This is a genomic window from Asanoa sp. NPDC050611, from assembly GCF_040654855.1.
Taxonomy (GTDB): domain Bacteria; phylum Actinomycetota; class Actinomycetes; order Mycobacteriales; family Micromonosporaceae; genus Asanoa.
Genome location: NZ_JBFAIU010000004.1, coordinates 1 through 56504 on the forward strand (window position 1 = coordinate 1; position 56504 = coordinate 56504).

Here is a 56504-nt window from a genome sequence, read left to right on the forward strand (position 1 = left end):
CCCAGTTCGCCAGGCTTTGCTCTGCATCCATATACGCACCGCAGGTCAGCGGGGGTGGTGCGTATATGGATGCAGAGCAAAGCCGCTGGCAACCTCAGACCAGCTCGACCAGCGCGTCCACGATCAGCCAGATGCCGAAGATCACGAACAGGGCCGCCGCGCCCCACTTGATGGCCTTCTCCGGCAGGCGCTTGCCGAGCATGCGGCCCACCAGGATCGCCAGGGCGTCCGCGGCGACCATGCCGATCGTCGAGCCGACCCAGACGCCGAACCAGCCGTGCTGGGTGGCCAGCGTGATCGTCGCCAGCATGGTCTTGTCGCCCAGCTCGGCGAGGAAGAACGCGCCGCCGACCGCCAGCACCGCCGAGCGCTGCGAGCGCTGGGCCTTCGACTTCTCCTCCTCGGTCAGCGAGTCGCCCCGCAACGTCCAGGCCGCGAAGGCCAGGAACGCGACGCCGGCGGCGAGCCCGATCCAGCCCGTTGGCAGCGTCGCGCCCAGGCCGTAGCCGACCGCCACCGAGACCAGGTGGACCACGGCCGTGGCGACGGTGATGCCGATCAGCACGGTCAGGGCGCGATATCTGGTGGCGAACGTCATCGCCATCAGCTGGGACTTGTCGCCGAGCTCAGCGACGAAGATGACGCCGAAACTGAGCACGAGGGCGGCAAGAAAGCCTCCCACTTTGGTTCCTCCCCGGGTGCGGTCACCGGGTCGAGGAAAGCGCGAGACTTCGACCCGGCAATTGGTCATTGCCGTAGCCGAAGGTCTCGCTCACCTCAGGAAGCCTGAGGTCGGGTGGCCGGGCGCCGAGGCGCCAGTGTGTCGACCACCGCGTTGGGAGCTACTCCCCTTCGCAGAGGCCCACGTTACTGGGTGAGGACCCAGATCGGAAGATCGTCCAGGTGTGTGCTGCCGCTCACCCGCCAGCCGGCACGCTCGTACATGGCGACGTTGTTCTCGTTGGTCGTCTCGAGGTAGGCCGGCAGCCCCGCCGCGGCGGCCGCGGCCAGCCCGGGCTTCATCACCTCGCGGGCGAGCCGGCGACCCGCGTGTGACGGGTGGGTCGCGAGCACACCGAGGTACCAGAACGGCTCCCGGCGCGGGAAGAAGCCCTGCACGGCGCGGTGGTAGTCGTCGAGCCGGGCCAGCGCCTCGTCGGAGACCGCCAGCTTGGGCTCCTCGCCGGACCACCCGCCGGGCGCGTCCCACATCGCGAGCGACCTGCCGCCGGAGATCACCCAGGTGGTGCCCGGCGCGACCCGCTGGTCGAAGAGGTGCCCGGCGAACTCCGCCGCCTCGGCGTCGCGGGTCACCGGGTCCCGGAAGAAGTAGCGGAACGCCGGATCTAGGTCGAACGCGGCGACGACGGTCTCGACCACCTGTCGGCGGTCGGCCGCCGTCGCCCGTTCCACGTGAATCATGCGAGCGACCCTAGCGCTGGGCCGGTGCCCCCGCGAGCGCGATTCCCGGACCTTCATCCAGATCGACCGCCGCCTGGGTGAACTGCGCGTCGTGCAGGCGCCGGTACGCACCATTGGCGGCGAGCAGTTCCTCGTGCGTGCCCTGCTCGACGATCCGGCCCCGCTCCATCACCAGGATCAGGTGCGCGTCGCGGATCGTGGAGAGCCGGTGCGCGATCACGAAGCTCGTCCGGTCGGAGCGCAGCGCCGCCATCGCGCGTTGCAGCAACGCCTCCGTGCGCGTGTCGACCGAACTGGTCGCCTCGTCCAGGATCAGCAGCGACGGGTCGGCCAGGAACGCCCGCGCGATCGTGATGAGCTGCCGCTCGCCGGCGCTGACGTTGCTGCCCTCCTCGTCGATCACCGTGTCGTAGCCGTCCGGCAGGCTGCGCACGAACCGGTCCACGAACGTCGCCTCGGCCGCCGCGTGGATCTCGGCCTCGGTGGCGGACGGGTTCCCGTACGCGATGTTCTCTCGGATCGTGCCCCCGAACAGCCAGGTGTCCTGCAACACCATGCCGATCTCACCCCGGAGCGTCGAGCGCTCCATGGTCGTGATGTCGACCCCGTCGAGCGTGATCCGCCCGCCGTCGAGCTCGTAGAACCGCATGATCAGGTTGACCAGCGTGGTCTTGCCGGCCCCCGTCGGCCCGACAATCGCCACCGTGTGCCCGGGCTCGGCGACCAGCGACAGGTCGTCGATCAACGGGGTGTCCGGCGTGTAGCGGAACGAGACGTGCTCGAACTCGACCCGCCCGTGCGGCTGGCGCACCTCGACCGCGGGCGACGGGTCCGGCACCTGCTCGTCCGCGTCCAGCAGGTCGAACACGCGCTCGGCCGACGCGACACCGGACTGCAGCAGGTTGGCCATCGACGCGACCTGGGTCAGCGGCTGGGTGAACTGGCGCGAGTACTGGATGAACGCCTGCACGTCGCCCAGCGTCATCGTGCCCGAGGCGACCCGCAGGCCGCCGAGCACCGCGATGACCGCGTAGCTCAGGTTCCCGATGAAGAACATCGCCGGCATGATGATCCCGGAGATGAACTGCGCGCCGAACGCGGCCTTGAACAGCTGGTCGTTCTTCTGCTCGAAGTCGGCTTCCACCTCGCGCTGCCGGCCGAACACCTTGACCAGCTCGTGGCCCGTGAAGGCCTCCTCGATGTGCGCGTTGAGCCGGCCGGTGTGCGTCCACTGCGCGATGAACTTCTTCTGCGACCGCTTGCCGATCTGTTGGGTGACGATGACCGACAGCGGCACCGCGACGAGCGCGACCAGAGCCAGCAGCGGCGAGATCACGAACATCAGCGTGACCACGCCGATCACCGTGAGCAGCGAGGTCAGGAGCTGACTCAGCGTCTGCGACAGGCTCTGCGAGACGTTGTCGATGTCGTTGGTGACCCGGCTGAGCAGCTCGCCGCGCGGCTGCTTGTCGAAGTACGGCAGCGGCAGCCGGTTGAGCTTGTCCTCGACGTCGGCGCGCAGCTTGCGCGTCGCGCTCTGCACGACTCCGTTGAGCACCCAGCCCTGCAGCCAGCCCAGCGCGCTGGCCACCACGTAGATGCCGAGCACCAGCAGCAGGATCTGGCCGAGCCGGTGGAAGTCGATGCCCACACCCGGGATCGGCCGCGTCTTGAGCAGCAGGTCGGCGAAGTTGTTCTGGCCGGCGGCCCGGGCGGCCGCGGCCGCCTGCTCGAGCGTGGTGCCGGCGGGCAGCTTGCGGCCGAGCACGCCGCGGAAGATGACGTCGGTGGCGTGGCCGAGGATCTTCGGCCCGATCACCGACAGCGCCACGCTGGCAACGGCCAACAAGATGACGATCAACAACTGCCCGCGGTACGGCGTGAGCCGGCGCAACAGGCGCTTGGCCGATGGCACGAACGTCATCGACTTCTCGGTCGGCATGCCGGCGCTCATCCACGGTGGTCCACCACCGGCGGGCCGCCGTCCCGCGGCCGGCAGCCGGCCGGGAGTCGTCTTGGTGCCGGTGCCCGCACCGCCGCCCGCGGCCGTGCCCGTGCCGTCGCCGGCGTTCGCGCCGGGCGCGTTGCTGGCGCCGCTGGAGGTGCCGTTGGTCGGTGTGGTCATGCGGCGGCTCCCACCGTGAGCTGCGACTCGACGATCTCCGCGTACGTCGGGCAGGTTTCCAACAGGTCGGCGTGCCGGCCGCGGCCGACGACCGCGCCGTCCTCCAGCACGATGATTTCGTCGGCGTCGATGATCGTGGACACCCGCTGTGCCACCACGACCACGGCCGCGTCGGCCGTCACCGGCCGGAGTGCGGCCCGCAGGCGGGCGTCGGTGCCGAGGTCGAGTGCGGAGAACGAGTCGTCGAACAGGTAGATCTCCGGCTTGCGGACCAGTGCCCGGGCGATGGCCAGGCGTTGCCGCTGGCCACCGGAGACGTTGGTGCCGCCCTGGGCGATCGGCGCGTCGAGCCCCTCGGGCATCTCCGAGACGAAGTCCCTGGCCTGCGCCACCTCGAGCGCGGCCCACAGCTCCTCGTCGGAGGCGTCCGGGTTGCCGTAGCGCAGGTTGCTCGCCACCGTGCCGGTGAACAGGTAGGGCCGTTGCGGCACCAGCCCGATCTTGCTCCACAGCAGGTCGGCGTCGAGCTCGCGGACGTCGACACCGTCGACGAGCACGGCACCGGACGTCACGTCGAACAGCCGCGGCGCCATGGAGATCAGCGTGGTCTTGCCGGCGCCCGTACTCCCGATGATGGCCGTCGTCCTGCCCGCCGACGCGACCAGGTCGATGTCGCGCAGCACGGGTGCGGCGGCACCGGGGTACTGGAAGGTGACGCCGCGGAACTCCAGCCGCGCCCGCTCGCTCACGGCCGTGACCGGGTCGGCCGCGGGCACGACGGTGCTGTCGGTGTCGAGCACCTCGGTGATCCGCTCGGCGGCCACCGCGGCGCGCGGCACCATGATCATCATGAACGTGGCCATCATGACCGACATGAGGATCAGCACCAGATAGTTGAGGAACGCGGTCAGCGCGCCGATCTCGATCTGGCCGGAGTCGACCCGGCTGGCGCCGAACCAGAGCACGCCGACGCTCGACACGTTGAGCACGAGCATCACGGTCGGGAAGATCAGCGCCATCAGCCGGCCGGCCCGCAGGGCGGTAAGCGTGAGCTGGCCGTTGGCGTCGTCGAACCGGTCGGTCTCGTAGGGCTCCCGGACGAACGCGCGGACCACGCGTACACCGGTGATCTGCTCCCGGAGCACGCGGTTGACCACGTCGATGCGGGTCTGCATGCGGCGGAACGTCGGGACCATCCGGCGGATGATCAGGCCGATCGCGATCGCCAGCACCGGCACGCAGACGAGCATCAGCCAGGACAGGCCGGCGTCCTCGCGCAGGGCGAGGATCACGCCGCCGACCGCGGTGATCGGCGCGGTGACCAGCAACGTGCAGCTCATCACGACGAGCATCTGCACCTGCTGGGTGTCGTTGGTGGTGCGGGTGATCAGCGACGGTGCGCCGAAGTGGTTGACCTCGCGGGCCGAGAACATGCCGACCCGGTGGAAGATCGCGCCGCGGACGTCGCGGCCGAAGCTCATCGCGGTGCGCGCACCGAAGTAGACGGCGCAGATCGAACAGGCGATCTGCACGACCGTCACGGCCAGCATCCAGCCGCCGATGCGCACGATGTAGCCGGTGTCGCCGAGCGCGATGCCCTTGTCGATGATGTCGGCGTTGAGGCTGGGCAGGTAGAGCGAGGCCATCGTGCCGACGAACTGGAAGGCGACGACCGCCAACAGCGGTTTCGAGTACGGGCGCAGATAGCGCCGCAGAAGTTTGATCAGCAACTTTCCCCCGGGTTGCTTTCGGTCTCCGGCCTGCGCAGCACGCCGTCGAGCAGGACGGAGACGACCTCTTCGGTGGTCATCGGGTGGTTGTCGGTGATGATGCGGTGCGTGCCGGCGAAGGTGATCAGGCGGAGCATCCGCGCGACCTCGGGTGCCGGCATCCGGAACTTGTCCTCGTCGGGCGCGACGAGGCGTTCCACCGCCTCGAGCATCGGCTGGTGGCTCGGCCGCTCCTCGGGCTTGTGGTGCTGCGGGCCGTCCATCCGCAGCGCCGACATCACCGCGAACGCCGTCTCGAGCCGCTTGCGCAGGATGTCGACCGCCTGCGCCAGCCGGTCGCGGATCGGCAGGTCGAGGTCGATGCCGTTGAGGGCCGCCACGGTCGGCATCGGGTCGAGGACCGTCGCGATGGCCTCGCGGACCAGGCTCTCCTTGTCGGGGAAGACACGGAAGATCGTGCCCTCCGCGACACCGGCGGCCTCGGCGATCTGCTTCGTCGTGACCTTGGTGCCGTGCTGGACGACAAGGGGCAGCGTGGCCGCGACCAGGGCGGCGCGGCGCTCCTCGGGCGGCAGGGGGCGGGCCCGGCCCCCGGTGGTGGCGGTCGACGTCATCACGCCGGAAGGTTAACTGAGTGAGTCACTCACTCACAACCGAATTAAGGATGTTACGCCGGAGGCGAAACCAGGCTTCTGATCAGGCGGTGGCGGCGTCGGATGCGGCGCGCGGAGCCGGACGGGCGAGCAGTTCACCCACGCCGGTGATGTCGAGGATCGAGGTCAGGAACGGCGGCGCCGACCGGAGTGCGACCGGGACGCCGGCATCCTGGCCACGCCGCCAGGCGTGCACCAGCACGGCCAGGCCGGTGCTGTCGATGAAGGTCAGCCGTTCGACGTCGACGGTCAAGGTGGCCGGGCCGCGGTCGAGCGCGGTCGTCAGCGCCAGCCGCAGCACGTCGGCACAGGGAAAGTCGAGATCACCGCGGACCGTGACCACGGTGTCGTCGCCATCTTCGACGTCGACCACGAGGGGCGCCGGGTCCGGTATCAGCCGACTCACCGTGCCACCTCCTCTTCGACGGATCCACTCTAGGGCACCCGCGTCCGGGCCGCCTGTTCAGACGAGGTCGTACGGTCGATCGGGTGATCAGGCCGCCGCCCGATCACATGCCGCATGACAAACATGCGCGTAGGGTGGGTTGGCCAAGGCCAACCGATCAGGGGGAAGTCGACGCACGTGAGCACCGCCGACGTCGCAGGCTCGGAGTCGGGCGGTCGCCCGGTCCCGACCGCAGCGGCGCCCGACTGGTCCGCCGGCACTCCGCCGGGGCACCGTCGACCCTCCGTGCTCGCACCGCTGTCCGCCCCGGACGCGCTGCTCGACAACTTCCGCGAGGGCGTGGTCGTCACCGACCCCGCGGGCGTGGTCCGCGAGTTCAGCGAGCCCGCGCTGCGGCTGATGCCGGGGCTCACGCCCGGCCGTACCCTCGCGGGTTGCGGCATCGCGGCGCTCACCGTCGGCGAACAGACCATCGGCGGGCGGCGGGTGCGTTGCCGCCGCGTCGACCTCACGGTCAGCGGCGCGACCAGCATCGCCTGGTACGTCGAAGACGTCACCGACGCCGTCGCGCGCTCCGACGCCCTGCTCGCCGAGCGCGGCCGGGCCCGCTTCCTCGCGATGGCCAGCCAGAAGCTCGGCAACCCGCTGCACGAGGACCGGGCGGCCCGGGCGGCCGTGCGGCTCGCCGTGCCGACGCTCGGTGAGGTCGCCGTCGTCGTGCTGGCACCCCGGCGCGGCCGGGCCCGCTGGTGGCGGGCCGTCGGCGGCGACGCCGACGCGGCCGCGGTGGTCGACGGCGGCGTGCTGCCCGCCGACGAGCTGCCGCCCGCGGTCGAACAGGCCTTGCGTGGCGAGGAGCCCTCCGAGGCCGACTGGCTCGCCGACCAGTTCGCCGGCGCGGGCTGGCTGGGCACCCGGGACCCGGACCGCGTCACGGTCCGGGGCGTGACCCTGCCCGGCAGCGCGTCCGCGACCGGTGCACTGCTCGTCGCCCGCGGCGCCGACCTCGACGAGCACGACATGCAGATGCTGCGTGGCTTCGCGGCCCGGGCGGGCGCGGCGCTCGACGCCGCCGTGCTCTACCGCGACCAGGCCGAGGTGGCCGAGACGCTGCAGAACAGCCTCGCGCCGACGGAGCCGCCCAGCGTCGGCGGCGTGCAGTGGGGCGCCGCGTACCGGCCGGCGCAGAGCTCCCTGCGGATCGGCGGCGACTTCTACGGCGCACACGAGCTGCCCGAGGGCGGCGCGCTGTTCTACCTCGGCGACGTGTCCGGCAAGGGCGTCGACGCCGCGGTGTTCACCGGCCAGATCCGGCAGGGCCTGCAGGCGCTCCGGCGGATCGAGTCCGACCCGGCACGGCTGCTGACCCTGCTCAACGACTCCGTGCTGGAGACCACCCGGGCGCACGGGCACGGCCGGTTCGCGACGATGGTGCTGGGGCGGGCGAACCCCGTACACGGTGGCGGTCTGTCCCTCACCCTGGCCAGCGGTGGTCACCTGCCGCCGGTCGTGTTGCGCGCGGACGGCGCGGTGGAGACCGTCGACCTGCGCGGCATGCTGGTCGGGGTGGTGCCCGACCCGCGGATCGCCGCGGTCAACGTGCAGCTCGCGGCGGGGGAGACCTGCCTGCTGTTCAGCGACGGCGTGACCGAGGCGCGCGGCGGTGTGCGGGGCGAGCAGTTCGGCACGGCGCGGCTCGTCGACGCGCTCGCCGGTTGCCAGCGGATGCCGGCGCCGGCCCTGGCCGAGCGGGTCGAGCAGGTGATCGGTGACTGGCTCGGTGGCCGCAACCACGACGACATCGCGGTGTTCGCGGTGCGGGCGGTCTCGCCCGGGTCGCCCGCGCGGCACCTGCACGCCGTACCCGATCGGCTGGAGGCTTCGTGACCGCGGTGCTCGACCCGACCGTCGACAGCGCCTACCCGGACTATCTGCGTTGCCTCGACGACGCCGACGAACACGGCGCGATCGACGTCGCGCTCGCCCTGCTCGACGCCGGCGTGCCGGCCGACCGGGTGCTGCTCGGGCTGGTCGCGCCCGCGCAGGCGCAGGTGGGCGAGTGGTGGGCGCGCAACGAGTGGAGCGTGGCCCAGGAGCACGCGGCGACGCACGTCAGCGAGCGGGTGGTGGCGGCGGTGGCCGCGACCGTCCGGCCGCGGCCGTCGCGGGAGCGGGTCGTGGTCGCGTGCCTCGACGGTGAATGGCACGCGCTGCCGGCCCGGCTGGTCGCCGAGGTGCTGCGGCTCGACGGTTGGGACGTCACCTTCCTCGGTGCCAGCGTGCCGTCGCCGCACCTCGTGTCGTACCTGCACCGGCACGATCCGCGGGCCGTGCTGTTGGCGTGCGCGTTGCCGATGCGGTTGCCGCACGCGTTCCGGGCGATCGAGGCCTGCCGGCGCACGGACGTGCCCGTGGTGGTCGGCGGGCGCGGGTTCGGGTCGGACGGCCGGTGGGCGCGCAAGCTCGGGGTTGCCTGGGCCGCCGACGCGCGAGCGGCGTCGACCCTGCTCGCGGCGCCTTCGCTGGACGTGGCGACAGCGGACTCGTTGGTCGACGACACCGAGTACGCGGGGCTCGTGGCCGCCCGGGTCGAGCTGATCGACCTGGCGCTCGAGCGGTTGGATCTGGGGCGGTACTCGCCGGCCCAGATCGACGCGACGGTCGCCGACCTGGGCTACATCGTCGACTCGTTGGCCGCGGCGGTCTACGTCGACGACGCGTCGCTGTTCGGTGAGTTCGTGAGCTGGATGTCGACGGTGCTGGCCAGCCGCCGGGTGCCCCTGCACACCGTGGGGCTGACCTTCGACGTCATGGCCGACCGGCTGCGGGACTTTCCGCGGGCGCGGGGTTTCCTGCAGGTGGCCGCTCTGCCGCTGGCCGCCTGAGGCCGCACAGACGAAAGATCCCGGCGTTCCCGCCGGGATCTTCGTCGGTCGTCTATTCGGCTGCCTCTTCCGAGGTCCGGCGTTCGATCTCCTCCGGATCTTCCTGCCGGACGACGGAGGCCTCGGTGGCTTCGGGCTCTTCCTCCCGGATGTCCGATTCCATCAGGATCGCTTCCGCCTGTTCCTGGAAGTCGTCGCTGCCTACCGCTTCCTCTTCGGGGAGCGGGTGTTCGGCCCGGGACTGGCTGCGGTCGTCGGTCATGCCTCCGCGTTACCCCTCGGTCCGCCGCCGCTAACCGCCCCGACCAGGGCGTCCTCGCGGCGCTCGCGGATCGCCGGCTGCTCGACCGGGTAGCTGGTGGCGATGTCGGTCGCCAGGTGGCCCTTCCGGGCCCGGCGGGCGGCGCGCAGGATGCCGATCGAGATGACCGTGAGGATGGTGATCTCGATGGCGACCAGGCCACGCTCGACGAGGCCCATCATGACCCGCTCGCCCGGGAACGCGACGTACCAGAGCGCGCCGATCCCGACCACGCAGCTCACGCAGAGCCAGCGGACGGTCGAGGCGAGCCGGTCGCCGAGCCCGGCGAACCGGGCCGCGATGAGCGCGGCGGCGATCGGCAGGGCGACGAACGCGGCCACCGAGGTGTAGCGGTGGACGAGTGCGGCGGTCGACATCGTCGGCATCCCGGGCGGATCGGTCGGGACGATCGCGGCGACGAGCAGACCCGCGGACCAGATCGACAGCAGTACGGTCGGCAGACCGCGGACGGCGGCGCCGACCGCCTTGAGCCCGGCGAGCAGCGCGGGCGCCGCTATCGCGAGCGCGACCATCGCTATCTCGATGGTCACGCCCCGGTTCGACAGCGCGTAGTCGCTGATCGTCAGCTCAAGGGGGTCGTACCCCGGCCCCAGTCCGATGTGTCCGACCACCGTGGCCACGACGGCGGTGACCAGTCCAAGCATCGACACGGTTCCGAAAACGCGGGCGGCGGTGGTTTTCTTCATGCCATCAAGGCTTCCGGCCGCGCCGTTTTCCCGATATCGGGAAGCGCCCGGGTGCACCCCTCGAATCGTGCCCTGACGAACGTGGGGGGATTGACCTGGCCTACCGCTCAGGGTCGGGAAAACCCCACCTAGGTTGCTGCGGCCTACGCCTCCGGGGTGATCCGGCCGGCCAGAACGTCGGCGACGTCGAAGCGTACGGGCTGGTCCAGCTGGTCATAGCCGCAGGACTGCGGGTCTCGGTCGGGGCGCCACCGGACGAACTGGGCGGTGTGCCGGAACCGGTGACCCTCAAGGTGGTCGTAGCGCACCTCGACCACCCGCTCGGGTCGCAGCGGCACGAACGAGAGGTCCTTCTCGGGGTTCCACCGACTGGCGTTGGAGTCCCGCCGGAGCTCGGTGCCCGCGAAGGCCGCGGCCCAGTTCCAGGGGTGGTTGGCGAAGTCGGTGACCAGCGGCTGCAGCTCGGCGTAGAGCTCCTTGCGGCGGGCCATCGGGAACGCCCCGATCACACCGACGGAGCTGAGGTTGGTGCCGCCGCTGTGCTCCCGCCAGGCCGCCGGCAGCATCGGGTTGGCCGGATCGTCGTAGAGCCCGAGCAGCAGGGACCCGATCGCCTCGGGCTCGCTCTTGTGCAGGCGGTAGCCGGCAACGACACAGTCCGCGGTCCGCTCGTGCTTGATCTTCGTCATGACCCGCTTGTTGGGCTGGTAGACCTCGTCACCACTCTTGGCGATGAGACCGTCCAGACCGGCACCCTCGAACAGGTCGAACCACCGCCGCGCGACCGCCCGGTCGGTGGTGATCGGCGTGAGGTGAACCGGCGGCCGCGCGTCCTGCAGCGCCCGCTCGAGCGCGGCCCGCCGCTCGTGGAACGGCCGCCCGGTGTAGTCGTCGTCGCCGAGCGCCAGCAGGTCGAACGCGATGAAGCTCGCCGGCGTCTGCTCAGCGAGGAGCTTGACCCGGCTCGCCGCCGGATGCAGCCGCAGCTGCAGAGCCCCGAAGTCGAGCCCCTGCGTGTCGGTGCTGGCGATCACGATCTCGCCGTCGACCACGCACCGGGGCGGCAGGCTCTCCTTGACGGCGGCGACGATCTCGGGAAAGTAGCGGGTCATGGGCCGCTCGTTGCGGCTACCGACCTCGACCTCGTCGCCGTCCCGGAACACGATCGACCGGAACCCGTCCCACTTGGGCTCGTAGAACCGATCATCCGGAATCTCCGCCACGGACTTGGCCAACATCGGCTGCACGGGCGGCATGACGGGCAGTTGCACACCCTCATTGTGGCGCGCGGGTCCGACAGTTAAGTCGTGGTCGGGCGTTGCGAAGGCCCGCGACCAGTTAGTTTGTGCCTAGGACCGGCGGTGGGACGTCGCCCGAGTCGCGCCAGACGAGGTCGTCTTCCGTCAGCCACGTCGAGTGTTCGTCGGTTTCGTCCTCGTGCGGCTGGTTGGCGCGCGAGCCCGCCGCAGCCTGCGACCGTGCCCCCGACGTCGTGTTGCGCCCCGCCTCCGGGTTCGTCGGTGTGCCTTGGCGCGACCCACTCCGCGGCCCGGCCGCGCTGTTGTTCCCTGCACCCGGGCGGCCGGCGGCCGACTGGCTGCCGTTGACCGAGGTCGTGCGCCCACCCGCCCCCCGCGGCCCGGTCGCCGACTGGCCCGAGGTCGGCGACGGCTTCACCGTGTTGGCGCCCTTCGGGCCCGACGCCGCCGTCGTCGAACCGCCGGTGCCGACATTGCCGGGATTGCCCGCGCCCAGCACGCCGCCCGGCGGCAGGCCGCCGGAGGTCAGGCCCGTGCCCACGACGCCCGACGGGTTGGGCACCCCGCCGACCTGCGACAGCGCGCCGGCCGTGCCGATCACCCCGGCGCCGGCCGCGATCGCGCCGTCGCCGCTGCCCGTGAGCTGCGAGCCGACCTGTGTGCCGGCGCCGACCGTGCCCGGGCCCGTCGTCGACGGACCGCCGGTCAGGCCCGGGTCAGCGGCCACGTGCGCCGGGTTGTCGATCGAGCCCGTGCGGCCCGAACCCGCCGGGCCGGTGCCCCGCGACACCGCGGGCGCACCCACCGCCGGGCCACCGCGCGGCGTCGAGCGCCGGTTGGGGTCGCCCTCCGGTAGGCCCGTCGGCGGCGCCGGGAACGGCCGCCAATCTGACCGGTCGGCCACCTCATAGGAGGTCGCGACGCCGGCCACCAGCGCGGCCATCCGCTGCCGGGCGCGTTCCTTCTCTTCCTCGTCCTGGTTGTGGCCCATGAAGCCACCGACGATCGCGCCACCGAGCGCGCCCACTGGGCCGGCGATCGCGCCCTTGCCCGCGCCGCTGGCGACGCCGCTCCACATCTTGTCGTTGTCGTCGTGTTCCTCGGGCGTCTCCGCCTTGGCCTGTGCGTCGGCCAGGGCCGCGCTCATCTGGCTCAGCCCGCTGTGTGTCGCGAGGAAGTTGCCGGAGAGCTGGCGCGAGAACGTCGCGATCTTGCCCACCCGGTCGCGGAACTCGGTGCCCGCGGCGCCTTCCCAGCCCGCCAGCACCCGCTCGAGGTCGCTGTCGATCGTGCCGGCGAGCGTGTCGGCCTGGCGTTCGGCGGACTTCCACGCCGCGACCGTGTTCTCGACCTCGCAGGGCACGCCCGCGAACAGCTGGTCGTAGAGCTCCCGGTGGCTCATCCCCGCGTAGCGGCCCCCGTCACCCATTGCTCGAACCCCCCAGTGCCTGCTGGACCCCGCCGAGCGCGTTGGCGATGTCGGCGGAGTTCGCCGCGTTGCGCGCCTCGGTCGTGCGGTAGTTGCTCATGATCGTGTCGGTCGCCTTCTGCGCCGCGCGGATGGCGTCGATCAGCCGGCGTACGCGGGCGACCTGCTCGTCCTGGCGGGTGTCATGCGCGTCGGTGAACCGCCTGGCGTCGACGAACCCGCCCAGCGGCGGCCGTGCGGCGGCCGAGCCGGTCACGGTCTTGAGCAGCGTCTCGGCCTCCGTCAGGCGCGCGTCGAGCGCCTTGCGGAAGTCTTCCAGCGAGAGAATATCGACCTTGGTCTGTTCGTTCCCCATCGATCAGATGTCCAGTCTTGTCTGGGTGGCCCCGGATGTCGGGGTCGCCGGCTGCATGCTCACTCCACGTCGTCCACAGTCGAGCCTAGCGCTAGGCAACGACACTTTTCGACCCGTCACTGCCTGCGGCCAGCGTCAACCGACCGGTCGCGCGAATCGCTGCGCGGCAGCCGGGTCGAGCACCGGACCCGTGGGCACCAGCGCCAACAGACTCGACGGCACCGGCAGCGGATCGACACCCCCGTAACCCATGGCCGCCGCCGCGTTGACCTGACCTTCATTCCGCAAGGGGTACTTGTAGCCCTGGTCCGTAACGAGATAGGTCGTGGTGTCAGCCTGTACGCCGGGTGCCGGCTCGACCCGCACCAGCGCACCCTTGCCGCTGGCGACGATCACGCGATCGGCCGTACCCACACCGTCCGCGCCCGGACCACCCACGGACCCGGCACCATTGGGCAAGCCGTCCGCGAGCGCGGAGTAGTGGCGCACCCGCGGCGTGTCGGCGCCCTCGTGCACGGCGCACAGCATGGGGTCCGCGGCTTGCGCCGGCTGAATCGCCGGCAGCCGCGCCGGGAAGCCCTTCGGCTCGATCGACGCCCCGCGGACCAGCGCCGCCGCCGCCTCGGCGGCCGATATCTGGATCTCCCGGGGATCGTCGGCGAGCAACAGCCGCGCGGACACGTCGCCGATGGTGACCAGGCCCTCGCGCGTCAACACGTACCGCTGCTGACCCGCCCGATAGACCTTGCCGATCTCACCGCGGTCGCCGCCGATCGGTCGCGAGCTGATGTCCCCGGCACCGTCGATCGGTGGTTGCCGCAGATCAGGGCCGCCGGCGATGCCGTTGAGCAACGCCTTGCCGACGATCACCGGCTCGACCGCGGCCAGCTCCAGCGCGGTCAGCGTGACCTCGTCGACGACCCGGTAGCGGTGGTCGTCGTAGACCACATAGGTCGCGCCCGGTCCGCTCGCGTCCGCCGGGGTGCTGACCAGCACCGCCCGCCGCGTGCCGAGGGCCTCGCCGCGGCTCGGCTCACGACCGACGAACACCGTCGTCGACGGCCCGCCGGTGCCTTGCGGCGGCGTGCTGCACACGCTCCACGGCAGCCGCACCAACGCACCGCGGTCGGGCGGCGGGTCGGGCGCGCCCGGGATGCCGATCGGTTCTCCCACGGCGTACGCGCCGAGCGAGTCGCGCGACATCTGCCTGATCGCGGGCTTCTCGGTGCCGGCGAACAGCAGCGCCGAACTCCAGTTGAGCACCGGATGCAGGGTCTCGTCGACGAGCACGTACCGCGCGCCGGTCTCCCGCATGATGATCAGCTCACCGGTCGCCGGCTTGCCGCCGCCGGGGTTGACCAACCCGATCACGCCGATGATCGCGAACACGATCGCGGCCACCATCACGCTGCCGAACAGCGCGAGCCCGAACCGCCGCATCGGCAGCTCGTTGGTCTCCGGCTCGCCGGTGAGCAGGCCTGACACGATGCGCCGGGTGATGAACCGGTGCGCCTGCACCTGTTCCTGCCGGCTGCGCATTGACGACCCTCCCAGCCACCGCGACGGGGCCACCCTACGATAGGCGACTCGTCGTACGCTGTCCCCGCCGTGCCCCTGGGGAGGAGAACGCGCATGCGAACCGCCGTTTGGCGCCTGGTGGTCGCCGAGACCGCCATCGTCGCCATCGCGCTCGCCGCGTTCAGCGGTTCACCGATCGGGCTCGGCGCCGCGGCCCCGGCCTCGTTGATCGTCGCCGGCTTCGTCTACGCCCGCCGCGACGGTCGATGGTGGACAGACAACTTCCGCGCCAGGCGGCGTTGGCGGCGACGGCGCGGCACCGGGGCGGTCCTACAGGACCATTCCATCAACGGGTACGACGACAGAGGCACCAGTGTCGGCATCGGCTGCGACAAAGGGGGCTGGTACGCCGCCGTCGCGATCGCGCCCCCGCTCGGCGTCTCCGGCACCCGCGGCGTCCCGGTCCCGGTCGACCGCCTTGCCGCCCTGCTCGACGACGTCACCCTGCCGGTCAGCGGCGTCCAGGTGGTCAGCTGGGCGGCGCCGGCACCGCACCACCTGCTACCCAGCCAGGTCCCCAGCGTCGCCTCCTACCAGCAGCTCGCCGCCGACCTGCTGCCGTCCGGCCCGGCGCCGATCGACCAGCGCGACTGGGTCGCGGTCCGCCTCGACGTGGCCGACGCGGCGGTCGCCGCACACCGCCGCGGCGGCGGCGTCGACGGCGTGCACCGGGCGGTCGCAGCCGCCGTCGGCCGGGTGAGCAAGGCGCTGAACAGCGCCGGCATCGTCACCGAGATCCTCGGCCCGCAGCAGCTCGCGGCGGCCGTCCGGCTCTGCGCCGGCCTCGACGTGCCGGCCCATGACGGCGGCGCGCCGGGCGAGGACTGGACCACCTTCCACGCCGCCGGACTGCACCACCTGGCCTTCGAGGTGCAGGGGCTGCCGCCGCGCGAGGCACCGCTGTCGTCGCTGCTGCGCGCACCCGCCGCGCAGGTCGTCCTCTCGATCGAGCTGCGACCGCAAGGCGGCGGGTCGGTGCTGGCCCGCACCGTAGTGCGGATGGCCGCGCCGGCGCCGCAGCTGCCAGAGGTGGCGCGCACGCTGTCAGGTCGCGCCGGCCACCTCGGCCTCAAGCTCCGCCGCCTCGACGGCTGGCAAGGTCCCGCCGCGTACGCGACCGCACCGACCGGTGGTGGCCCATGGTGACCCGCACCGCCCAGCCGCTCTCCGCGGCGACCGCGGGCGCGATCGGCATGCACGCCGAGCACACCGGCCTGCTGCTCGGCCGCGGTGCCGACGGCACGGCGGTCCTGCTGCGGATGTTCCGCCCGCAGCCGACCCGGATCGCCCTGATCGGCGGCCTCTGGCTGGCCCGCGTCGCGGTCTTCCGCGCACTGGCGCTCGGCGCCCAGGTCTTCGTCCGCACCTCGGACGAACGCCGCTGGCACGGCCTCGGTGAGGTGGCGGTCGGCAACCCTGACCGGGTACGCGTCGTCACCGGCGGCCGCCCGCCCGTGGCCGGCTGGGTCGGCGGTCCGATCCTGCACGTGCACGACATCGAGGGCCAGCGCGTCGTCGACCTGCGTCCCGGCGAGGCATGGCAGGCCACGCTGACCATCTCGGCGCAGCTCACCGACACGGCCGCCGACGCACTCGCGGCGGCGGACGCGGCCCTGGTGCAACGCATGTGGGCCCAACAGGCGGTCTACGTGGCGGCCCGCCTCGGCGTCGACCCGGACTCCGCGTCCGAAGTGGAGTCGCTGCCCGACGACACGGTCGCGCTGCTCAGCGACGGCCAGCTCCGCGTCGCCTGGATCTCGGCGACGGAGATCGAACAGCAGATGTTCGGCCCCCCGGGCCGGCTCTAGCTCTCGCGGATCGCGCGGATCCAGCCGTACAGGCCGCTGACCCAGACCACCAGCGGCAGGATGCCGAGGATCAGCAGGATCTCCAGGAGGTCGACGGTGCGGCCGAGCACCGGTGACTGGCGACGGCCGGCGCCCAGGGCCGAGCCGACGCTCACCGCGGCCACCACCAGTAGCCCCGCGACGACGAAGGCCAGCCGGCCGAGCATGCTCGTGGCGAGGAAGCCGCCGACGGCGATCGCGGCCAGGGCGATCACGCCGGCGACCAGCAGGGGCAACCGTTGCGCGGTCGAGATGAACCAGCGCGCCCGCATGAACAGCAGCAGCCCGAGCGCCGCGCACAGCGCGTACCCGGCGGTCCCTCCAGTTGTGACCAGCGCGATCGCCGATCCGGCCGCGATCAGCGCGACCGCACCGAGCATCCCGGCGAGCAGGTCGTCGGCGCGCTCGGCGAGGCGCAACACCCGTGCGCCGTCGACGGTCTCGGTGTCGGAGCGCAGGTCGTCGGTGCCGGACGGCACGGTCGGCACCGGCAGACCGGCCAGCCGATAGGACATCATCGGCATCGCGGGCACCACGACCAGGGCCAACGCGAGCACGACGGAGGCGGCGCCCGCGGGGGTGGCCCCGAAGATCATGCAGATCGCGGCGGCCGCACCGAGCGCCACGGCGCCGGCGGTGGCCGCGAGGAACACCTGGCCGTAGGCGGCGACGGCCGCACTGCCCGCCACCGCGGAGACGAAGACGATCGCTGCGGCGCAGACCAGCAGGTCAGGGGCGGCCAGCTCGTCGAGCCCGCGGTCGCCGGCGAACAGGGTCAGGCCACCGACGGCGGCGTACACCATGGACACCAACGCGAGCAGCAACCCGTTGCGGTGATCGCGGAACCCGCGCGCGGCGACGGCGGCCGTCGCGAGCAGGAGCAACCCGAGGACGAGGGCGATGGCCGGTGCGACACCGCGCGGCGGGCCGGTCAGCGCGAGCGCGACGGCGCCGCCGACCAGCGCGGTCGCGCCCAGGCCGAGCCCGAAGACCTTGGTGGTGGCGGCGGACCAGCGGCCGGGCCGCATCCGGGTCGCGGTGGCGATCGCGTCGACCACGTCGTCGAAGACCGGCTCGGGCTGCTCACCACCGCGCGGGCGCAGGTAGAGCAACTCGCCGTCGCGGATCTCCAACTGCGCCGGCGACTGTGCGATGTCGAGCGCGGGACCGGCCAGCCGGGCCAGCGACCAGCCGTAGCGGCCGTCAGGCTCGTCGGCCAGCCGGTCACCGGCAAACCGCAACAGCGTCGGGAGTACGTCAGCGAGTGGCACATCGGACGGTAGGGCGAGATCGACCCGGGTTTTCGGCGCGACGATCGTCACGCGGCTCGATCCCGCCGTCGTCGCGCCCGCCACGATGTCTCCCTTGTCTACCGGCTCCTCGTCCACAGGCCGCGCCCGGGCGTATCGCGGGCGCCACCGCTTGGGGCAGAGTACCTACGATGGCCACGGTCCGGTGACCACCCGCCGCCCTGGGGAGGAATGGCGTGAGTACCGTCCTGTTCCGTCGGCCGCCGCGTCGGCCCGGCCCGGCCATGCCGCGCGGTGAGCTGCTGGTCGAGTCGCCGCCGGAGCTGCCGGAACAGCTGCCCCGGGGCTTCGGCCAGCTCCTCATGGTGCTGCCGATGGTCTGTGGCGTGGGCGCCATGGCCTTCTTGTACGCCGGCCGCGGCGGCGGTGCGGTCACCTGGATCGCCGGTGGCCTGTTCGGTGTGTCCATGCTGGGCATGGCGATCGGCACGATGGGCGGCGGTGGCAACAAGAAGGCCGAGCTCGACGCGGAACGCCGCGACTACATGCGCTATCTGGCCCAGATCCGCAAGCGCGTGCGCCGTGCCTCCGACCAGCAACGCGCCGCGGCGATGTGGGTGCACCCGGCGCCCGACGCGCTCTGGTCGCTGGCCGCGTCGCGGCGCATGTGGGAACGCCGGTCCACCGACGAGGATTTCGGCCAGGTCCGCATCGCGGTCGGCCCGCAGCAGCTCGCGGTCGACGTCACGCCGCCGGAGACCAAGCCGGTCGAAGACCTCGAGCCGATGTCGGCGATCGCGCTGCGCCGCTTCATGAACACCTTCCGCGCCGTGCCCGACCTGCCGATCGCGCTGTCCCTGCGGGCGTTCGGCCGGGTCTCGTTGCGCGGCGACCGTGGCCAGGTGCTGGCCGTGACCCGCGCCGCGGTCGGCCAGCTCGCCACCTTCCACTCCCCGGAAGACGTCCGGATCGCGCTGGTCGCCGCGCCCGAGCGGGTCGGCGACTGGGACTGGCTCAAGTGGCTGCCGCACGTGCAGGTCGACCGCCAGGTCGACGGCGCCGGCCCGGTCCGGCTGGTCTTCGACTCGATGACCGAGCTGGAGAACGCGCTCGACGAGGAGCTGGGCAGCCGTGGGCGGTTCAACCCGTCGGCGAAGCCGCTGACCACGCAGGCGCACCTGGTGGTGATCCTCGACGGCGGCGAGGCGCCGGCCGCGGCCCAGCTCACCGGCCCGGGCCTGCTCGGCACGACGGTCTTCGACCTGTCCGGGGTGGTGCCCCGCGAGGCCGGCCGCTGGTTGCTGGCGCTGACCGTCAACGGCGACCGCATCGAGGTCAACCAGGGCAACCGGAGCACCTCGCTCGGGCGGGCCGACACGCTGGCATACACCGCCGCGGAGTCGCTGGCCCGCCAGCTGGCGCCGTACCGGCTGTCCCACCAGACCACCAGCGAAGAGCCGCTGTCCCGCAGCCCTGAGCTGCCCGAGCTGGTCGGCGTCGGCGACGCGGCGGCGGTCGACCCGCGGCGCAACTGGCGGCCGCGTCCGGTGCGCGAGACGCTGCGCATCCCGCTCGGCCTGGGTCCCGACGGCGCGGTCGTCGAGCTCGACCTCAAGGAGTCGGCGCTCGAGGGCATGGGCCCCCACGGCCTGATCATCGGCGCCACGGGTTCCGGCAAGAGCGAGCTGTTGCGCACGATCGTCGCCGCACTGGCGATCACCCACTCGTCCGAAGAGCTCAACTTCGTGCTCGTCGACTTCAAGGGCGGCGCGACGTTCGCGTCCCTGGACGCGTTGCCGCACACCAGCGCCGTGATCACCAACCTCGCCGACGAGCTGCCGCTGGTCGACCGGATGCACGACGCGATCGCCGGCGAGCTGCAGCGCCGCCAGGAGCTGCTGCGGGCGTCGGGCAACTACGTCTCGCGCCACGAGTACGAGCGCGCCCGGGCCGGCGGCGAGAATCTCCAACCGCTGCCGAGCCTGCTGATCATCTGTGACGAGTTCAGCGAGCTGCTCGCCGCCAAGCCCGACTTCATCGAGCTGTTCCTGCAGATCGGCCGGCTCGGCCGCTCGCTCGGCATCCACCTGCTGCTGGCGTCACAGCGGCTCGAGGAGGGCCGGCTGCGCGGGCTCGACACGCACCTGTCCTACCGGATCGGCCTGCGCACGTTCTCCGCCGTGGAGAGCCGCATCGTGCTCGGGGTGCCGGACGCATATGAGCTGCCCAACGCGCCGGGGCACGGCTATCTGAAGATCGACACGGCCACCATGCTGCGGTTCCGCGGCGCGTACGTGTCCGGCGCCTACCGGCAGGCCACCGCCGCGACGCAGGCGGCCAAGGCCCGGGTGCAGGGCCAGATCGTGCCCTACACGATGGCCGCGGTGCCGCTGCCGAAGATGCCCGCGGCGCCGCCCGAGCCGGTCGAGGCCGAGCCCGCCGGGCCGGAGTCCGCCCGCCAGGTCACGATGCTCGACGTGGTCACCGGCCGGCTGCGCGGCCAGGGCCCGCCCGCACACCAGGTCTGGCTGCCGCCGCTCGACAACCCGGTGCCGCTCGACGCGCTGTTGCCGCAACTCACGCGCGACCCCGACCGGGGGCTGCAGTCGCCCGGCTGGCCCGGGATCGGGCGGCTGGCGGTGCCGGTCGGTGTCGTCGACCGGCCGTTCGACCAGCGCCGCGACCCCCTGGTGGTCGACCTGTCCGGCGCTGCCGGCAACACCGTGATCGCGGGCGGTCCGCGGTCGGGCAAGAGCACACTGCTGCGCACGCTGATCTCGTCGCTGGCGCTCACCCACACGCCGCGTGAGGTGGCGTTCATGTGCCTCGACTTCGGCGGCGGCACCCTGCGCGGCCTGGCCGGGTTGCCGCACGTGTCCGGGGTGGCCGGGCGCCGCGACGTCGAGGCGGTGCGGCGGTCGATCGGCGAGGCGACGGCGCTGCTCGACGAGCGCGAGCAGCGGTTCACCGAGCGCGGCATCGAGTCGATCGCCGCGTACCGCCGGATGCGCGCCACCGGCCGGTTCCCGGAGGATCCGTTCGGCGACCTGTTCCTGGTCGTCGACGGCTGGGGCACCCTGCGCGAGGATTTCGAGGAGCTGGAAACGCGGATCACCCGGCTAGCGGCGCGCGGCCTCGGCTACGGCATCCACGTGATGATCACGGTCAACCGGTGGGCCGAGCTGCGGATGAACGTACGCGACCTGCTCGGCACGCGCCTCGAGCTGCGGCTCGGCGACCCGACGGAGTCCGAGATCGACCGCCGGGCCGCGACGAACGTGCCGACGGGCCAGCCGGGCCGCGGTCTCACCCGCGACAAATTGCACTATCTGAGCGCATTGCCCCGAGTCGACGGCATGGCCGACGCGGACTCGCTGGTCGACGGCACGGCCGCGATGGTCGCCGCGGTCGCCGAGTCGTGGGTGCACCCGCCGGCGCCCAAGGTCCGGCTGCTGCCCCGCCGCCTGCCGGCGGACGAGCTCACGAAGATCGCCGGCACCGACGGGCCGGGCCTCGCGATCGGCCTCAACGAGTCGCACCTGGCGCCGGTGCGCCTGGACTTCTCCGTCGACCCCCACCTGCTCGTCTTCGGCGACGTCGAGTCGGGCAAGACCAACCTGATGCGGCTGATCGCAAGATCCATTGTGGATCGCTACACGCCGCAGGAAGCCCGCCTCGTCATCATCGACTACCGGCGCGGCCTGCTCGACGCGGTCTCCGGGGATCACCTGCTGGGCTACGCGCCGTCAGCCACAGTGGTCGGTGAGATGGTGGGCTTCCTGCGCGACTCGCTGAAACAGCGGCTGCCGGGCCCCGACATCACGCCCGAACAGCTACGCAGCCGCAGTTGGTGGCACGGCCCCGAGCTGTTCGTGATCGTCGACGACTACGACCTGGTGGCGACGGTCGGCAACAATCCACTGTCGGCACTGCTGGAATTGTTGCCACAGGCCGGCGACATCGGCCTCCACCTGATATTGACCCGGCGCGTCGGTGGCGCCGCCCGCGCCCTTTACGAGCAGGTGATCCAGCGGATGCGCGAGCTGGACACCCCTGTTTTCCTGATGTCCGGCAAGCCGGAAGAGGGTGCCCTGGTCGGCACCCTCAAGCCCAGCCCGCAACCGGCGGGCCGGGGCACGCTCGTCCGCCGACAGGACGGGCAGCAGTTGGTCCAAACGGCCTGGATAGAGCCTTGACGATCCCGGGGCTGCGCCGCGGTGCCCGAGTCCGTTACGGTGAGTCCGGACGTGTCGCACGAATTAGCGAGGGGTGAGTGTTATGGGTCAGCCGTTCACGGTTGATGCCGCGACGCTCCACAAGGCTGCGGGGGATGTGCGGTCGACAAGGTCTGATGTCGACGGTGATCTCAAAAAGCTTTGGGGCGTGTTGGACGATCTGGCTGTCGCATGGCAGGGCCAGGCTTCCGCCGGTTTCCAGAACCTGATGACGCGTTGGCAGGGTGACGTCTCCAAGCTGCTGACCGCGTTGGACAACATCTCCGATCTGCTCGACCAGGGTGGCACCACGCACCAGGTCAACGACGAGCAGCAGAACGAGATGCTCAACAAGTTCAACTCGGCCCTGAACCCGTGATCTGAGCGAAGGACACCGAGACCATGTCGCAGATCCAAGTCAACTACGCCGCGCTCGAGAACGCGCAGTCCCAGATGCAGTCGATCTCGAAGACCATCGACGGCCGCCTCGACAGCCTCCGCTCGCAGCTGCAGCAGATGCAGTGGAACGGCTCGGACCGCGAGGCCTACCAGGCCTACCAGGCCCAGTGGGACGCCGCGGTCGCCGACATCAACGCGATCCTGCACGAAATCGGCGCCGCCGTCGGCATCGCCAACCAGAACTACATCACGACCGAGGCCAACAACGCCAAGGTCTGGGGCTGACGCTCCCGCACATCATCCGCAGCACGGCCCGGGCCCGAAACCCGGGCCACGCTGCTGTTCTCGGCCCGGTCTGAGCCTCCACCCGGACCACTCTGCTGTTCTCCGCGGCCGCTTGGGTGCGGCGTCCGTGGTGCGCCCAGGACGGTCGGCTCCAGGACCGCTGCAGGGTTTTGGCTGTCAGCGGGGCGGGACCTGTGCGCGACCGCTGTAGTTGGGAGTTCCGCCCCCTTGACCTGGCTGCGCGCTGCCCGGCCGTCCGGCATCGGGTTGCCAGCTCAACGGCTGGTGGCGTTGGCCCGGCAGTGAGCCGGCGGCGGTGCTCGGGCGCGCCGGACCGCCTTGGGTGATCGGGGTTGGGACGCCGGCGCGTTCGTCAGGCCGGGACGCGGCATCCTTGCGGGGTCGGGAAGTGGCGCCTTTGCCGCGTACCTTCGGCCCGGTGGCCGACGTTGTCGACGGCTCTCGGCCATCACTCGGTTGCCCCTGCTTGAGCGTGCGGCGGGTGCCAGACACAACGGCGGCGCCGCCGGGGGCGACGCGGCGTCGGGTGCGGCGAAGCACTGCGGCGCACAGCGCGATCACGAGCGCCAGGGCGGCCAGCGTGGCCGCGGTCCACGTAGCGATCGTGCGGGTGTTGCCCATCGGATCCTTGGGCAGCGTCACGGGGGTGAGCGCCAGGGGGGCGGGGGACGGCTTCGCGGCGCCGGCGATCGCGGTCAGGGCGCGGTAAGGGTTGATCATCCCGTAGCCGACCTGGTTGTTGCGGCCCTCCGGCGGATGGTCGGCGGTCGCGGTGATCCGCTCCGCCACCTGGGACGGCTTGAGATCCGGATCCGCGGAGCGGATCAGCGCCGCCAGCCCCGACACGTACGCCGCGGCAAAGCTCGTACCACCGTCCTTGAACTGCGCGTACCCGTCGCCGCGCGGCATGGGTCCGGCTACCTCGGCGCCGGGTGCCGCGACGTCCACATAGGGCCCCGACGTCGAGGTGTCGACGTGATGACCCGCCTGGTCGATCCCGGCAACGGCGATCACGCCGTCGTAGGCCGCCGGGTACGCCGTCTGCTCGTTGCCATTGCTGCCCCCGTCGTTGCCGGCCGCGGCCACCACGACAACGCCGTGCTCGACGGCGTAGTCGATCGCGTCCTCCAACCCCGACGTCGGATCGGTGGTGAGCGACAGGTTGATCACGTCGACGTCCTGGTCCGCCGCCCAGGTGATCGCCGTCGCGATGTCGGCGGACGTGTTCGGGTCGAAGTCCTTCTGCAGGTCGCGCAATACTCGGATGGGCAGAATCGACGCCTTCGGCGCGATGCCGCTGAACACGGAGTTCTGCGGCTGCCGCCCCGCGATCACCCCGGCGACCAGCGTCCCGTGCGCCACCTCGTCACACCGCCCGCGCGCGGACGACTCGACGAAGTCGCGACCCTCGAGCACCTTCCCGGCCAGCGCCGGATGCGTGGCCGACACCCCCGAGTCGATCACCGCGACCGTGATTCCCGCGCCCTCGCTGATCGGCCAAGCCAGGTCGGGCCGCAGCTGCTGCAACGGCCACGGTTTGATGGTCATCGGCTCGCCCACGTTGGGCCCGCAGGACGGCGCGCGCCCCGCGGCAGCCGCCGCCGGCACGCTCACACCAACGGCGACCACGGACGCGATCAACGTTGCCGCAGCTACCGCCGCTGCCCACCTGCAGCCCAGCGTGCGCGCCTTGGCAAGCGGCACGGCAATGCCCGCCGCGTCGGCCGGTTTGGGTGGCCGGGCGGTGGGTTCGGGTTCCTCACGCACAGGGAACGCTCGTGGGTCAGTTGCCGAGAACCGGCGGCGGGGGAGCGTCGGAGCCGCCGTTCCAGACGTTCTCGTCTTCATAGAGCCAGCTGTCGTACTCGTCTTCCTCGCCGTGCCCGCCAGAAGCACCCGGGCCACCGACGAAGCCGGCACCTGCGCGACCAGCGCCGCCCTTCCCGGCCCCGCCGCCCTTGCCCGGACCGCCGCCCGCACCAGCGCCGACGCCACCGATGCCGGCCATACCGCCGGCTCCTCGGCCCGCACCGCGACCCGCGCCGCCCGCGGCACCCGCACCGACCCCGCCGATGCCGGCCGCACCGCCTGCGCCGAGCCGGCCGGTGCCGCCACGACCTGCGCCCGCCCCACCGCGGCCGGCCAGGCCACCGCCCATCGGGGCGATCGTCGGCGTGACCGGCTTGCCGAGCGAGCCGCCGCCTGGGATCTTGCCGAGTCCGGCCGCGCCGATGCCCGCGCCGCCGCCGCCGAGCCCGGCGCCGCCGCCGAGGCCGCCTGTGCCCAAGCCGCCAGTGCCCAGGCCGCCGCCGCCGAGGCCGCCGGTGCCTAGGCCAGGAGTTCCGGTAGTCAGGCCGCCGCCCGCCCCAGCCAGGCCGGAGCCCGGCTCGAAGCCGCCGAGGTCCGGGGTCGAGGGCTTTCCGATCGGCGACCCGTCGAGCACGCCGGGCATGTTGCCCACCCCGCTGCCGCCGGGTTTGGGCAGGTCCAGCCCGCCGGCCCCACCGCCGCCACCGGCGCCGCCGATGTTCGGGACCCCGCCCCCGCCACCCACGCCGGGGCCGCCACCGCCGAGCTCCGGGGTTTTGAACTCGGGCGCCTGGGCGCCGGACGTCGGCGCTGCGTCGGGCGCTCGTTCGGCTGCCGATGTGTGTTGGCCGCTCACCGTGTCGTACGCCTGACGCGCGTCACTCTCGACGTCGGTCAGCAACTTGCGGAACTGATCGCCGAGCCAGCCGGCGAAGCTCATCGGCGCGTTGTTGAAAAAGCCGGCCTCCAGCTCGACCTCGAGCACGCCCGGGCCGATGGAGATCCGCGCGTCCCGTGCGGCCATCAGCTCACCGAGCATGCTGCTCGGGACCGGCATCGCCGATTGGGCGGCCTGCAGGTCCTGTGCGGCGGTGCGGAGCGTGTCGACGATGCCCGTGCCGCCTTCCGGCGCCGCGCTGTCGGACAGCTTCTTGAGATCTTGACTGACCGTCTTGACCTTCTCGGAGAACGCGTCGGCGGCCTTGCCCGTCCAGAACCCGTCAATGCCGTTGATGTCGCGTTCCAACGACGTGCACACATCGCGTACGTTGCCGATCAGCTCCTGCCAACCGAGAGCGGCATCCTCCACGTCGGCGGGACGCCCGGCGATGACGACGTGGTTGACCATGGTCGTCCAGTCGAGTGCCATCTGCTCTTCCTCCCCCTGGCAGATCGCTAGATCTGGTGCTGCTTCTCAGCGGCCTCGCCGAAGATCGACTGCCACTGCTGAGCGGTGAGCGCGTTCCGATCTTCCGCTGCCGCGTAGTTCTCTTTGATCTTGCCCAGCGCGTCGGCGGTGTCGTGCAGGTGCTCGATGATGCGTTCGAGCTCGGAACGGAACGACTTGTACAGCATCGTGTGCTTGCTATGGATCTCGGTGGCGCCCTTGTGGCCACCCAAGGTCGGAAACTCCGCACTGGCCGGCCCGTCGATCTTTTCGAGGATCCCGGGCATCGCGTAGTAGAGCCGGCCGAGATAGGCGGCCCGCTCGCGTAGCCACTTCTGCGTGGCCTCGAGCGACTCAAGGTCCACGCCCGTCTGGGCGTCGGGCGCCGCCTCGGTCAAACCCTTGGGGGCGACGTCGGGCCGTGACGTGCCGACGTTGGCCTGGTCGACTCGCATGTCGAAAGCGAGCGGACGATCCCACTCGCCATGGATGCGGTCGCCGTTGTTGTCGACCGTCATGACCGAGCCGTCTTTGAGCTGGAGCTCCACAGTGTTTTGGTCGATCCGCTTCCAGCTGTCGACCTGTGCGTCGAGCTCCTCGTTGCCGGACTCGAACTTCTCCCCCATTGCTTCTCCCCAGGTCTCGGCGGCCGATGATGGTGCCGGACGTCAATGCGTACCCTACCGGCCACCCGACGAAGACGGTTGCCGCTGCTCGGATGCTGGCTCGAGTTGTCCAGAGAAGACGGTCCCCGCAGGAACGCCATCGCGCCCGCCCATAGCCGAAGCAGCTGCCAGGTGGCCGGCCCGAGCCCGCGCGGCCCTCATGGTTGCCCCGGAGGTCGTGGCGCCGGTCGCTCGTCGGCCTGGCCTTGTGCCTCGCCGTGGTGTGGATCGGGCCCGCGACCCGGTGGCGGCGCGCCGAACGCCGGCTGCTGCGGCCAGGGGCCGTTGGTCGGCTGCTGCGAGGAGGGCCCGTATGTCGGCGGCTGAGGCGCGGGGCCGTATGCCGGTGGCTGAGGCGCGGGGCCGTATGCCGGCGGCTGAGGTGGGGCTCCGTATGCCGGCTGCGGTGGAGGCGCGCCGAACCCGGGCTGCTGCGGTGGAGGCGGATAGTGGCCCTGCTGCGGCGCGTACCCAGGTGGAGGCGGATAGTGGCCCTGCTGCGGCGCGTACCCAGGTGGCGGCGGCCCACCCCACTGCGGCCCAGACCCCTGCGCGCCCGGGAACCCCGCCGCAGAGAGCCGCCGGCGCCGGCGGCGGTTGGACCACACCATCAGCACCACGATCGCGGCCACCACGGCCAGGCAACCAAGTCCGTAGACCAGCAGGCCAGCCGGGTTGGTGAACTTGATGCCCAGGCCCGAGCCGTCGTCGCTGTCCTCCGCGGAGCCTGGCGCCCGCGAGGCATCGTCCGGCACGGGAGCCGCCGCACCGAGCGGGTTGGCCTCGACGGTCCGGACGTCAGCGGTCAATGCGCGTACCGGATCGATGATGCCGAAGCCGTAGAGGTAGTCCCGTCCTTTGTTGCCCTTGTCGGTAGCAGTGCTGACCAGGCGGTTGATGACGTTGGCGGCGTCGAGGTCCGGGAACCGCGCCCGGATCAGCGCGACCACCCCGGCAGCGATCGCGGCGGCGGTGCTCGTGCCGGTGCCGACACCGTAGCCGTTGCCGAAGTTGACCGACGCGATCACGTCGACGCCGGGCGCGGTCACGGCCAGCTCGGCGCCTCGGCTCGAGCCCTCCCAGACCTTGCCCTTGCGGTCGACGGCGCCGACGGACACCACACCGGGGTGCCTGGCGATCTGACCGAGGTCCTCGCCCTCGTTGCCGCTGCTCGCGACGACGACCACATCGCGTTGTTGCGCGTAGGTGATCGCGTCGTCGAGCTCGGAATAGACTAGGCGGGAGAGCGTAGCCATTGAAAGGCTGATCACCCCGACCCGCTGGTCGGCGGCCCACCGGATCGCCTCGGCCATCGCCTCGGTCGAGTCGCCGACCGCCGCGGGCATGATCTTGGCTTGCGGCGCGATGCCGAGCAAGCGCTGTTGACCGCCGCCCCGCCCAGCGATCAGGCTCGCCATCGCGGTCCCGTGGCTCACCTTCTTGTCAGGATCGGTGCGACCGTCCGCGGCGGCGCCAGGCACAAAGGCCTTGCCAGGCACAACCTGGCCCACGAGATCCTGGTTGGTCGCCTGAACGCCGCTGTCGATGACGGCGACCGTCACGCCCGCACCCTTCGTGATCTGCTGGGCGCGCGGGATGCGGAGCGTGTCGAGATGCCAGGACAGTGACCGCACGGTGTCCGCGTGCGCCGGCGTCGCGAGCAGCGGTAGCGTCGCGACCGTCAGCACGGCCGTCGCCGCGGCCAGCCACCGCGCGTGCGAACGTCGGTCTCTGATCTGCTTCATCTCACCGCCCGAGTCGCTGTCAAGGCCGGGCAGCGCGACCAGCGCATCGGCGGTCGTGACTGTCCGTGAGCCCAGTGTAGAGCGCGTCACTCGGCCGCGAAGGACCCGCAAGTGTGCCTGTGGATAACTGCCAGCCTGTGGATAACTCGATGTGGGGACCGCCGCAGGATCGAAACTGTTCACCGACCACAACGGACGCGGCGGCGACCGAATCTCGGCGCCGCCGCGTACGAAGAGGGGGTGCTTCAGTGCGAGTTCTTGGTGCGTACGACGCCTGCCGCGCCGCCACCACGGCGGACCGGTTCGGCCGTCGCGATCATGCCGCCGTGCCGGGTGAACTCGATCGCCGTGGCGGCGCCGAGCTCGGGCGTGCTGACGAACTCGGGTTGGCCGAGCGCCTTGAGATCAGCGCCGTAGGCCGTGATGAACGCCGGCTCCGCCTGCGGCGCCGTGCTGTTGCGCTGCGACGCGCGCGGCGCGGCCATCGCCTCGGGCAGGGTCATCCCGAGATCGATGCGGTTGACCAGCATCTGCAGCACGGTGGTGATGATCGTGGCGCCACCTGGGCTACCCAACGCCATGAACGGCTTGCCGTCGTCGAAGACGATCGTCGGCGACATCGACGACCGCGGCCGCTTGCCCGGCGCGGGCAGGTTCGGGTCGGGCGGCGCGCCCGGCGTCTGGATGAAGGTGAAGTCGGTCATCTCGTTGTTGAGCAGGAAGCCGCGGCCCGGCACCACCATCGCGTTGCCGCCGGTCTGCTCGATGGTGAGGGTGTACTCCACGACGTTGCCCCACTTGTCAGCGACGGTGAGGTTGGTCGTGCTCTGCCCCGGGTTGCCCTCGGCGCCGGCGGTGGCGGTCGCGCACCCGCCATATTGGCCGTCGGGGTTGCCCGGCGCGACGGGCTTGACGAACGCCTTCGCGGGGTCGATCAGGCAGGCGCGTTCAGCGGCGAACCGGTCACGCAACAGCTCGTCGAGCAGCCGCTGTGGGGTGTCGGCGCCGACGTAGCGGTTGCGGTCCGCGAACGACAACGCGCTGGCCTCGAGATAGTGGTGCAGCGCCTCGACAGCGCTCATGTCCGACAGGTCGAACCGCTCCAGGATGTTGAGCGCCTCGCCCACCGCGACGCCACCGCTCGACGGGGTCGACATTCCGTAGACCGTGTATCCGCGGTAGTCCGACCGGGTTGGCGCCGGGAACCGGACGTCGTAGCGGGCGAGGTCGCTCAGCGTCATGCCGCCGGGACGAATCTCGTACGCCCAAGGCTCCGCGGGGTCAGTGGCCACCGGCGGGTGCTGCACCGTCGACACGATGTCGCGGGCGATCCGGCCCTCGTAGAACGTGTCGGTGCCGTGCCGGGCGATCTCCCGGTAGGTGTCGGCCAGGTCAGGGTTGCGGAAGCGCGAGCCGACCGCCGGCGGCTGCCCGCCCGGCAGGTAAAGGTCGCGGGTCGAGCCGAACTGCGCGAACTGGGCGGTGTTGTCGGCGATCTGCTGACGGAACGTGGCGTCGACGGTGAACCCGCGCTGCGCGACGTCGGCCGCCGGCGCGAGGGCCGCGGACAGCGACCGGCTGCCCCACTTGCGCACGGCTTCTTTCCAGGTCAGCAGGGTTCCGGGCACGCCGGCAGCGATGCCGCTGACCCGCGCCTCCTGGAACGCCATCGCGGCGCCGTCGGCCTTGAGGAAGGCGTCCTCGCCCATCGCGCGCGGTGCGGCCTCGCGGCCGTCGATCGTGTGCACGCGCCGGGTCTTGGCGTCGTAGTAGACGAAGAAGCCGCCGCCACCGATGCCGGCGGAGAACGGCTCGGTCACGCCGAGCGTCGCGGCGGCCGCGACGGCGGCGTCGACGGCGTTGCCGCCCCGGCGGAGCACGTCGAGGCCCACCGCGGTGGCGGTCGGGTCGACGGTCGAGACGGCGCCGCCAAAGCCGACGGCCGTGGGATCCCTGGGTGGCTCGCCGCCACCACCATGCGCGAGCGCCGGGCTCGAGCCCGGCGCCACCAGCCCTGCCGCGGCTACGGCAGCGACGACTGCGATCTTTCCGAGCTTCATTGCCCCTCCTGGATCAGCATGCGTCTCTATGTCCTACCGCCACCGTCCACGATCGGCAACATGGCAAAACGCTCCCCGAAGGTAACGGATCAACTCAGCAACAGGACCGACAAGCGGCGGCGGGCGAGCCAGGTCGTGCCGGCGCCCATGACCAGGAGGTACGCGACGGCGATCGGCACGCCGGCGCCGAGCTGGCCGGTGGTGAGGCCACGCATGAGCTCGATGCTCTGGTAGAGCGGCAGCGCCGCGACCAGCGCCTGCAGCACGGGCGGATAGATCGACAACGGATAGAAGGTGGTCGCGAACAGGAACATCGGGAGCATGACCAGCTGCAGGTACTGGTGGTGGTGCGGCTCGCGGATGTAGGTGGCGGCGGCCAGGCCGGCGGCGGAGAAGGCGTACGCGATCAGGACGGCTGCCGGCACGGCCAGCACCGCCCACCAGGAGTGCACCATCCCGAGGAGGGCGATGACCGCGAAGAAGCAACTCGACGACAGGGTGCTGCGCAGCACGGACGCGGCGATCTCGCCGAGCGCGATGTCCCCGATCCGCATCGGCGTCGTGACGATGGCGTCGTACACCTTGTCGAACCGGACCCGCCACCAGACGTTGCTGGTCGTCTCGTTGACCGCGCTGTTCATCGCCGAGGTGGCCAACAGCGCCGGCGCCACGAACGCGGCGTAGCTCGACGCACCGGAGTCGCCGCTGACCAGCTGCCCGATGCCGACACCGATGGACAGGAGATAGAGGAAGGGCTCGAAGATGCCGTTGACGACGAGGTTCCACGGTCGGCCGTGGCGCAGCACCCAGAGGTGGCGCACGACGATCAGGTGGGCGGACGACACGGTTCAGGCTCCCTTCACGCGTGGAGGTGTCGCCGGTACGTGCGGCGCGCAGCCAGATAGCCGACCGCGCAGAGGGCGCCGAGATAGCCGACGTGCACCGCCGCGAGCGGCCACGACACCGTTCCGAGGCTCAGCGAGCGGCAGAGGTCGACCCCGTGCCACAGCGGGGTGGCGTAGACGAGTGGTCGCACGACCGCCGGCAGCTGCTCCACCGCGAAGAACGTGCCGGAGAACAGGTAGAGCGGCATCACCACCCACTTGAAGATGCCGTTCACGGGCCGCACGTCGGGCAGCGTGACGGCCCAGGCCGCCGAGGGCAGCGCGAACGCCATCGCGGTCAGGGCGGCGGCGGGCAGTGCCAGCAGCACCAACGGCGACTCCGCCGCGCCGAACGCGACCATCACCGCCACGAACACCGCGGCGCTCAGCGCCACCCGCGACGCCATGAAGAGGAGATGACCGTGCAGGATGTCCTCCGGCTCCAGCGGCGTACCGGCGGCGACCGGGTACGCGCCGCCGGGGCCACGGTTGACCGCCACCGGGAACGCGGCCTCCACGATGCCGTTCTGCATCGCGGCCGCCGCCAGGATCCCGGGTGCGAAGAACGCCAGGTAGTCGACGCCGCCGAGGGTCGCCGAGTCCGGACCAACGAGCCGGCCCAGGCCGAGACCGATCGCGACCAGGAACAACAACGGATTCGCGATGCTGATTACCACGGTGCCGCGCCAGGTGCGGCGGTAGCGCAGGATCCAGTACTGGTAGGCGCGCAGCGCCATCGTGTCGGCGGCCACCATTCAGTCCACCAGCGTCCGGCCGGTGAGCGCGAGGAACACGTCTTCGAGACTGGCCCGGCGGACCATCGCGGTCGCCGGCCGCAGGCCGACCTGATGGACGACCGCGAGCGCCGCCTCACCCTCGGCGGTGTACCAGAGGACACGGTCGGGCAGTTCCTCCAGCCGGTCCCGGATCGCGGCGTCCCGCAGCTTGGCCACGGCCTTGTCCTGCTCGCCGATCTCGAAGCGCAGCTCGAGGACCTCCCTTGTGGAGTGTTTGGCGATCAGCTCGGCCGGCGTTCCCTGCGCGACGATCCGGCCCTTGTCCATCACGATCAGCCGATCGCAGAGCTGTTCGGCCTCGTCCATGTAGTGGGTGGTCAGGATCAGGCTGACGCCCTGCTGTTTGAGCCGGAACAGCCGGTCCCACAGCACGTGGCGGGCCTGCGGGTCGAGTCCGGTCGTGGGTTCGTCGAGGAGCAGGATCTCCGGCTCGTTGATCAGCGAGCGAGCGATCGTCAGCCGCCGCCGCATCCCGCCGCTGAGCGCGTCGACCCGCTCGCCGCCGCGCTCCGCGAGCTGGGCGAACTCCAGCAGTTGCGCGCTGCGGGCGGCGATCAGCTGTCTCGGCAGCCCGAAGTAGCGGCCGTAGATCAGCAGGTTCTCCAGCACGGTCAGGTCGCGGTCGAGCGCGTCGTCCTGCGGCACGACGCCGAGCCGGGCGCGGATCTGCCGCCCAGCGGTGAGGGAATCCATGCCGAGCACTCGCAGCGTGCCCGCCGTCGGCGGCGACACGCAGGCGATCATGCGCATCGTCGACGACTTGCCAGCGCCGTTGGGGCCGAGGAAGCCGAACGACTCGCCACGTCGCAGCGTGAAGTCGATGCCATCGACCGCGGTGAACGGGGTGCCGTGGCGGTCGCGGGGCGGGTAGCGCTTGACGAGGCCGGCCGCCTCCACGAGGACATCGGGCATGTCGATGATCGTAAGAAACCAAGCAGTGTGCTGTCGAGATATTTCAATCATGAGTACGACTATTGCGTGCGTGTGTCGCGTCCTGGCACGATGACCGTCGATCCCGTCCCGACCCCCCAAGGAGCGGTAGACATGGCGGTCTCGCGCCGAAGATTCGTGACCTCAGTGGCGGCCGGGTCCGCCCTCGCCGCTGTCTCCACCACCGAGCTGGCTGCCGTCCTGGCCAGCCCGGCCAGCGCCGCAAGCCCACCGGGCGACGTCGTCGGCAAGATCTCGGTCGGCTATCAGGGCTGGTTCGCCTGCCCGGGCGACGGCGCGCCGATCGGGGGCTGGTGGCACTGGTCGCGCGACCGGTTCCAGCCGCCCTCGCCCGGCAACACCACGATCGTGTCGTGGCCGGACATGCGCGAGTACACGCGCGGCTACACGACCGCGTACCCGAATCTCGGCAACGGGCAGCCGGCGCAGCTGTTCTCGTCGTACGACGACCAGACCGTCGACACGCACTTCAAGTGGATGCAGCAGTACAACTGCGACACCGCCGCACTCCAGCGGTTCAACCCGTTCGGCGACGAGGGCCCGACCCGGGACGCGATGGCGCAGAAGGTGCGGGCGGCGGCGGAGAAGTACGGCCGCAAGTTCTACATCATGTACGACGTCACGAGCTGGACGAACATGCAGTCGCAGATCAAGACCGACTGGTCCAGCAAGATGTCCGCACACACGGCTTCCGCGGCGTACGCCCGACAGAACGGCAAGCCCGTCGTCTGCATCTGGGGCTTCGGGTTCAACGACGACGGCCGCCCGTTCGCGCCCGCGGCGTGTCTCGACGTCGTCAACTGGTTCAAGGCGCAGGGCTGCTACGTGATCGGCGGCGTGCCCACGTACTGGCGCCAAGGCATCAACGACTCGCGACCCGGGTTCTCCGAGGTCTACCACGCGTTCAACATGATCTCGCCGTGGATGGTCGGCCGCACCGGTGACCTGGCCGGCCTCGACTGGTTCTACACCAACGTCAACGTCCCCGACCAGGCCGACTGCAACGCCAACGGCATCGACTACCAGCCCTGCGTGATGCCGGGTGACCTGTCGTCGGGTCACCGCCGGCACGGCGACTTCTACTGGCGCCACCTCTACAACATGATCCGCGTCGGCGCGGCCGGCCTCTACGTCTCGATGTTCGACGAGTACAACGAGGGCAACCAGATCGCCAAGACCTCCGAGACCCAGGCCACGACCCCCGCCGGCGCCAACATCCGCGCCCTCGACGAGGACGGCACGTTCTGCTCGTCGGACTACTACCTACGGATCACCGCCGACGGCGGCCGCATGCTCAAGGGCCAGCTCGCGCTGACACCGAACCGGCCCACCCAGCCCACCACCGGTGGCGCCCCGCCCGACCCGCCGACCGGCAACCTCGCGCTCAACAAGCCCACCTCGGCCAGCTCGCAGAACGGCGGGTTCGCCGCCGGCAACGCGGTCGACGCCAACGTCGGCAGCTACTGGGAGAGCGCCAACAGCGCGTTCCCACAATGGCTGCAGGTCGACCTCGGCACCGCGGTCCTGGTCAACAGGGTCGTGCTGAAACTTCCGCCCGGCTGGGAGACACGCACCCAGACGATCCTGGTCCAGGGCAGCACCAACGGCTCGCAGTGGACGACGCTCGCGCCCAGCGCCGGGGTGACCTTCAACCCCGGCTCCGGCAACACCGCGACTGTATCCGTGACCGCCGCACAGGCCCGCTACGTGCGCCTGACGATCAGCGGCAACACCGGGTGGCCGGCGGCCCAGATCGCGCAGTTCGAGGTGTACGGCGGGGTCAGCGAGCCCGGCAGCCCGCCCACCCCGCCCGGCAACCTGACCGTGACCGGCAAGACCACCACGAGCGTCTCGCTGTCGTGGACCGCGTCGAGCGACGACGTGGGTGTGGTGGGCTACGACGTGCGCCAGGGCTCGACCGTGGTCGGGTCGCCGGGCGGCACCTCGTACACCGTGAACGGCCTGAGCCCGAACACCGCCTATGCGTTCTCGGTAGTGGCGCGCGACAACGCGGGCAACGTGTCGAGTCCATCCAATGTGGTCAGCGTGACCACCAACGCGCCACCGGCCAACACCAACCTGGCGCTCGGTCGGCCGACTGCCGAAAGTGGACACACGCAGAGCTACGGCTCGGGCAACGTCGTGGACGGCAACGCCGACAGCTACTGGGAGAGCCCCAACAACGCGTTCCCGCAGTGGGTGCAGGTCGATCTCGGCGCGGCGACCTCGGTCAGCCGCGTCGTGCTCAAGCTCCCACCGCAGGCCGCCTGGCAGACCCGCACGCAGACGCTGTCGATCCAGGGCAGCACCAACGGCTCCACGTGGAGCACTCTCGCCGCGTCCGCCGGTCGTGTCTTCAACCCGGCGACCGGCAACGCCGTGACCGTCACGTTCGCGGCGACCTCGACCCGGTACGTCCGGGTCAACGTCACCGGCAACACCGGTTGGCCCGCCGGGCAGCTGTCGGAGCTGGAGGTCTATGCGAGCTGACGACCGGATCCCCGTCGGCCGCTGTCAATCGCCCTTCGCAGCGGCCGGCGGTCCGGTCGGCCGATGGTCGTCGGAGCGGTAGGCCAGCAGTCGGCGCCTGCGCAGTAGGAGAAGGCCGGCGGCGGTCAACGTGCCGACCGCGGCACCGATCAGCAGCAGCCGGGCGATGAGCTCGTCGCCGATGATCGCGGCTGCGACGAAAGCGATCCCGGCCACGACCTGGGACGCCGCGGTGGCCGCGAGCCGCCGGACCGTCCCGTGCACCCGCATGTCGTTCACCAGTTCGTCGATCCGCGGATCGTCGCTCGAACCGGCCCGGATCGCACGCTCCACCGCTTTGCGCGTCGCGGAGTCGGCACCCTCGACCAACGGGACATGAGCGCGGCGCCGCACCCGGACGAACAACGGCGTCAACAACGCGGCGAAGACCACGAACGGCAGGAGAGCAACAACCACGTTCCAGGGCGGGGCCAGCTCGCCCACGCCGCCGCGTGCCGCGAACAGAGCGGCCAACCCGCCGAAGAAGAGCAGCAGGACCAGCGCGACCCAGCCACCCGACGCCGTAGTGCGGTCCGCGTTGGATCGCAGTTGGTCGCGCTCCTCCGCCGTCAGGCCCATGGCGGGCGAGGTACCCGCCCGCGCCGAAAATCAATCGTTGTCGAGGTCCCGCAGCCGCTGCGCCGCGCTTTCCGGCGTGATGTCCCGCTGCGGCTGAGCCAGCAGCTCGAAACCGACCATGAACTTGCGGACCGTCGCGGACCGCAGCAGCGGCGGGTAGAAGTGCGCGTGCAGGTGGGCCTTCGGGTGCTCGCCGCCGTCGGTCGGGCGCTGGTGGAAGCCCATCGAGTACGGGAACGTGATGCCGAACAGCCGGTCGTACCGCCGGGTGACCTTGCCGAGGATGTCGGCCAGCCCGTCGCGGGTGGCGCCGTCGAGGTCGGTCAGCGACCCGTGGTGCCCGCGCGGCAGCACCATCGTCTCGAACGGCCACACCGCCCAGAACGGCACGAGCGAGACGAAGTGCTCGTTGGTGTCGACGATCCGTGAGCCGTCCTTCAGCTCGGCGGCCAGATAGTCACAGAGCAGGCAATCCCCGTCGTACGCCGCCTGCTGCGCGAGCTCCTTCGCCGGCTCGTTCGGGAGGCTCTCGGTTGCCCAGATCTGGCCGTGCGGGTGCGGGTTGCTGGCACCCATCATCGCGCCGCGGTTCTCGAAGACCTGGACGTGGTTGACCCAGTCGATGCTGCCCAGGCCGGCGGTCTGCTCGGCCCAGGTGTCGACCACGGTCCGCAGCGCCGGCCGGGACATGTCGCCGAGCGTCAGGTCATGGCGGGGCGAGAAGCAGACCACCCGGCAGATGCCGCGCTCCGGGCGGGCGACGAGCAGGCCGTCGTCGACTCCGCCGCCCGACGCGTCAGGCAACAGGGCGGCGAAGTCGTTGTCGAAGACGTACGTGGAGTCGTACACCGGAGTCTTGACCCCGCCGGCCCGGGTGTTGCCGGGGCACAGGTAGCACGACGGGTCGTACTCAGGACGCTTCTCGGGTGTCGTCTCCTCGACCTGGCCCTGCCAGGGGCGGGCCGTGCGGTGCGGTGAGACCAGGACCCACTCGCCGGTCAGCCGGTTGAGCCGGCGATGCGGCGCGTCTGGAAGTAGGCCCATGCGTCCCCCACGATCGATGCCAGGTCGGGCTTCGCGGCGACCCAGCCCAGCTCGGCGCGTGCGCGGACCGACGACGCGATGAGCGTAGCGGGGTCGCCGGCACGGCGCGGAGCGGGTGAGACCTTCACGTCCTGGCCCGTCACCTGGCGCACCATGTCGACGATCTGCAGGTTGGAGAAGCCCTTGCCGTTGCCGAGGTTGTAGATCTTGTGCCGACCTGGGTCGATCGCCTCCAGGGCGAGCAGGTGGGCGGCGGCGAGATCCTCGACGTGGATGTAGTCGCGCACGCACGTGCCGTCGCGGGTCGGGTAGTCGCCACCGAAGATCCGCAGGCTCGGTCGCAATCCGGCGGCGACCTCGAGGGCGGCGGGGATCAGGTGTGTCTCGGGCTCGTGACATTCGCCGAGCGGGATCGCGCCGTCGAGCGCCGCGCCCGCGACGTTGAAGTAGCGCAAGCTGGTCGCGCCTAGCTGGTGCGCCTTGACCGCATGGGCGATGGCCATGTCGACGGCGAGCTTGGTCCAGCCGTACGGGTTGGTCGGCGCGACCGTCGCCTGCTCCGTGATCGGCAGCGTGCTCGGGTTGCCGTAGACGGCGGCGGTCGAGCTGAACACCAGCCGCTGCACGCCGGCCAGGCGCATCGCGTCGAGCAGGGCGAGCGAGCCCGCGACGTTGGTGTGCCAGTAGAGCTCCGGACGCTCGACCGACTCACCGGCGGCGATCTTGGCGGCGAAGTGCAGCACGCCGTCGAAACCGGCCGTCGGGGTGAGCACCTCGGCGACCTCGTGCAGGTCGCGCTTGTGCAGCATCACCTCGCCCGGCAGCGAGCCGACGTGCCCGGTCGACAGGTCGTCGATGACCTCGACCGTGTGGCCGGCGTCGAGCAACTGGTGCACGACGACGGACCCGATATATCCGGCTCCGCCGGTCACGAGCAACTTCATGGGACGACCTTAGGGCCACCGGCACCCGGTGCGGCATCCGCGACGGGTAATCGGCAGAAATGTCGTCTCAATGCGAGAGGATCAAACGAATGGCGCTCGGAGGAACGCTCATGCTCGACCAGAAAAAGGCCATCGTGTACGGCGGCGGAGGCGCGATCGGCGGCGAGATCGCCCGCGTTTTGGCTGGTCAGGGCGCTAGTGTCCGGTTGGCCGGTCGATCTTTGCCAGCGCTCGAGGCAGTGGCCGCTGACATCGCCACGTTCGGCCGCCAGCGGGCGGCGACAGCTGTGCTGGATGTGCTGGACGAGGCACAGGTGAACGCGTACGCGGCTCGGATCGGCAACATCGACATCTGCGTGAATGCCGTCGGCCTCGACGGCGGTGCCCAGGGCCTTCCCTTGATCGAAATGAGCGCGGACGCGGTAGTCCAGCCGGTCGCCGACGCCACCCGGGCGGCATTCAACATCGCCAAAGCTGCGGCGGTGCACATGACCAACGGCGTGATCATCATGATCTCCGTCCCGATGGCCCGGGTGCCGGTCGCGACGACCGGGCCGTTCGGCAGCGCCTCGGCGGCGGTCGAGACCTTGGTCCGGCAACTGGGCGCGGAACTCGGCCCGCGTGGCACTCGCGTCGTCTGCCTGCGCCTGACCGGGATCCCGGAGACGGCAACGCGGCTGGGCTCCCTGACAGAACGCATGTGGCGCGATGCCGCGGCCCGGTTGGGCGTGCCGTTCGAGGAGGTGGTCGAGGCCGCTGGGGCCGGGAGCCCGCTCGGCCGTCCCCTCACGGTCGCGCGCGTGGCGGAACTGGCGGCGTTCGTGGCCTCGGACCACGCCACGGCGCTGACGGGCACGGTCATCAACGCCACCGCCGGCGCGGTGGTCGACTAGACCACCTCTTCGAACGCGGAGACCGCGACGGCGCTCTCGTCTGTTCGCACCAGGTCGATGCTGGTGAACGGCTGCTCGGCTGTGGTGGCGCGCCGTCGTCCAACCCACCACCGGCCGCGGTGCCGCCAGCGCGATCTCGTGGCCGCGAAGGCGGCGCGCAGGTCGGGCAGGGCCGGGACCCGCGTGGGCCGCTGCCGCCCGGCGTGCAGGCCGCGCAGGGCCCGCACCCGCGTGGGCCGCTGCCGCCCGGCGTGCGGGCCGCGCAGGGCCGTGGCACCCGCACGGGCCGCTATCGCCCAGCGCGTGGGCCGCGCAGGGCCCGCACCCGCGTGGACCGCTGCCGCCCGGCGTGCGGGCCGCCCAGGGCCGTGGTACCCGCACGGGCCGCTATCGCCCAGCGCGTGGGCCGCGCAGGGCCGTGGCACCCGCACGGGCCGCTACCGCCCAGCGCGCGGGCCGCGCAGGGCCGTGGCACCCGCACGGGCCGCTATCGCCCGGCGTGCAGGCCGCGCAGGGCCGTGGCACCCGCACGGGCCGCTATCGCCCAGCGCGCAGCCCGCGCAGGGCCCGAATCCGCGTGGGCCGCTACCGCCCGGAGCGCCGGCCGCGCACGGCCGGCACCGCATGGTCGGCTACCGCCCGGGTAGAGCGCCGCCGTTGACCTGGATGATCTGCGCGGTGACATGGCGAGCGTCCGGCGAGGTCAGCCAGCGGATCGTCGCGGTGACGTCGTCCGTGTGGCCGGCGCGCTTGTTGAGCGCCTGGCCGACGAGCAGTTCGTGCCGCTCTTCCGTCATCGTCCCGCCGAAGAACTCGGTCTCCGTCGTGTAGCCCGGTGCCACCACGTTGACGGTGATGCCCCGCGGGCCGAGCGCCGCGGCCAGGTCGATCGCGTAGGGGTGCAGCGCCGCCTTGCTGCCGCCGTAGGAGCCGGAGCCCGAGCCGCGGAAGGCCGCGATCGAGCTGATCAGAATGACGCGGGCGTCCGCGGCGAGCAGGTCGCGGAGGGCCTCGGTCAGGTGCACGGCGGTCAGCACGTTGCTGCGTAGGTTGCCCAGCCAGGCCGCCGACGCCCGCGCGACGGGGCTCGCGACGGGGTCCGGCAGGGCGAGCGCCGCGTTCCCGCCGGCGTTGTTGACCAGCACGTCGACGCGGCCGTATCGCTCAGCTATCTCAGCCGCCACCCCCTCGGCGCCGGCGACCTCGCCGATGTCGGCGACGATCGCGTGCGCACCGATCTCCGCCGCCGTCGTGGCCAGCACATCGGCCCGCCGGCCGACGATGACCACCGAGTCGCCGTCTTTCGCACAGGACGCGGCCACCGCTCGACCGATTCCCGTGCCCCCACCGCTGACTACCACCACCCGTGACATGCCGCTGAGCCTAGCGAGGCGGGTGCGGTGTGTCGCTGACGAGAAAGGGCCTGTGGATAACCGCGTTTCTGTCGTACCCGCACGCCACGATTGCTCGCATGAGTTCAACGAAGCAGGTCGATCCACAAAGGACGAGCGCCGTCCGACGCGAGGGCCCTACCCGGCGCCTGAGCCACACATCCGCAAGGCCTCCGCCCGTGGCGTCCCTGGGACATGGCTTTGAGGTGCTAATATGCCTTGACAGGCATATGCCTCAAGGGCCATATTGGGGTACGTGCCTGTTGACGCCTTCGCGGTGCTCGCCGAGCCGGCCCGCCGCCGCATCCTCGACGAGCTGAGGGTCGCCGACCGCAGCGTCGGCGAGCTGGTCGCCGCCCTGACGATCAGCCAGCCAACGGTGTCCAAGCACCTCAAGGTGCTGCGCGACGCGGGTTTCGTCTCGTCCCGCACCGCGGCGCAACAGCGCATCTACCACGTCGAGCCGACCCAGTTCGCGGCGCTCGACGAGTGGCTGGCGCCCTACCGTCGACTGTGGACAGCACATCTCGACAAGCTGGCGCGCCATCTCGACACGATGGAGCAGTGATGGAAACCTACGAACCCAGCACGCTGGCAGACGCGCGCGCGGAACAGGCGACCGACGGCCGCTGGACGCTCGTGTTCATCCGCGACTTCCCACACCCACCGGCCCGCGTGTGGCGAGCACTGACGAAACCAGCCGACCTCACGGAGTGGGCGCCGTACACGGCCGACCGCGACCTGGACACCCTCGGCCCGGCCACGTTGACGATGATCGACGGCGACGAGCACGTCGACATCGCCGTCGAGGTGACGCAAGCAGATCCGGAACACACGCTGGCCTACAGCTGGGGCACGGACCTACTCCGCTGGGACCTGGCGCCCACGGCGTCCGGCACCCGCCTCACCCTCCGCCACACGGTCGCCGACGCTTCGTGGGTCCCCCAGGTAGCGGCGGGTTGGCACATCTGCCTGGACGTCGCCGACCGCCTCCTAGAGGGCAACCCGATCGCCCCGATCCGCGGCAACAAGGCCCGCGCCCACGGCTGGGACTCCCTACGCGACGCCTACGCCACAAAGCTCGACATCCCAACGGACGAAGCCAACTAACGCCCCCGCAACCACGAACCAACCCGACGTGCCACGAATGTCCGACCGCGTCTCCGCACTGACGCTTGCTGCTGGTGACTGCGGAGCGGGCGTGCCGCGGTGGCGCGGGCGGGTAGCGCTTGTGGGTGGTCCGCTGCCTGCTGCCGGTGCCGGCGCCTGCCGGTCTTGCCGTGGGGCCCGCCAGTGGGTGAGGTTCGCGAGTGGGCGAGACGGTTGGTGGTTTGCTGGCGGCGCCCGCCGCCACGGCGAGCAGGCCGATGCGCGCGGGCGCGTGCGCTGCGCCGCAGGACGCGGCCGGCGGCCGGCGTGAGCGGGCTGCGGCCCAGCTGCGCATCGACGGCGCGCCGACGATGGCGGCCCGCCGCCGCCTGGCGCGGGCACCGTCGTGGTTGGTTGCGTCCTGCTGCAGGTGTCGGCTAGTGGGCGCGGATCAGAGGCTTTGTTGCGCGGCTCGCCGGTTGGTGGCTTGCTGGTGGCAGGGCAGTAGGCGTTGGGTGTCGGGGAGTTTGCAGCGGCGCGGGGGGCTACCCAGCGGGACCAGATGGCGACCGCTACCGCTACGAACGCGCCGGCCAGGAACGGGTGTGCCCAGGTTGGTGCCGGGCAGGCTCCAGCCGCCGTAGCCGATCGCCGTCAGGGTGGCCAGTGAGCGGAGGAGAGTGATCGCTTTCATGGCCGGTCGACCATACTGGTCGCGATGACTGCCGCACAGCTTGTGGATCTTGTTCAGGGCCTGGTCACGGGGGATGACATCGAAGCCGGGCATCGGGCCGACACCCTTGCCTGGTTGGCGGGTACCGACGATGTGTACCGGCGGGTCAAGCCGGATACGCCGCCTCGGCATCTGGTGTCCTACGTCGTGCCCGTCGACCGCGCCGACGGGAGTGTGCTGCTCGTCGACCATGTCAACGCCGGGCTCTGGCTTCCGCCCGGTGGGCATGTCGAGCCAGGGGAGGATCCGGCCGAGACCGCCCGGCGCGAGGCGTTCGAGGAGCTTGGGCTCCAGGTCACCGTGCGCGATCCGATCTTCATCACCGTCACCGACACCGTCGGGATGGATCGGGGGCACACCGACGTGAGCCTCTGGTATCCGGTCGTCGCCGACCGCAGCGCGCCGCTGAGCACTGACGAGCGTGAGTTCTCCGCGGTGCGGTGGTGGTCGGACCGGGAGATCCGAGAGACGGATCCGGGCAGGTTCGACCCGCACTTCCTGCGGTTCCTGCGCAAGCTCCGTCAGAGGTAGAAGCCGCTCGACGCCGGCGTCACCGGCGTCGTCACCGACGGCTTGCCGTCGCGCAGGGCGAGCAGTTCGGCGAGCGTCGCACCGTACGCGCCGACGCCGATCGAGCTGCCCAGCCACTCCGTGGCCTGCTCGTACGGCAGCGGACCGACCTCGATCTGGGCCATGCACCGGCCCGGCCGCAGCACCGCGGGGTGCAGCCGGCCGATCTTCTCGTTGGTGGTCACCGCGACGATCACGTTGCCGCCCTGGCCCAGCAGGCCGTCGGTCAGGTTGAGCAGCCGGGACAGCTGCTGCGTGTTGGTGGTCAGGCCGTCGGCGCGGATCAGGTCGTCGCTGTCCTCGAGGAGCAGGAGCCGCCACTTGCGGCTGTCGGCCGGGCCGCCCGCCGCGACCTTGGCCAGGTAGGCCGGGTCCGTGAACAGCTGCTGCGGGTCGATCACGAGGTCCACCTGGCACCAGTCGCGCCAGGCGCGGGCCAGCGCCCGCAGCGCGGTGGTCTTACCGGTGCCCGGGCTGCCGTGCATGATCAGCAAGCGGCCGTTGACGGTCGCGGGGGTGAGCTCGGAAAGCCGGTCGATCGCCTCGCCGGCCGACTTCTCGTAGTTGTCGCGGATGGCGGTCCACTCGTCGCAGGCCACGTTGCGGGCGGTACGGGTCGGGCCCATCTGCGACTGGTGCCAGAAGCCGATCTCGACCTCGCCGGTGTCGACCACGGCGGTCTCGGTGGCGCCGGACGTGCACTCGGCGAGCACCGACTCGGCCAGCTCCTCGCTCACGGCGGTGACGGTGATCGACGCGCCGCCGGTACGCCAGCGGACCGCGCGGACCGTCCAGCCCTCGCCGATCGCCAGCCGCGCGTCGCGGCCCTCGTCGACCGCGACCCGGGCGAGCTTGGCGCCGGGCGGGAGGAGGGAGGCCTCCGTGCGTACCCGGTCCAGGCGCTTCGTCCGCGCCCACGGCTGCTCGCCGGAGACGAAGCTGGACAGCGCGAGAGCGTCGACGACGTCGGACGGCACGTCCATGTCGTCGAAGTGCAGGATGCGACCCAGGGGACCGGTGTGGTCGCTACCGTCGGCGCCGGGCATTCGGCCATCGAGCATGCACCGATAGTGACTACTCTCGGCAACGATCGTCCACCCGGTATGCACGGTGTGTGGCGTTTGTCGCGCCTACCCAGGCCCAGAGACCGACGCCATGGTCACTATGGGTAGTCGTCCCAGCGCGGACCGCGCTCGATCGGCGTTCCCAATGACGGTCGCCCAGCGAGTCAGCGTTCCAGGATCGCCACGACCCCCTGGCCGCCCGCGGCGCAGATGGAGATCAGACCGCGACCACCACCGCGCTCGGCGAGCAGCTTCGCCAGCGTCGCCACGATCCGGCCGCCGGTCGCCGCGAACGGGTGTCCCGCCGCCAGGGACGAGCCGTTGACGTTTAGCTTCGACCGGTCGATCGGGCCCAGCGGCGAGTCCAGACCCAGCCGCTCCTTGCAGAACTCCGGCGACTCCCAAGCAGCCAGCGTCGCCAGCACCTGCGACGCGAACGCCTCGTGGATCTCGTAGAAGTCGAAGTCCTGCAGTGCCAGCCCGTGCTTCGCGAGCAGCCGCGGCACCGCGTATGCCGGCGCCATCAGCAGACCCTCGTCACCGTGCACGAAGTCGACCGCCGCCGTTTCCGCGTCGACGAAGTGCGCCAGCACCGGCAGTCGGCGCGCCGACGCCCACTCCTCCGACGCGAGCAGCACGGTCGACGCCCCGTCGGTCAGCGGCGACGAGTTCCCCGCCGTCATCGTCGCCTGCGACGCGTCGGGCCCCCGCGTGCCGAACACCGGCCGCAGCGCCCCCAGCTTCTCGACGGATGTGTCGGCCCGCAGGTTCTGGTCGCGGGTCAGCCCCAGATACGGCGTGACCAGATCATCGAAGAAGCCGCGGTCGTACGCGGCCGCCAGCCGCTGGTGTGATGCCAGCGCCAGCGCGTCCTGCGCCGCCCGGTCGATGTTCCAGCGCAGCGCGGTGATCGCCGCGTGGTCGCCCATCGACAGGCCGGTCCGCGGCTCGGCGTTGCGCGGCGTCTCGGGCAGGAAGGCGTGGTGCGGCCGCAGCCGGGTCGCCGCGCGCAGCCGCCCACCCATGGTGCGGGCCGCGTTCATCTGCAGCAGCGTCCGGCGCAGGTCCTCGTTGAGCGAGAGCGGCGCGTCCGAGGTGGTGTCGACGCCACCCGCGATGCCCGCGTCGATCTGCCCCAGCGCGATCTTGTTGGCGACCAGGATCGCGGCCTCGAGCCCCGTGCCGCAGGCCTGCTGGATGTCGTACGCCGGTGTCGTCGGGTCGAGCCGCGAGCCGAGCACGACCTCACGGGTCAGGTTGTAGTCCCGGGAGTGCTTGAGCACCGCCCCCGCGACCAGTTCGCCGACTCGCGCGCCGGCCAGGCCGAAGCGGGCGACCAGCCCGTCCAGCGCCGCCGTCAGCATGTCGAGGTTGCTCGCCGCCGCATAGCGGCTGTTGGAGCGGGCGAACGGGATCCGGTTGCCACCGACGATCGCGACTCGTCTTGTCTCCATCAGTCGCCTCCCTCCGGGGTTACTGATTAGTAGGCTACTGGTATGAGCGACCGCTACGCGAGCTTCGCGAACTCTGGTCCCGGCCGTGTGCTGGTCAAGCGGCTGGGGCTTCCGAATCCGCCGGTGTTGCGCCGTCACCGGCCCGGAGATCCGCTGGTCACCGGCCCTGTCCTGGTCGGCGCCGCAGCCGGCGGCCGGATCGAGGGCCCGGTGCGCAAGATGCTCACCGTCGCCGAGGTGCCGATGGACGGTGGGCCGCCCTGGTCGGCACTGATGTTCGACGCGACGGGCGTCACCGACGCCGCCGCGCTGCATCCGATCTACGAGTTCTTCCACGCCAACGCGCGGGCGCTGGCCCGCGGCGGCCGGGTGATCGTGTTCGGCACGCCGCCCGCCGCCTGCGGCTCGCCGCGCGAGGCCACCGCGCAGCGCGCGCTGGAGGGGCTGACCCGCAGCATCGGCAAGGAGTTCGGCCGCGGCTCGACCGCGCAGCTCGTCTACGTCGCGCCGGGCGCGGAGGAGTTCACGGACTCGACCGTGCGCTTCCTGCTCTCCGGCCGCTCCGCGTACGTCTCGGGCCAGGTCATCTGGATCGGCCAGGTGAGCTCGTCGCCGCTGACCAACTGGGAGCACCCGCTGGAGGGCAAGGTCGCCCTGGTCACCGGCGCGGCGCAGGGCATCGGTGCGGCGATCGCGCGGGTCATGGCCCGCGACGGCGCCCATGTGGTCGCGCTCGACGTCCCGGCCGCGGGCGAGGCGCTGGCCCGGGTCGCCAACGAGATCGGCGGCACGGCGCTGCAGCTCGACCTGACCCGGCCCGACGCGCCGTCGACGCTGGCGGCCCAGCTGCTGTCCCGCCACGGCCGGGTCGACATCGTGGTGCACAACGCCGGCATCACCCGGGACAAGACGATCGCCAAGATGTCCGCGGAGCAGTGGGACGCGGTAGTCGACGTCAACCTGTCGAGCCAGGAGCGGATCAACGACGCGCTGATCCCGCTGCTGCCCGAGGGCGGCCGGATCATCTCGGTCTCCTCGACCAGCGGCATCGCGGGCAACCGCGGCCAGACCAACTACGCCACTTCGAAGGCCGGCGTGATCGGGCTGGTGCAGTCGATGGCGCCGATCCTCGCGCCGCAGGGCGTCACGATCAACGCGGTCGCGCCGGGCTTCATCGAGACCCGGATGACCGCCCGGATGCCGCTGGCGACCCGCGAGGTCGGGCGCCGGATGAACAGCATGTCGCAGGGCGGCCTGCCGGTGGACGTGGCCGAGACCATCGCCTGGCTCGCGGCGCCCGGCTCGGCCGGCATCACCGGTAACGTGGTCCGCGTGTGCGGCCAGATGTGGCTCGGTGCCTGATGTCCATCGTGGAGCTTGACGGCCCGCCGGAGCTGGGTCCCCTCTACCGGCGGGCGGCGATCCGGGCGCTGCCCAGGATCGGTCTGGTGCCGGGCACCGAGCGCCGGCCGCCGATCGAGGTGCTGCCCGACGTCGAGCTGGTGCTGCGCGGGGTCGAGGTCAGCCGGAGTTGGCTGGCCGACTACGACCGGGTCTGCGGGTTCCGGCTGACCGACACGCTCCCGGTGACGTTCCCGCACGTGCTGGCCACGCCGCTGGCGATGCGGCTCATGACGGGGCCGGACTTCCCGTACCCCGTGGTGGGTCTGGTGCACATCGCCAACCGGATCACCGTGACCCGGCCCTTGGACGCGGCCGAGAAGCTCGACCTGTCGGTACGCGCCGTCGACCTGCGCCCGCACGAGCGGGGCCGGCAGTTCGACATCGTCGCCACAGCCAGCATCGACGGCGAGGAGGTGTGGCGCGACGTCTCCACCTACCTACGTCGGGGTAAAAGCGGCGAGGCAAGCAAGACGCAAGAGAAAGACGTCCCGCCGCCACCGTCCGCGACCTGGAAGGTCCCGGCCCGGGTCGGTGTCGACTACGCCCGCGTCTCGGGCGACCGCAACCCCATCCACACCTCGCGCCTCGGCGCCCGCCTGTTCGGCTTCCCGCGCCCGATCGCGCACGGCATGTGGAGCAAGGCCCGCTGCCTGGCCGCCCTCGACGGCCGCCTGCCCGACGCGTACACCGTCGAGGTCGCCTTCAAGAAGCCGATCCTGCTGCCGGGCACCGTCGCGTTCGCGGCCACCCCGGGGGAGACTTTCGCCCTGCACGACCCGAAGAGTGGCGCTCCTCACCTCATCGGCACCATGAGCTAACTGACACATCCGCAGCGCTCTTGTCCCCCTCTGTGCCCAGGGTTATTCTCAGCTTGAGTTATTCTTAGCCCGAGAAATTCTTAAGGCGAGAAGGACGGAGCACGGTGGTCAACGAGCAGGAGTTCCTGGCGGGTTACGACCCGCGGGCCTACCCGGCCGTCGCGGTCACGGTCGACGTGGTCGCGCTCACGATCAGGGACAACGAGCTGCAGGTGCTGCTGATCCAGCGTGCCGCGCCGCCGTTCGCCGGCTTCTGGGCACTGCCCGGCGGCTTCGTGCGACCCGAGGAGGACCTCGGCGCCGCCGCCCGCCGCGAGTTCGCCGAGGAGACCGGGCTCGGCGGCGAGCCACTGCGCCGGGTGCACTTCGAGCAGCTCGCCTCCTACGGCACGCCCGACCGCGACCCGCGCATGCGGATCTTCTCGATCGCCTACCTCGCCTTCGCGCCCGACCTGCCCGAGCCGACCGCCGGTTCCGACGCCGGCGCCGCCGAGTGGCTCCCGCTGACCGCGATGCCGACCCGCGAGCTGGCCTTCGACCACCGCCAGATCATCGAGGACGGCCTGGAGCGGGCCCGCTCCAAGCTCGAATACACCCCGCTGGCGACCCGGTTCGTCGGCGAGGAGTTCACCATCGCCGACCTGCGGGCCGTCTACGAGACGGTGTGGGGCCACCCGCTGCACGCCGGCAACTTCCACCGCAAGGTGCTCTCCGTCCCCGGGCTCGTCGAGGGCACCGGCGCGACCACCGAGCACGGCGGACCGCGCGGCGGACCGCGCGCCCGCCTCTACCGGGCCGGCGACGCCCGGCTCCTGCACCCCGCTCTGCTCCGGCCGGCCCGAGAGGAGAACGTGCGATGAGTGAGCGAAGCGAACGCAAGCAACTCAGCCGACTGCCGTCAGGCCGGGACGAGCGAAGCGAGGCACGAGCATGACGACTGTTGACGACGCCATCCGCCTGGTCCACGCGGCCAACAACGACGAGGAGCTGTTCGGCTCCACCGACCCGCACCGCGGCTACCTGCGCCTGGCCGCGCTGCTGCACCCTGACCGGGCCGAGGGCCCGGCCAAGACCGCCGCGACGGACGCGTTCGTCACGCTCACCAACCGCTGGCGGGCCCGCGGCACCGTGCTCTTCGGCCGCTACCGGGTCGGCGGCGTCGCGCACACCGGCGACCTGGCCAACCTCTACGCGATCGGCCGCGGGCTCTTCCTCAAGCAGCCGCGGCAGCCCGCCAACAACGACCTCATGGAGCGCGAGGCGGCCGCACTGCGCCGGATCGCCACCGCCGGCGACCCGCGTTACCTGCCCTACGTCCCGCGGCTCGTCGACACGTTCCGGCACCGGGACCCGGGCACTGGCGCCGAGCGCCGCGTCAACGTGCTCGGCTCCGTGCCGCACCTGTGCAGCGTCGCCGACCTCATCCGGATGCGGCCCGACGGCCTCGACCCACGCGACGCGGCCTGGATCTGGCGGCGGCTCCTGGTGGCGCTGGGACTCGCGCACCGGGCCGGCGTGGTGCACGGGGCCGTGCTGCCCGAGCACATCCTGGTCGAGACCACCGACCACGGCGTGGTGCTGGTCGACTGGTGCTACTCGGTGATCGACGGTCTCGACCACGTGCCGGCGATGGTCCCGCGCTACGCCGACTGGTATCCGCCGGAGGTGCACAAGCGACAGGCGCCCGGGCCCGGCACCGACATCGCGCTGGCCGCCCGGTCGATGATCGCGCTGATGGGCGACCGCGCGCCGGCGGCTCTGGTGGCGTTCGCCAGCGGTTGCACGCTGCCGTCGCCGCAGTCGCGGCCCGACGACGCCTGGGCGCTGCTCGCAGAACTCGACGACGTGCTCGAACGACTCTACGGCGCGCGGAAGTTCCGCCCGCTCGAGGTGTGAAGGAGGCCCGCGATGGGCAGCGGAGTCTGGTCAACCGACGTCTACGATGCCGCCGACCGCTACCGGCGCTCGACCGGCCGCAGCGCGTTCGCCTACAGCGACAGCGGCGCCCGCACCGTCCACCCCACGCTCGACCCCCACGGCACCGTCCGGGAGAGCCGGGACTCCAACGAGCACCCGGACTCGATCTCGATCGCCGTCATCTTCGACGTCACCGGCTCCATGGGTGACGTGCCCAGGGTGCTGCAGACCAAGCTGCCCAAGCTGCTCGGGCTGCTGCTGCGCAAGGGCTACGCCCGCGACCCGCAGATCCTCTTCGGCGCGGTCGGCGACGCCACCTGCGACCGCGTCCCGTTGCAGATCGGCCAGTTCGAGTCCGACAACCGGATGGACGAGCAGCTCGGCCGGATCGTGCTCGAGGGCGGCGGTGGCGGGCAGATGACCGAGTCGTACGAGCTGGCGCTCTACTACCTGGCCCGGCACACCGAGCTGGACTGTTTCACCAAGCGGGGCCGGCGGGGCTACCTGTTCGTGATCGGCGACGAGCTGGCGTACGACCGGGTCAAGGCCCGCGAGGTGCGCAACGTCTGCGGCGACGACCTCCAGGAGGACATCCCGGTCCGGCGGATCGTCTCCGAGGTGCGCCGCAAGTTCGACACCTACTACCTGCTGCCGCGCGGCTCCAACTACGCCGGCAACGGCACGGTGCTGGGCTTCTGGCGCGGGCTGCTCGGCCAGAACGCGATCGAGCTCGACGACCCGGACGCGGTCTGCGAGGCGATCGCGATGCTGGTCGGGCTCGGCGAGTCGGCGATCGACTTCGAGTCGGGGCTGGCGGACCTGGCCGACGCCGGCAGCACCGTCACCGCCGCTGTGTCCACCGCGCTCGCACCGGTCGGCCGGGGAGGCCGGGTCCTCTCGACCTGGGGCCTGCCGACCACGCTGCAGGGCGACGACCGGATCAGCCGGCTATGAACCACGTGCTGGTAGCCGACCTGGGATACGGCGACGCGGGCAAGGGGACCGTCGTCGACTGGTTGTGCGCGAAGGGCATCGACGGCCGCCCGGTTGCCGCAGTGGTGCGGTACAACGGGGGCGGGCAGGCCGGCCACAGTGTCGTTCTGCCCGACGGGCGGCGTCATGTCTTCGCCCAGTTCGGAGCCGGCACGTTGCGTGGCGTGCATACACACCTGTCGCGGTTCATGGTGGTCGACCCGCTTTCGCTGGTCGTCGAGGCCGACCACCTGGCCGACATCGGTGTGCCTGACGCGTTCGACCGCTTGACGGTCGAGGGGGACGCGTTGCTCGCCACGCCTTACCACCGGGCGGCGAACCGCGCCCGGGAGATTGCCCGCGGGGCCCACCGGCATGGGTCCTGCGGCAAGGGGGTGGGCGAGGCTATGGGGTACGCGCTCGCCCACCCCGCCGATGCGCCCCGGGTCGCCGACACGCAGGCGCCCGGGGTGCTCGGCGCGAAGCTCGCGGTGCTCCGCGACCGGCTGGTCGACGAGCTCGGCCCGCTCGACGTGCCGCCGGTGGACGCGACCGTGCGGGCGTTCGGTGCGTTCGCCGCGCGCGTGCCGATCGTGAGCCGGGCGTTCCTCGGCAACCTGCTGGCCATCGGTCCCGTGGTCTTCGAGGGAGCGCAGGGGGTGCTGCTCGACGAGTGGCACGGGTTCCACCCCTACACCACCTGGAGCACGACGACGTACGACAACGCGGAGACGCTGCTGGCCGAGGCGGGTCAGGCCGGCAACGCCACCCGGCTCGGCGTGCTCCGGGTGGTGACCACCCGGCACGGGGCGGGCCCACTGGTGACCGAGGACCCGGCGTTGCCGCTGACGGACCCGAACAACCCGACCAACCGGTGGCAGGGCCGGTTCCGGTTCGGGCACTTCGACGCGGTGGCACACCGGTACGCGGTCGAGGTGTGCGGCGGGGTCGACGGGATCGCGCTGACCCATCTCGACGTGGCGTCGCCGGCGCTGCGGTTCTGCTCGTCGTACGACTGGACGGACCGGTTGGTGCCCGGGCCGGCCGGCGACCTCGACCGGCAGGAGGCGCTGACCCGCCGGCTGTTCCGCACCCGACCGCACTACGACGCGGCCCCGGTCGACTGGCCGGGTGCGGTGTCGGCGGCGCTGGACGCGCCGGTGGTGGTGACCTCGCACGGCCCGACGGCCGAGGCGAAGCAGGTGCTCAGGCCGAACTGGGCTGCCAGAGCTCACCCTGTAGGAGCTGGCGGGCGCCAAGCCAGCTGAAGTTCATCAGGCGCGCGGCCGAGCGGTCAGGGTCTTCCTCGGGGTGGTCGGCCAGCCAGTCGGCGATCGACTCGGCCGCGCCGACCAGGGCGTAGGCGCTCGCGATCAGATCCTGGTCGCGGGCGTCCGCGCCCTGTTGCGTGACGGCCTTGCGGAGCATGCCGGCGACCACCTCGACGATGCGGGCCCGCAGGGCGGCCAGGTCGCCGGCGAACGGCTGGCGGCTCTTGGCCTGGCGGTAGAGGACCGCCCAGCCCTCGCGGTGCGCGCCGACGAAGCCGAAGAAGCCGCGCAGCCCGCGCCACAGCTGCTCGTCGGCCGGCAGGTCGTCACCGACCGCGGCGACGATCGACTCCAGCAGGCGGGTGCCCTCGCGGTTGACGCACGCGCGGAACAGGTCGTCCTTGCTGCCGAGGTACGCGTACACCATCGGTTTGGAGATGCCGGCCTCGTCGGCGATCTCGTCCATGCTGGCCTCGTGGAAGCCGCGCCGGGAGAACACCCGCACGGCCGCGTCGAGCATCTGCTGCTCACGGACGGCGCGCGGTAGGCGCTTGAAGCTCGGCCGGCCCTGCACGCTTGCCAGCATATCTACTCCTGCGTAAGGTTACTCCGGAGTAGGTTAATTCATTTTGAAGGGTAGCGCCGCGATGTCTGACTTCGACCCGACCGCCTTCGCCTCGGTCGGTCCCAAGGAGTTCGCGCAGCTGGTCAAGTCCACGCCCGACGCCAAGATCGCCGAGATCATGGCGAGCGACGCGCGCGGCAAGGTGCTCGACCAGGTCTTCGAGCGGATGCCGATGCTGTTCCGCGCCGACCGCGCCGGCTCGACCAACGCGGTGATCCACTGGACCATCACGGGCCGCCCGGACGGCGGCAGTGACACCTACGAGGTCGTCATCGAGGACGGCGCCTGCACGGTCAACAACACCGCCGAGCGCGACCCGCGGCTGTCGCTGACCATGGGCCCGGTCGACTTCCTGAAGATCGTTTCGGGCAGCGGCAACCCGGTGATGATGTTCATGACCGGCAAGCTGAAGGCCAAGGGCGACCTGGGCCTCGCCGCCAACATCGCCAACCTGTTCGACATCCCCAAGGCCTGACATGCCTGAGTTCTCGCTCGACCTCAACGAGGAGCAGCGGGATCTGCGCGACTGGGTGCACGGCTTCGCGGCCGAGGTCGTGCGCCCCGCCGCCGCGGACTGGGACGCCCGCGAAGAGGCGCCGTGGCCCGTGATCCAGGAGGCGGCCAAGGTCGGCCTCTACGGGTTCGAGTTCCTGGCCAACACCTGGGCCGACCCGACCGGGCTCTCGCTGCCGATCGCCAGCGAGGAGCTGTTCTGGGGCGACGCCGGGATCGGGCTCGCCATCATGGGCACCTCGCTGGCCGTGGCCGCGATCTACGGCTCCGGCACGCCGGACCAGCTCGTCGAGTGGGTGCCGCAGTGCTTCGGCTCCGTCGACTCGCCGGCCGTGGCGGCGTTCTGCTCGACGGAGCCGGAGGCCGGGTCCGACGTGGGGGCCATGCGCAGCCGCGCGGTCTATGACGCCGCCGCCGACGAGTGGGTCCTCGCCGGGCAGAAGGCGTACGCCACCAACGGCGGGATCGCCTCCGTGCACGTGGTGACGGCCAGCGTCGATCCCGAGCTCGGGTCCCGGGGGCAGGCGGCGTTCGTCGTGCCGCCGGGCACGCCGGGGCTGTCGTCGTCGCGCAAGCTGCGCAAGCTGGGGCTGCGCGCCTCGCACACCGCGGACGTCTTCCTCGACGACGTACGCGTGCCCGGATCGTGCCTGCTCGGCGGGCGCGACGCGCTGGAGGCGCGACTGGCCCGTTCGCGCTCCGGGCAGCGGTCGCAGTCGTCGTCGGCGATGCGGACCTTCGAGATCACCCGGCCCACGGTCGGCGCCCAGGCACTCGGTGTCGCCCGGGCCGCCTACGAGTACGCGCTGGACTACGCGAAGACGCGCGTCCAGTTCGGACGGCCGATCATCGAGAACCAGGCGGTGGCGTTCGCGCTGGCCGACATGCGCACCGACATCGACGCGGCGCGGCTGTTGGTCTGGCGGGCGGCCTGGATGGGGCGCAACAACCGGCCGTTCGAGGCCGGCGAGGGCTCGATGTCCAAGCTGCGGGCCGGCGAGGTGGCCGTCTCGGTCACGGAGAAGGCCCTGCAGATCCTCGGCGGTGCGGGCTACGTGCGCGACCATCCGGTCGAGCGGTGGTACCGGGACGCGAAGATCTACACCATCTTCGAGGGCACCTCGGAGATCCAGCGCCTGGTGGTCTCCCGAGCCATCTCGGGCCACCAGATCCGGTGACCGCGGCCCACGCCGCCGTCACCCTCGCGCGGCGCGGGCTGCTCACACCGGGTGCGCCGCAACGCATCGCGGCGCAACTGCTGGCGTTGCGGCGGTGGGGCTACGGTCTCGGCGGTTCGCTGCTGTCGGCCGCGGCCCGCTCGCCGGCCGCTGTCGCGCTGATCGACCCCGACGGGACGCTCTCCTACGCCGACCTGCGCCGCCTGTCGTTCGGGCTGGCGCGGGCGTTGCGGTCCGAGCACGGCATCGGCCCGGGCGACCGGGTCGGCGTGCTCTGCCGCAACCACCGCGGTTTCGTGCAGTCGGTGGCCGCGCTCTCGTTGCTCGGCGCGGACGCCGTGCTGATCAACACCGCCTTCGCCGCCGAGCAGGTGGCGGCGGTGGTGCGGGACCACGGGCTGCGCCTGGTGGTGCACGACCCGGAGTTCACGGTGCCGCCGCCGGCCGTGGTCTCGTCGACGCTCGGCTCGTTGACCGGTGGGCCTATCGACCCGCCGGCCCGGCCCGGCCGGACCGTGGTGCTCACCTCGGGCACGACCGGTGTCCCGAAGGGTGCGCGGCGACCCAACCCGCCGGGGCTGAGCCCGCTGGTGTCCATCCTGGACCGGATTCCGGTGCGCGCGCGCTCCCGCGTGCAGATCGCGGCACCGCTGTTCCACACGTGGGGCTATGCGGCGCTGCAGCTGGCCGTCGGCCTGCGCGCGACCGTGGTGCTGTCGCCCCGGTTCACCCCCGGGCAGTACGGGTGCGACGCGCTGTTCGCCGTGCCGGTGATGCTGGAACGCGTGCTGGAGGCCGGTTGCGCGCTGCCGGGCGTGAACGTGGTGGCCGTGAGCGGCTCGGCGTTGCCCGGCGACCTCGCGACCCGGTTCATGGACGCCCACGGCGACGTGCTCTACAACCTGTACGGCTCGACGGAGGTGTCCTGGGCCTCGGTGGCGACCCCGGCCGAGTTGCGCCGCTCGCCGGCGACGGCGGGCCGTCCACCCCACGGCACGCGCACCGTGATCCTGTCGCCGACCGGCGCAGAGGTGCCGCCCGGCGTCGTCGGCCGGATCTTCGTGGGCAACGACATGCTCTTCGAGGGCTACTCCGGCGACCTGCCGGTGGAGTCGCGCGACGGCCTGCTCGCCACCGGTGACCTGGGCTTCCTCGACGAGGACGGCCTCCTGACCGTGTCGGGGCGGGAGGACGACATGGTGATCTCGGGCGGCGAGAACGTCTTCCCGTCGTCGGTCGAGGACCTGCTGGCCGCCCTGCCGGCGGTGCGCGAGGTGGCGGTGGTCGGCGTGCCGGACGCGGAGTTCGGCCAGCGCCTCGCGGCCTTCGTGGTGCCGCACCCGGGCTCGGCCCTGTCGGCGGAGGAGGTGCGCGACCACGTGCGGCGGCATGGCGCCCGCTTCGCCGTGCCGCGTGACGTGCACTTCGTGGCGTCGCTGCCGCGAACGGCGACGGGGAAGGTCATCAAGCGCGCGCTGGGCTGAGCGCCCACCCCCAAACAAGTGTTTGACAGTGGACGTCGATGTCCCGCATACTCCCAAACATGTCTTTGGGAGATGACCCGACCGTCAAGCTCCGCGCGCTGGCGCACCCGCTGCGGTTGCGCATCCTCTCGCTGCTGACCGGCACCGCCATGACCGCGGCCGAGGTGGCGCGCGAGCTCGACCTGACCCACGCCAACGCCAGCTACCACCTGCGTCATCTGCTCGCGGCCGGCCAGATCGAGGTCGAGGGCGAGGAGAAGATCCGCGGTGGCGTGGCCAAGCGCTACCGGCACCGCGTCGAGACCGACTTCGACAAGCCGCGGCCGACGGTCCCCGAGGGCGCCGTGCGCACCGCCGACCACATGCTGATCTACGAGGCACTCGCGGCCGAGCTGCGGCGCCGCTCCCATGCGCTGATGCCGGCGCCGGGCAACCACCTCACCGACGCCGAGCTCTGGGTCGACCCCGCCGTCTGGGCCGAGGTCGAGAAGCAGGTCACGAACGCGAGCCGGGCGCTGCACCGGGCCGCGGTCGCTCCCCGTACCCCCGGCGCGATCCGCGTCAACGCCACGATCGCGCTGTTCAGAATGGAGCCCGACGCCAAATGAGCACCGTTCTCAACCCCGCGCCGCCGACCGAGGAGCCGCGCCGGCCGGGCATGCTGGCGCCGCTGCGGCACAGCGCGTTCCGGTTCCTGATCGCCGGCCGCACGACCACGATGCTGGGCAACGCGGTGGCACCGATCGCGCTCGCGTTCGCCGTGCTCGACCTCACCGGCTCGGCGCGCGACCTGGGGCTGGTGGTCGGCGCCAGGTCGGTCGCCAACGTCGTCTTCGTGCTCTTCGGCGGCGTGATCGCCGACCGGCTG

Annotated in this window: 52 protein-coding genes (1 of these 52 running past the window's edge); 23 read left to right on the forward strand and 29 right to left on the reverse strand. The window is 71.5% G+C overall.

The features are described 5' to 3' along the window. Nucleotides 1-94: 94 nt before the first annotated feature. The 6 genes from AB0H87_RS01160 to AB0H87_RS01185 form a co-directional block, all read right to left on the reverse strand. Nucleotides 95-682: a TMEM165/GDT1 family protein gene (locus AB0H87_RS01160; protein WP_360137576.1), complete on the reverse strand. Its 588-nt coding sequence runs from the start codon at nucleotides 680-682 to the stop codon at nucleotides 95-97. A gap of 185 nt (nucleotides 683-867) precedes the next feature. After that, the gene (locus tag AB0H87_RS01165; RefSeq protein WP_360137579.1) at nucleotides 868-1422 is read right to left on the reverse strand and encodes a GNAT family N-acetyltransferase; all 555 of its coding nucleotides are present in this window, start codon (nucleotides 1420-1422) and stop codon (nucleotides 868-870) included. A gap of 10 nt (nucleotides 1423-1432) precedes the next feature. Further along, the gene (locus tag AB0H87_RS01170; RefSeq protein WP_360137757.1) at nucleotides 1433-3376 is read right to left on the reverse strand and encodes an ABC transporter ATP-binding protein; all 1944 of its coding nucleotides are present in this window, start codon (nucleotides 3374-3376) and stop codon (nucleotides 1433-1435) included. 167 nt (nucleotides 3377-3543) lie between these two features. Next, entirely contained in the window at nucleotides 3544-5277 is a 1734-nt protein-coding gene (locus AB0H87_RS01175; protein ID WP_360137582.1) for an ABC transporter ATP-binding protein, read from the reverse strand. After that, nucleotides 5271-5891, reverse strand: coding sequence for a TetR/AcrR family transcriptional regulator (locus AB0H87_RS01180; protein WP_360137760.1), 621 nt, complete (start codon nucleotides 5889-5891; stop codon nucleotides 5271-5273). Before AB0H87_RS01180 ends, AB0H87_RS01175 begins: the two co-directional genes overlap by 7 nt. A gap of 82 nt (nucleotides 5892-5973) precedes the next feature. Next, nucleotides 5974-6336 carry an STAS domain-containing protein gene (locus tag AB0H87_RS01185; protein WP_360137585.1) on the reverse strand — a complete coding sequence of 121 codons (363 nt, stop codon included), beginning with the start codon at nucleotides 6334-6336 and terminating at the stop codon, nucleotides 5974-5976. A 285-nt stretch (nucleotides 6337-6621) separates the two neighbouring features. Between AB0H87_RS01185 and AB0H87_RS01190 the strand changes: the two genes are divergently transcribed. Further along, entirely contained in the window at nucleotides 6622-8223 is a 1602-nt protein-coding gene (locus AB0H87_RS01190; protein WP_360137588.1) for a PP2C family protein-serine/threonine phosphatase, read from the forward strand. A gap of 5 nt (nucleotides 8224-8228) precedes the next feature. Next, nucleotides 8229-9221 (forward strand): cobalamin B12-binding domain-containing protein, encoded by a 993-nt coding sequence (locus tag AB0H87_RS01195; RefSeq protein WP_360137763.1) that lies wholly within the window; start codon nucleotides 8229-8231, stop codon nucleotides 9219-9221. Between the two features lie 52 nt (nucleotides 9222-9273). Here the strand turns inward: AB0H87_RS01195 and AB0H87_RS01200 are convergent, their stop codons facing one another. The 6 genes from AB0H87_RS01200 to eccB form a co-directional block, all read right to left on the reverse strand. Then, a complete protein-coding gene (locus tag AB0H87_RS01200) occupies nucleotides 9274-9483 on the reverse strand; it encodes a hypothetical protein (RefSeq protein ID WP_360137591.1) in 210 nt (69 codons plus the stop codon). Continuing rightward, nucleotides 9480-10229, reverse strand: a complete 750-nt coding sequence (locus AB0H87_RS01205; RefSeq protein ID WP_360137594.1) for a DUF998 domain-containing protein — start codon at nucleotides 10227-10229, stop codon at nucleotides 9480-9482. The genes AB0H87_RS01200 and AB0H87_RS01205 overlap by 4 nt, the downstream gene beginning before the upstream one ends. Before the next feature lie 143 nt (nucleotides 10230-10372). Further along, a complete protein-coding gene (locus tag AB0H87_RS01210; RefSeq protein ID WP_360137597.1) occupies nucleotides 10373-11500 on the reverse strand; it encodes an ATP-dependent DNA ligase in 1128 nt (375 codons plus the stop codon). Between the two features lie 67 nt (nucleotides 11501-11567). Then, the gene (locus AB0H87_RS01215) at nucleotides 11568-12917 is read right to left on the reverse strand and encodes a hypothetical protein (RefSeq protein WP_360137600.1); all 1350 of its coding nucleotides are present in this window, start codon (nucleotides 12915-12917) and stop codon (nucleotides 11568-11570) included. Beyond that, the gene (locus tag AB0H87_RS01220; RefSeq protein WP_360137603.1) at nucleotides 12910-13272 is read right to left on the reverse strand and encodes a hypothetical protein; all 363 of its coding nucleotides are present in this window, start codon (nucleotides 13270-13272) and stop codon (nucleotides 12910-12912) included. Before AB0H87_RS01220 ends, AB0H87_RS01215 begins: the two co-directional genes overlap by 8 nt. Nucleotides 13273-13407: 135 nt before the next feature. Then, complete coding sequence (eccB, locus tag AB0H87_RS01225; RefSeq protein WP_360137606.1) at nucleotides 13408-14811, reverse strand: type VII secretion protein EccB; 1404 nt, start codon at nucleotides 14809-14811, stop codon at nucleotides 13408-13410. Nucleotides 14812-14904: 93 nt separating this feature from the next. Here eccB and AB0H87_RS01230 point away from each other — a divergent pair, with 93 nt between their 5' ends. After that, a complete protein-coding gene (locus tag AB0H87_RS01230; RefSeq protein ID WP_360137609.1) occupies nucleotides 14905-15996 on the forward strand; it encodes a type VII secretion protein EccE in 1092 nt (363 codons plus the stop codon). Then, a complete protein-coding gene (locus AB0H87_RS01235) occupies nucleotides 15990-16658 on the forward strand; it encodes a hypothetical protein (RefSeq protein ID WP_360137612.1) in 669 nt (222 codons plus the stop codon). The genes AB0H87_RS01230 and AB0H87_RS01235 overlap by 7 nt, the downstream gene beginning before the upstream one ends. Here AB0H87_RS01235 and eccD read toward each other — a convergent pair. Continuing rightward, entirely contained in the window at nucleotides 16655-18052 is a 1398-nt protein-coding gene (gene eccD, locus AB0H87_RS01240; protein WP_360137615.1) for a type VII secretion integral membrane protein EccD, read from the reverse strand. The genes AB0H87_RS01235 and eccD overlap by 4 nt on opposite strands. Nucleotides 18053-18183: 131 nt before the next feature. Here eccD and eccCa point away from each other — a divergent pair, with 131 nt between their 5' ends. The 3 genes from eccCa (at nucleotide 18184) to AB0H87_RS01255 (ending at nucleotide 22845) form a co-directional block, all read left to right on the forward strand. After that, complete coding sequence (gene eccCa, locus AB0H87_RS01245) at nucleotides 18184-22143, forward strand: type VII secretion protein EccCa (RefSeq protein ID WP_360137618.1); 3960 nt, start codon at nucleotides 18184-18186, stop codon at nucleotides 22141-22143. 82 nt (nucleotides 22144-22225) lie between these two features. After that, on the forward strand, nucleotides 22226-22540 hold the full coding sequence (locus tag AB0H87_RS01250) for a WXG100 family type VII secretion target (RefSeq protein WP_360137621.1): 315 nt from the start codon (nucleotides 22226-22228) through the stop codon (nucleotides 22538-22540). Between the two features lie 23 nt (nucleotides 22541-22563). After that, nucleotides 22564-22845: a WXG100 family type VII secretion target gene (locus tag AB0H87_RS01255; protein ID WP_360137624.1), complete on the forward strand. Its 282-nt coding sequence runs from the start codon at nucleotides 22564-22566 to the stop codon at nucleotides 22843-22845. Between the two features lie 177 nt (nucleotides 22846-23022). Here AB0H87_RS01255 and mycP read toward each other — a convergent pair whose 3' ends face one another. The 8 genes from mycP to AB0H87_RS01295 form a co-directional block, all read right to left on the reverse strand. Beyond that, nucleotides 23023-24414 carry a type VII secretion-associated serine protease mycosin gene (mycP, locus tag AB0H87_RS01260; RefSeq protein ID WP_360137627.1) on the reverse strand — a complete coding sequence of 464 codons (1392 nt, stop codon included), beginning with the start codon at nucleotides 24412-24414 and terminating at the stop codon, nucleotides 23023-23025. 235 nt (nucleotides 24415-24649) lie between these two features. After that, on the reverse strand, nucleotides 24650-26044 hold the full coding sequence (locus AB0H87_RS01265; RefSeq protein ID WP_360137630.1) for a WXG100 family type VII secretion target: 1395 nt from the start codon (nucleotides 26042-26044) through the stop codon (nucleotides 24650-24652). A gap of 26 nt (nucleotides 26045-26070) precedes the next feature. Further along, nucleotides 26071-26688, reverse strand: a complete 618-nt coding sequence (locus AB0H87_RS01270; protein WP_360137633.1) for a hypothetical protein — start codon at nucleotides 26686-26688, stop codon at nucleotides 26071-26073. A 197-nt stretch (nucleotides 26689-26885) separates the two neighbouring features. Next, entirely contained in the window at nucleotides 26886-28472 is a 1587-nt protein-coding gene (locus AB0H87_RS01275) for a S8 family serine peptidase (RefSeq protein ID WP_360137636.1), read from the reverse strand. 245 nt (nucleotides 28473-28717) lie between these two features. Further along, nucleotides 28718-30532 carry a gamma-glutamyltransferase gene (gene ggt / locus AB0H87_RS01280; RefSeq protein WP_360137639.1) on the reverse strand — a complete coding sequence of 605 codons (1815 nt, stop codon included), beginning with the start codon at nucleotides 30530-30532 and terminating at the stop codon, nucleotides 28718-28720. A gap of 89 nt (nucleotides 30533-30621) precedes the next feature. Further along, a complete protein-coding gene (locus AB0H87_RS01285) occupies nucleotides 30622-31377 on the reverse strand; it encodes an ABC transporter permease (protein WP_360137642.1) in 756 nt (251 codons plus the stop codon). 14 nt (nucleotides 31378-31391) lie between these two features. Continuing rightward, complete coding sequence (locus tag AB0H87_RS01290; protein WP_360137645.1) at nucleotides 31392-32171, reverse strand: ABC transporter permease; 780 nt, start codon at nucleotides 32169-32171, stop codon at nucleotides 31392-31394. Next, a complete protein-coding gene (locus tag AB0H87_RS01295) occupies nucleotides 32172-33125 on the reverse strand; it encodes an ABC transporter ATP-binding protein (protein WP_360137648.1) in 954 nt (317 codons plus the stop codon). It lies immediately after the preceding gene. A gap of 132 nt (nucleotides 33126-33257) precedes the next feature. Between AB0H87_RS01295 and AB0H87_RS01300 the strand changes: the two genes are divergently transcribed. After that, complete coding sequence (locus tag AB0H87_RS01300; RefSeq protein ID WP_360137651.1) at nucleotides 33258-35654, forward strand: discoidin domain-containing protein; 2397 nt, start codon at nucleotides 33258-33260, stop codon at nucleotides 35652-35654. A gap of 24 nt (nucleotides 35655-35678) precedes the next feature. On the opposite strand, the gene AB0H87_RS01305 is transcribed toward AB0H87_RS01300, so the two are convergent. Genes AB0H87_RS01305 through galE form a run of 3 tightly spaced genes read right to left on the reverse strand, consistent with a single transcriptional unit; the run spans nucleotide 35679 to nucleotide 38260 of the window. Continuing rightward, nucleotides 35679-36272: a hypothetical protein gene (locus AB0H87_RS01305; protein ID WP_360137654.1), complete on the reverse strand. Its 594-nt coding sequence runs from the start codon at nucleotides 36270-36272 to the stop codon at nucleotides 35679-35681. A 30-nt stretch (nucleotides 36273-36302) separates the two neighbouring features. Next, entirely contained in the window at nucleotides 36303-37316 is a 1014-nt protein-coding gene (locus AB0H87_RS01310; RefSeq protein WP_360137657.1) for a UDP-glucose--hexose-1-phosphate uridylyltransferase, read from the reverse strand. Beyond that, the gene (gene galE, locus AB0H87_RS01315; protein WP_360137660.1) at nucleotides 37271-38260 is read right to left on the reverse strand and encodes a UDP-glucose 4-epimerase GalE; all 990 of its coding nucleotides are present in this window, start codon (nucleotides 38258-38260) and stop codon (nucleotides 37271-37273) included. The genes AB0H87_RS01310 and galE overlap by 46 nt, the downstream gene beginning before the upstream one ends. 110 nt (nucleotides 38261-38370) lie before the next feature. Here galE and AB0H87_RS01320 point away from each other — a divergent pair, with 110 nt between their 5' ends. Further along, nucleotides 38371-39153, forward strand: coding sequence for an SDR family oxidoreductase (locus AB0H87_RS01320; RefSeq protein ID WP_360137663.1), 783 nt, complete (start codon nucleotides 38371-38373; stop codon nucleotides 39151-39153). Here the strand turns inward: AB0H87_RS01320 and AB0H87_RS01325 are convergent. Next, nucleotides 39150-39380 (reverse strand): hypothetical protein, encoded by a 231-nt coding sequence (locus AB0H87_RS01325; protein ID WP_360137666.1) that lies wholly within the window; start codon nucleotides 39378-39380, stop codon nucleotides 39150-39152. The genes AB0H87_RS01320 and AB0H87_RS01325 overlap by 4 nt on opposite strands. 405 nt (nucleotides 39381-39785) lie before the next feature. After that, entirely contained in the window at nucleotides 39786-40526 is a 741-nt protein-coding gene (locus AB0H87_RS01330) for an SDR family oxidoreductase (protein WP_360137669.1), read from the reverse strand. Nucleotides 40527-40800: 274 nt separating this feature from the next. Between AB0H87_RS01330 and AB0H87_RS01335 the strand changes: the two genes are divergently transcribed. From AB0H87_RS01335 to AB0H87_RS01345, 3 genes are all read left to right on the forward strand, one after another. Further along, nucleotides 40801-41112 carry a metalloregulator ArsR/SmtB family transcription factor gene (locus AB0H87_RS01335; RefSeq protein WP_360137672.1) on the forward strand — a complete coding sequence of 104 codons (312 nt, stop codon included), beginning with the start codon at nucleotides 40801-40803 and terminating at the stop codon, nucleotides 41110-41112. After that, the gene (locus AB0H87_RS01340; RefSeq protein WP_360137675.1) at nucleotides 41112-41654 is read left to right on the forward strand and encodes an SRPBCC family protein; all 543 of its coding nucleotides are present in this window, start codon (nucleotides 41112-41114) and stop codon (nucleotides 41652-41654) included. The genes AB0H87_RS01335 and AB0H87_RS01340 overlap by 1 nt, the downstream gene beginning before the upstream one ends. 697 nt (nucleotides 41655-42351) lie before the next feature. Continuing rightward, nucleotides 42352-42897, forward strand: a complete 546-nt coding sequence (locus AB0H87_RS01345; RefSeq protein ID WP_360137678.1) for an NUDIX hydrolase — start codon at nucleotides 42352-42354, stop codon at nucleotides 42895-42897. Here AB0H87_RS01345 and AB0H87_RS01350 read toward each other — a convergent pair. Together AB0H87_RS01350 and AB0H87_RS01355 are read right to left on the reverse strand one after the other, a co-directional pair. Continuing rightward, nucleotides 42888-43997, reverse strand: coding sequence for a DUF5925 domain-containing protein (locus AB0H87_RS01350; RefSeq protein ID WP_360137681.1), 1110 nt, complete (start codon nucleotides 43995-43997; stop codon nucleotides 42888-42890). The genes AB0H87_RS01345 and AB0H87_RS01350 overlap by 10 nt on opposite strands. 167 nt (nucleotides 43998-44164) lie before the next feature. Then, complete coding sequence (locus AB0H87_RS01355; protein ID WP_360137766.1) at nucleotides 44165-45457, reverse strand: acetyl-CoA C-acetyltransferase; 1293 nt, start codon at nucleotides 45455-45457, stop codon at nucleotides 44165-44167. A 39-nt stretch (nucleotides 45458-45496) separates the two neighbouring features. Between AB0H87_RS01355 and AB0H87_RS01360 the strand changes: the two genes are divergently transcribed. From AB0H87_RS01360 to AB0H87_RS01385, 6 genes are all read left to right on the forward strand, one after another. Next, a complete protein-coding gene (locus tag AB0H87_RS01360; protein WP_360137684.1) occupies nucleotides 45497-46816 on the forward strand; it encodes a 3-oxoacyl-ACP reductase in 1320 nt (439 codons plus the stop codon). Continuing rightward, on the forward strand, nucleotides 46816-47676 hold the full coding sequence (locus tag AB0H87_RS01365; protein WP_360137687.1) for a MaoC/PaaZ C-terminal domain-containing protein: 861 nt from the start codon (nucleotides 46816-46818) through the stop codon (nucleotides 47674-47676). The genes AB0H87_RS01360 and AB0H87_RS01365 overlap by 1 nt, the downstream gene beginning before the upstream one ends. A gap of 104 nt (nucleotides 47677-47780) precedes the next feature. Further along, a complete protein-coding gene (locus tag AB0H87_RS01370; protein WP_360137690.1) occupies nucleotides 47781-48536 on the forward strand; it encodes an NUDIX domain-containing protein in 756 nt (251 codons plus the stop codon). Nucleotides 48537-48606: 70 nt separating this feature from the next. Beyond that, nucleotides 48607-49572 carry a serine/threonine protein kinase gene (locus AB0H87_RS01375; protein WP_360137693.1) on the forward strand — a complete coding sequence of 322 codons (966 nt, stop codon included), beginning with the start codon at nucleotides 48607-48609 and terminating at the stop codon, nucleotides 49570-49572. 12 nt (nucleotides 49573-49584) lie between these two features. Beyond that, a complete protein-coding gene (locus tag AB0H87_RS01380) occupies nucleotides 49585-50547 on the forward strand; it encodes a hypothetical protein (protein ID WP_360137696.1) in 963 nt (320 codons plus the stop codon). After that, entirely contained in the window at nucleotides 50544-51833 is a 1290-nt protein-coding gene (locus AB0H87_RS01385; protein WP_360137699.1) for an adenylosuccinate synthetase, read from the forward strand. The genes AB0H87_RS01380 and AB0H87_RS01385 overlap by 4 nt, the downstream gene beginning before the upstream one ends. On the opposite strand, the gene AB0H87_RS01390 is transcribed toward AB0H87_RS01385, so the two are convergent. Continuing rightward, complete coding sequence (locus AB0H87_RS01390; protein WP_360137702.1) at nucleotides 51772-52422, reverse strand: TetR/AcrR family transcriptional regulator; 651 nt, start codon at nucleotides 52420-52422, stop codon at nucleotides 51772-51774. The two genes, AB0H87_RS01385 and AB0H87_RS01390, sit on opposite strands and share 62 nt — an antisense overlap. A gap of 61 nt (nucleotides 52423-52483) precedes the next feature. Here AB0H87_RS01390 and AB0H87_RS01395 point away from each other — a divergent pair, with 61 nt between their 5' ends. The 5 genes in view from AB0H87_RS01395 to AB0H87_RS01415 are tightly spaced (at most 59 nt apart) and all read left to right on the forward strand, a layout consistent with a single transcriptional unit that may run on beyond the window. Then, a complete protein-coding gene (locus AB0H87_RS01395; protein ID WP_360137705.1) occupies nucleotides 52484-52936 on the forward strand; it encodes an SCP2 sterol-binding domain-containing protein in 453 nt (150 codons plus the stop codon). A gap of 1 nt (nucleotide 52937) precedes the next feature. Further along, the gene (locus tag AB0H87_RS01400) at nucleotides 52938-54152 is read left to right on the forward strand and encodes an acyl-CoA dehydrogenase family protein (protein WP_360137708.1); all 1215 of its coding nucleotides are present in this window, start codon (nucleotides 52938-52940) and stop codon (nucleotides 54150-54152) included. Further along, nucleotides 54149-55636 (forward strand): AMP-binding protein, encoded by a 1488-nt coding sequence (locus tag AB0H87_RS01405; RefSeq protein WP_360137711.1) that lies wholly within the window; start codon nucleotides 54149-54151, stop codon nucleotides 55634-55636. Before AB0H87_RS01400 ends, AB0H87_RS01405 begins: the two co-directional genes overlap by 4 nt. A 59-nt stretch (nucleotides 55637-55695) precedes the next feature. Further along, the gene (locus tag AB0H87_RS01410; RefSeq protein ID WP_360137714.1) at nucleotides 55696-56244 is read left to right on the forward strand and encodes a helix-turn-helix domain-containing protein; all 549 of its coding nucleotides are present in this window, start codon (nucleotides 55696-55698) and stop codon (nucleotides 56242-56244) included. Next, a protein-coding gene (locus AB0H87_RS01415) for an MFS transporter (RefSeq protein WP_360137717.1) crosses the window boundary here: on the forward strand, nucleotides 56241-56504 show its beginning. 993 nt of this gene lie beyond the right edge of the window; 264 of the gene's 1257 nt are visible here — the first part of the coding sequence; the start codon lies at nucleotides 56241-56243; the stop codon falls past the right edge of the window. Before AB0H87_RS01410 ends, AB0H87_RS01415 begins: the two co-directional genes overlap by 4 nt.

Bases quoted from the DNA above. Each gene is read 5' to 3' on its own strand.
- AB0H87_RS01165 (WP_360137579.1), bottom strand. From the start codon at position 1,422: ATGATTCACGTGGAACGGGCGACGGCGGCCGACCGCCGACAGGTGGTC.
- AB0H87_RS01170 (WP_360137757.1), bottom strand. From the start codon at position 3,376: ATGAGCGCCGGCATGCCGACCGAGAAGTCGATGACGTTCGTGCCATCG.
- AB0H87_RS01180 (WP_360137760.1), bottom strand. From the start codon at position 5,891: ATGACGTCGACCGCCACCACCGGGGGCCGGGCCCGCCCCCTGCCGCCC.
- AB0H87_RS01200 (WP_360137591.1), bottom strand. From the start codon at position 9,483: ATGACCGACGACCGCAGCCAGTCCCGGGCCGAACACCCGCTCCCCGAA.
- AB0H87_RS01205 (WP_360137594.1), bottom strand. From the start codon at position 10,229: ATGAAGAAAACCACCGCCGCCCGCGTTTTCGGAACCGTGTCGATGCTT.
- AB0H87_RS01215 (WP_360137600.1), bottom strand. From the start codon at position 12,917: ATGGGTGACGGGGGCCGCTACGCGGGGATGAGCCACCGGGAGCTCTAC.
- AB0H87_RS01220 (WP_360137603.1), bottom strand. From the start codon at position 13,272: ATGGGGAACGAACAGACCAAGGTCGATATTCTCTCGCTGGAAGACTTC.
- eccB (WP_360137606.1), bottom strand. From the start codon at position 14,811: ATGCGCAGCCGGCAGGAACAGGTGCAGGCGCACCGGTTCATCACCCGG.
- AB0H87_RS01230 (WP_360137609.1), top strand. From the start codon at position 14,905: ATGCGAACCGCCGTTTGGCGCCTGGTGGTCGCCGAGACCGCCATCGTC.
- AB0H87_RS01235 (WP_360137612.1), top strand. From the start codon at position 15,990: ATGGTGACCCGCACCGCCCAGCCGCTCTCCGCGGCGACCGCGGGCGCG.
- AB0H87_RS01250 (WP_360137621.1), top strand. From the start codon at position 22,226: ATGGGTCAGCCGTTCACGGTTGATGCCGCGACGCTCCACAAGGCTGCG.
- AB0H87_RS01255 (WP_360137624.1), top strand. From the start codon at position 22,564: ATGTCGCAGATCCAAGTCAACTACGCCGCGCTCGAGAACGCGCAGTCC.
- mycP (WP_360137627.1), bottom strand. From the start codon at position 24,414: ATGACCATCAAACCGTGGCCGTTGCAGCAGCTGCGGCCCGACCTGGCT.
- AB0H87_RS01265 (WP_360137630.1), bottom strand. From the start codon at position 26,044: ATGGCACTCGACTGGACGACCATGGTCAACCACGTCGTCATCGCCGGG.
- AB0H87_RS01270 (WP_360137633.1), bottom strand. From the start codon at position 26,688: ATGGGGGAGAAGTTCGAGTCCGGCAACGAGGAGCTCGACGCACAGGTC.
- AB0H87_RS01275 (WP_360137636.1), bottom strand. From the start codon at position 28,472: ATGAAGCAGATCAGAGACCGACGTTCGCACGCGCGGTGGCTGGCCGCG.
- ggt (WP_360137639.1), bottom strand. From the start codon at position 30,532: ATGAAGCTCGGAAAGATCGCAGTCGTCGCTGCCGTAGCCGCGGCAGGG.
- AB0H87_RS01290 (WP_360137645.1), bottom strand. From the start codon at position 32,171: ATGGTGGCCGCCGACACGATGGCGCTGCGCGCCTACCAGTACTGGATC.
- AB0H87_RS01295 (WP_360137648.1), bottom strand. From the start codon at position 33,125: ATGCCCGATGTCCTCGTGGAGGCGGCCGGCCTCGTCAAGCGCTACCCG.
- AB0H87_RS01300 (WP_360137651.1), top strand. From the start codon at position 33,258: ATGGCGGTCTCGCGCCGAAGATTCGTGACCTCAGTGGCGGCCGGGTCC.
- AB0H87_RS01305 (WP_360137654.1), bottom strand. From the start codon at position 36,272: ATGGGCCTGACGGCGGAGGAGCGCGACCAACTGCGATCCAACGCGGAC.
- AB0H87_RS01310 (WP_360137657.1), bottom strand. From the start codon at position 37,316: ATGGGCCTACTTCCAGACGCGCCGCATCGCCGGCTCAACCGGCTGACC.
- galE (WP_360137660.1), bottom strand. From the start codon at position 38,260: ATGAAGTTGCTCGTGACCGGCGGAGCCGGATATATCGGGTCCGTCGTC.
- AB0H87_RS01320 (WP_360137663.1), top strand. From the start codon at position 38,371: ATGCTCGACCAGAAAAAGGCCATCGTGTACGGCGGCGGAGGCGCGATC.
- AB0H87_RS01330 (WP_360137669.1), bottom strand. From the start codon at position 40,526: ATGTCACGGGTGGTGGTAGTCAGCGGTGGGGGCACGGGAATCGGTCGA.
- AB0H87_RS01340 (WP_360137675.1), top strand. From the start codon at position 41,112: ATGGAAACCTACGAACCCAGCACGCTGGCAGACGCGCGCGCGGAACAG.
- AB0H87_RS01345 (WP_360137678.1), top strand. From the start codon at position 42,352: ATGACTGCCGCACAGCTTGTGGATCTTGTTCAGGGCCTGGTCACGGGG.
- AB0H87_RS01350 (WP_360137681.1), bottom strand. From the start codon at position 43,997: ATGCTCGATGGCCGAATGCCCGGCGCCGACGGTAGCGACCACACCGGT.
- AB0H87_RS01360 (WP_360137684.1), top strand. From the start codon at position 45,497: ATGAGCGACCGCTACGCGAGCTTCGCGAACTCTGGTCCCGGCCGTGTG.
- AB0H87_RS01365 (WP_360137687.1), top strand. From the start codon at position 46,816: ATGTCCATCGTGGAGCTTGACGGCCCGCCGGAGCTGGGTCCCCTCTAC.
- AB0H87_RS01375 (WP_360137693.1), top strand. From the start codon at position 48,607: ATGACGACTGTTGACGACGCCATCCGCCTGGTCCACGCGGCCAACAAC.
- AB0H87_RS01380 (WP_360137696.1), top strand. From the start codon at position 49,585: ATGGGCAGCGGAGTCTGGTCAACCGACGTCTACGATGCCGCCGACCGC.
- AB0H87_RS01385 (WP_360137699.1), top strand. From the start codon at position 50,544: ATGAACCACGTGCTGGTAGCCGACCTGGGATACGGCGACGCGGGCAAG.
- AB0H87_RS01390 (WP_360137702.1), bottom strand. From the start codon at position 52,422: ATGCTGGCAAGCGTGCAGGGCCGGCCGAGCTTCAAGCGCCTACCGCGC.
- AB0H87_RS01395 (WP_360137705.1), top strand. From the start codon at position 52,484: ATGTCTGACTTCGACCCGACCGCCTTCGCCTCGGTCGGTCCCAAGGAG.
- AB0H87_RS01400 (WP_360137708.1), top strand. From the start codon at position 52,938: ATGCCTGAGTTCTCGCTCGACCTCAACGAGGAGCAGCGGGATCTGCGC.
- AB0H87_RS01410 (WP_360137714.1), top strand. From the start codon at position 55,696: ATGTCTTTGGGAGATGACCCGACCGTCAAGCTCCGCGCGCTGGCGCAC.